The organism is Variovorax sp. LjRoot175, assembly GCF_964253805.1.
GTDB lineage: Bacteria > Pseudomonadota > Gammaproteobacteria > Burkholderiales > Burkholderiaceae_C > Variovorax.
Map to the genome: position 1 here is coordinate 56,513 of NZ_CAXURY020000003.1, position 57,671 is coordinate 114,183.

Annotated in this window: 39 protein-coding genes and 4 pseudogenes (2 of these 43 running past the window's edge); 15 read left to right on the forward strand and 28 right to left on the reverse strand. The window is 61.8% G+C overall.

The genetic code is table 11. The features are described from left to right. Together ACSQ89_RS38130 and ACSQ89_RS38135 are read right to left on the reverse strand one after the other, a co-directional pair. Positions 1 to 136: the 5' end (the start) of a hypothetical protein gene (locus ACSQ89_RS38130; protein WP_436297343.1), read on the reverse strand. The gene continues 995 nt to the left of window position 1, outside the view; 136 of the gene's 1,131 nt are visible here — the first part of the coding sequence; the start codon lies at positions 134 to 136; the stop codon falls past the left edge of the window. Then, positions 129 to 1,124: a hypothetical protein gene (locus ACSQ89_RS38135; RefSeq protein WP_436297344.1), complete on the reverse strand. Its 996-nt coding sequence runs from the start codon at positions 1,122 to 1,124 to the stop codon at positions 129 to 131. The genes ACSQ89_RS38130 and ACSQ89_RS38135 overlap by 8 nt, the downstream gene beginning before the upstream one ends. Positions 1,125 to 1,417: 293 nt before the next feature. On the opposite strand from ACSQ89_RS38135, the pseudogene ACSQ89_RS38140 reads away from it, so the two are divergent. After that, positions 1,418 to 1,723 (forward strand): annotated as a pseudogene (locus tag ACSQ89_RS38140) (Tn3 family transposase); the annotation flags it as partial. On the opposite strand, the pseudogene ACSQ89_RS38145 reads toward ACSQ89_RS38140, so the two are convergent. From ACSQ89_RS38145 to ACSQ89_RS38155, 3 genes and pseudogenes are all read right to left on the reverse strand, one after another. Continuing rightward, positions 1,722 to 2,159, reverse strand: a pseudogene (locus tag ACSQ89_RS38145) (transposase); the annotation flags it as partial. The pseudogenes ACSQ89_RS38140 and ACSQ89_RS38145 sit on opposite strands and share 2 nt — an antisense overlap. Positions 2,160 to 2,270: 111 nt before the next feature. Continuing rightward, a complete protein-coding gene (locus ACSQ89_RS38150) occupies positions 2,271 to 2,609 on the reverse strand; it encodes a hypothetical protein (RefSeq protein ID WP_436297345.1) in 339 nt (112 codons plus the stop codon). A 182-nt stretch (positions 2,610 to 2,791) separates the two neighbouring features. Continuing rightward, positions 2,792 to 4,255: a M6 family metalloprotease domain-containing protein gene (locus ACSQ89_RS38155; protein WP_436297346.1), complete on the reverse strand. Its 1,464-nt coding sequence runs from the start codon at positions 4,253 to 4,255 to the stop codon at positions 2,792 to 2,794. 337 nt (positions 4,256 to 4,592) lie between these two features. Between ACSQ89_RS38155 and ACSQ89_RS38160 the strand changes: the two genes are divergently transcribed. The 3 genes from ACSQ89_RS38160 (at position 4,593) to ACSQ89_RS38170 (ending at position 10,083) form a co-directional block, all read left to right on the forward strand. Beyond that, complete coding sequence (locus ACSQ89_RS38160) at positions 4,593 to 5,567, forward strand: hypothetical protein (RefSeq protein WP_436297347.1); 975 nt, start codon at positions 4,593 to 4,595, stop codon at positions 5,565 to 5,567. Positions 5,568 to 5,860: 293 nt separating this feature from the next. Continuing rightward, complete coding sequence (locus ACSQ89_RS38165; protein WP_436297348.1) at positions 5,861 to 8,215, forward strand: AAA family ATPase; 2,355 nt, start codon at positions 5,861 to 5,863, stop codon at positions 8,213 to 8,215. Next, on the forward strand, positions 8,212 to 10,083 hold the full coding sequence (locus ACSQ89_RS38170) for a UvrD-helicase domain-containing protein (protein WP_436297349.1): 1,872 nt from the start codon (positions 8,212 to 8,214) through the stop codon (positions 10,081 to 10,083). Before ACSQ89_RS38165 ends, ACSQ89_RS38170 begins: the two co-directional genes overlap by 4 nt. A gap of 184 nt (positions 10,084 to 10,267) precedes the next feature. Here ACSQ89_RS38170 and ACSQ89_RS38175 read toward each other — a convergent pair whose 3' ends face one another. From ACSQ89_RS38175 to ACSQ89_RS38195, 5 genes are all read right to left on the reverse strand, one after another. Further along, complete coding sequence (locus ACSQ89_RS38175) at positions 10,268 to 11,056, reverse strand: SIR2 family NAD-dependent protein deacylase (protein ID WP_436297350.1); 789 nt, start codon at positions 11,054 to 11,056, stop codon at positions 10,268 to 10,270. Next, positions 11,056 to 11,607, reverse strand: coding sequence for a non-canonical purine NTP pyrophosphatase (locus tag ACSQ89_RS38180; RefSeq protein ID WP_436297351.1), 552 nt, complete (start codon positions 11,605 to 11,607; stop codon positions 11,056 to 11,058). The genes ACSQ89_RS38175 and ACSQ89_RS38180 overlap by 1 nt, the downstream gene beginning before the upstream one ends. 104 nt (positions 11,608 to 11,711) lie before the next feature. Then, positions 11,712 to 12,173 carry a toll/interleukin-1 receptor domain-containing protein gene (locus ACSQ89_RS38185; RefSeq protein WP_436297352.1) on the reverse strand — a complete coding sequence of 154 codons (462 nt, stop codon included), beginning with the start codon at positions 12,171 to 12,173 and terminating at the stop codon, positions 11,712 to 11,714. 555 nt (positions 12,174 to 12,728) lie between these two features. Continuing rightward, the gene (locus tag ACSQ89_RS38190; protein ID WP_436297354.1) at positions 12,729 to 13,847 is read right to left on the reverse strand and encodes a type I restriction endonuclease; all 1,119 of its coding nucleotides are present in this window, start codon (positions 13,845 to 13,847) and stop codon (positions 12,729 to 12,731) included. A gap of 134 nt (positions 13,848 to 13,981) precedes the next feature. Then, the gene (locus ACSQ89_RS38195) at positions 13,982 to 15,643 is read right to left on the reverse strand and encodes a TIGR04141 family sporadically distributed protein (RefSeq protein ID WP_436297355.1); all 1,662 of its coding nucleotides are present in this window, start codon (positions 15,641 to 15,643) and stop codon (positions 13,982 to 13,984) included. 324 nt (positions 15,644 to 15,967) lie between these two features. Here ACSQ89_RS38195 and ACSQ89_RS38200 point away from each other — a divergent pair, with 324 nt between their 5' ends. The 3 genes and pseudogenes from ACSQ89_RS38200 (at position 15,968) to ACSQ89_RS38210 (ending at position 21,666) form a co-directional block, all read left to right on the forward strand. Continuing rightward, positions 15,968 to 17,782, forward strand: a complete 1,815-nt coding sequence (locus ACSQ89_RS38200) for a 3'-5' exonuclease (RefSeq protein WP_436297356.1) — start codon at positions 15,968 to 15,970, stop codon at positions 17,780 to 17,782. Further along, positions 17,779 to 18,471: a PIN domain-containing protein gene (locus ACSQ89_RS38205; RefSeq protein ID WP_436297357.1), complete on the forward strand. Its 693-nt coding sequence runs from the start codon at positions 17,779 to 17,781 to the stop codon at positions 18,469 to 18,471. Before ACSQ89_RS38200 ends, ACSQ89_RS38205 begins: the two co-directional genes overlap by 4 nt. A 298-nt stretch (positions 18,472 to 18,769) precedes the next feature. Continuing rightward, a pseudogene (locus ACSQ89_RS38210) lies at positions 18,770 to 21,666 on the forward strand (Tn3 family transposase). A gap of 280 nt (positions 21,667 to 21,946) precedes the next feature. On the opposite strand, the gene ACSQ89_RS38215 reads toward ACSQ89_RS38210, so the two are convergent. The 4 genes from ACSQ89_RS38215 to ACSQ89_RS38230 all read right to left on the reverse strand — a co-directional run bounded on the left by ACSQ89_RS38215 (position 21,947) and on the right by ACSQ89_RS38230 (position 24,650). Next, positions 21,947 to 23,491 (reverse strand): hypothetical protein, encoded by a 1,545-nt coding sequence (locus tag ACSQ89_RS38215; RefSeq protein WP_436297358.1) that lies wholly within the window; start codon positions 23,489 to 23,491, stop codon positions 21,947 to 21,949. Beyond that, a complete protein-coding gene (locus tag ACSQ89_RS38220; protein ID WP_436297359.1) occupies positions 23,446 to 23,592 on the reverse strand; it encodes a hypothetical protein in 147 nt (48 codons plus the stop codon). The genes ACSQ89_RS38215 and ACSQ89_RS38220 overlap by 46 nt, the downstream gene beginning before the upstream one ends. A 49-nt stretch (positions 23,593 to 23,641) precedes the next feature. Further along, complete coding sequence (locus ACSQ89_RS38225; protein ID WP_436297360.1) at positions 23,642 to 24,190, reverse strand: hypothetical protein; 549 nt, start codon at positions 24,188 to 24,190, stop codon at positions 23,642 to 23,644. Between the two features lie 154 nt (positions 24,191 to 24,344). Then, positions 24,345 to 24,650, reverse strand: coding sequence for a hypothetical protein (locus ACSQ89_RS38230; protein WP_436297361.1), 306 nt, complete (start codon positions 24,648 to 24,650; stop codon positions 24,345 to 24,347). Positions 24,651 to 24,665: 15 nt separating this feature from the next. Here ACSQ89_RS38230 and ACSQ89_RS38235 point away from each other — a divergent pair, with 15 nt between their 5' ends. Next, on the forward strand, positions 24,666 to 25,085 hold the full coding sequence (locus ACSQ89_RS38235) for a hypothetical protein (protein WP_436297362.1): 420 nt from the start codon (positions 24,666 to 24,668) through the stop codon (positions 25,083 to 25,085). Further along, positions 25,057 to 25,974, forward strand: coding sequence for a hypothetical protein (locus tag ACSQ89_RS38240; RefSeq protein WP_436297363.1), 918 nt, complete (start codon positions 25,057 to 25,059; stop codon positions 25,972 to 25,974). The genes ACSQ89_RS38235 and ACSQ89_RS38240 overlap by 29 nt, the downstream gene beginning before the upstream one ends. Here the strand turns inward: ACSQ89_RS38240 and ACSQ89_RS38245 are convergent. Both ACSQ89_RS38245 and ACSQ89_RS38250 read right to left on the reverse strand, forming a co-directional pair. Further along, complete coding sequence (locus ACSQ89_RS38245; RefSeq protein WP_436297364.1) at positions 25,941 to 26,714, reverse strand: hypothetical protein; 774 nt, start codon at positions 26,712 to 26,714, stop codon at positions 25,941 to 25,943. The genes ACSQ89_RS38240 and ACSQ89_RS38245 overlap by 34 nt on opposite strands. 577 nt (positions 26,715 to 27,291) lie before the next feature. Next, positions 27,292 to 27,774, reverse strand: a complete 483-nt coding sequence (locus tag ACSQ89_RS38250) for a hypothetical protein (protein WP_436297365.1) — start codon at positions 27,772 to 27,774, stop codon at positions 27,292 to 27,294. Positions 27,775 to 28,114: 340 nt separating this feature from the next. Here ACSQ89_RS38250 and ACSQ89_RS38255 point away from each other — a divergent pair, with 340 nt between their 5' ends. Next, a complete protein-coding gene (locus tag ACSQ89_RS38255) occupies positions 28,115 to 28,831 on the forward strand; it encodes a DNA-binding protein (RefSeq protein WP_436297842.1) in 717 nt (238 codons plus the stop codon). Between the two features lie 259 nt (positions 28,832 to 29,090). Here the strand turns inward: ACSQ89_RS38255 and ACSQ89_RS38260 are convergent, their stop codons facing one another. The 4 genes from ACSQ89_RS38260 to ACSQ89_RS38275 all read right to left on the reverse strand — a co-directional run bounded on the left by ACSQ89_RS38260 (position 29,091) and on the right by ACSQ89_RS38275 (position 32,378). After that, positions 29,091 to 29,999: a hypothetical protein gene (locus ACSQ89_RS38260; protein WP_436297366.1), complete on the reverse strand. Its 909-nt coding sequence runs from the start codon at positions 29,997 to 29,999 to the stop codon at positions 29,091 to 29,093. Continuing rightward, a complete protein-coding gene (locus ACSQ89_RS38265; protein WP_436297367.1) occupies positions 29,996 to 30,565 on the reverse strand; it encodes a hypothetical protein in 570 nt (189 codons plus the stop codon). The genes ACSQ89_RS38260 and ACSQ89_RS38265 overlap by 4 nt, the downstream gene beginning before the upstream one ends. Positions 30,566 to 30,779: 214 nt before the next feature. Then, positions 30,780 to 31,496 carry a plasmid pRiA4b ORF-3 family protein gene (locus tag ACSQ89_RS38270; protein ID WP_436297368.1) on the reverse strand — a complete coding sequence of 239 codons (717 nt, stop codon included), beginning with the start codon at positions 31,494 to 31,496 and terminating at the stop codon, positions 30,780 to 30,782. Between the two features lie 315 nt (positions 31,497 to 31,811). Then, on the reverse strand, positions 31,812 to 32,378 hold the full coding sequence (locus ACSQ89_RS38275) for a hypothetical protein (RefSeq protein ID WP_436297369.1): 567 nt from the start codon (positions 32,376 to 32,378) through the stop codon (positions 31,812 to 31,814). Positions 32,379 to 33,357: 979 nt separating this feature from the next. Here ACSQ89_RS38275 and ACSQ89_RS38280 point away from each other — a divergent pair. Then, positions 33,358 to 34,445 (forward strand): annotated as a pseudogene (locus tag ACSQ89_RS38280) (IS5 family transposase). 138 nt (positions 34,446 to 34,583) lie between these two features. On the opposite strand, the gene ACSQ89_RS38285 reads toward ACSQ89_RS38280, so the two are convergent. From ACSQ89_RS38285 to ACSQ89_RS38305, 5 genes are all read right to left on the reverse strand, one after another. Then, complete coding sequence (locus ACSQ89_RS38285) at positions 34,584 to 35,375, reverse strand: class I SAM-dependent methyltransferase (RefSeq protein WP_436297370.1); 792 nt, start codon at positions 35,373 to 35,375, stop codon at positions 34,584 to 34,586. Positions 35,376 to 35,959: 584 nt separating this feature from the next. Continuing rightward, positions 35,960 to 37,465, reverse strand: coding sequence for a Dyp-type peroxidase (locus ACSQ89_RS38290; protein WP_436297371.1), 1,506 nt, complete (start codon positions 37,463 to 37,465; stop codon positions 35,960 to 35,962). Then, the gene (locus ACSQ89_RS38295; protein ID WP_436297372.1) at positions 37,462 to 39,384 is read right to left on the reverse strand and encodes a hypothetical protein; all 1,923 of its coding nucleotides are present in this window, start codon (positions 39,382 to 39,384) and stop codon (positions 37,462 to 37,464) included. The genes ACSQ89_RS38290 and ACSQ89_RS38295 overlap by 4 nt, the downstream gene beginning before the upstream one ends. 8 nt (positions 39,385 to 39,392) lie before the next feature. After that, positions 39,393 to 40,631 carry a hypothetical protein gene (locus tag ACSQ89_RS38300; protein WP_436297373.1) on the reverse strand — a complete coding sequence of 413 codons (1,239 nt, stop codon included), beginning with the start codon at positions 40,629 to 40,631 and terminating at the stop codon, positions 39,393 to 39,395. After that, a complete protein-coding gene (locus ACSQ89_RS38305) occupies positions 40,624 to 43,728 on the reverse strand; it encodes an ATP-binding protein (RefSeq protein ID WP_436297374.1) in 3,105 nt (1,034 codons plus the stop codon). Before ACSQ89_RS38305 ends, ACSQ89_RS38300 begins: the two co-directional genes overlap by 8 nt. A gap of 198 nt (positions 43,729 to 43,926) precedes the next feature. Between ACSQ89_RS38305 and ACSQ89_RS38310 the strand changes: the two genes are divergently transcribed. The 3 genes from ACSQ89_RS38310 (at position 43,927) to ACSQ89_RS38320 (ending at position 51,944) form a co-directional block, all read left to right on the forward strand. Continuing rightward, positions 43,927 to 45,615, forward strand: a complete 1,689-nt coding sequence (locus tag ACSQ89_RS38310; RefSeq protein WP_436297375.1) for a patatin-like phospholipase family protein — start codon at positions 43,927 to 43,929, stop codon at positions 45,613 to 45,615. 340 nt (positions 45,616 to 45,955) lie between these two features. After that, positions 45,956 to 48,253 (forward strand): 5'-nucleotidase C-terminal domain-containing protein, encoded by a 2,298-nt coding sequence (locus tag ACSQ89_RS38315; protein ID WP_436297376.1) that lies wholly within the window; start codon positions 45,956 to 45,958, stop codon positions 48,251 to 48,253. Between the two features lie 352 nt (positions 48,254 to 48,605). Next, entirely contained in the window at positions 48,606 to 51,944 is a 3,339-nt protein-coding gene (locus tag ACSQ89_RS38320; protein WP_436297377.1) for a P-loop NTPase fold protein, read from the forward strand. Between the two features lie 911 nt (positions 51,945 to 52,855). Here ACSQ89_RS38320 and ACSQ89_RS38325 read toward each other — a convergent pair. Together ACSQ89_RS38325 and ACSQ89_RS38330 are read right to left on the reverse strand one after the other, a co-directional pair. Further along, positions 52,856 to 53,449 carry a VOC family protein gene (locus ACSQ89_RS38325; RefSeq protein ID WP_436297378.1) on the reverse strand — a complete coding sequence of 198 codons (594 nt, stop codon included), beginning with the start codon at positions 53,447 to 53,449 and terminating at the stop codon, positions 52,856 to 52,858. A 481-nt stretch (positions 53,450 to 53,930) separates the two neighbouring features. Beyond that, a complete protein-coding gene (locus ACSQ89_RS38330) occupies positions 53,931 to 55,877 on the reverse strand; it encodes an alpha amylase C-terminal domain-containing protein (RefSeq protein WP_436297379.1) in 1,947 nt (648 codons plus the stop codon). Between the two features lie 1,070 nt (positions 55,878 to 56,947). Between ACSQ89_RS38330 and ACSQ89_RS38335 the strand changes: the two genes are divergently transcribed. Continuing rightward, positions 56,948 to 57,394 (forward strand): SET domain-containing protein, encoded by a 447-nt coding sequence (locus ACSQ89_RS38335; RefSeq protein ID WP_436297843.1) that lies wholly within the window; start codon positions 56,948 to 56,950, stop codon positions 57,392 to 57,394. A 120-nt stretch (positions 57,395 to 57,514) separates the two neighbouring features. On the opposite strand, the gene ACSQ89_RS38340 is transcribed toward ACSQ89_RS38335, so the two are convergent. Continuing rightward, positions 57,515 to 57,671, reverse strand: the end of a protein-coding gene (locus tag ACSQ89_RS38340) for a gamma-glutamyltransferase family protein (RefSeq protein WP_436297844.1). It continues 1,400 nt past the right edge of the window; only the last 157 of its 1,557 coding nucleotides appear in the window; the start codon falls outside the window, past its right edge — the gene reads right to left on this strand; it ends in the stop codon at positions 57,515 to 57,517.

Consider the following 57,671-nt stretch of genomic DNA (forward strand, 5'->3'; position numbering starts at 1 on the left):
CTTGCGGTGAACAAAAAATTCCCCGATCGCGCAGTAGATCATGGAGAACGCCCTCAGTGATCCTCTGTTTCGCGGAAAACAACAGATCGTGCACTTCTTTGTTAGTGGCAAAGTAGAGTTGGTCGGAGTTATTCATAGTCCATGCCCAAGTCGATTTCTGAGAAATCACTCACCGCCTGCGTCATCTTTGTGTACTTGATTGCAGCCAGCTTTATGGCAAGGTCTGAGGTTGCCGCCCCTCCCAGGCTCTCGATATAGCGCTGAGTGGCCTTCTGAAACGTGGCTGCTGCTGCAGGTGCTGTTTGAAATGATTTGATTTCAATCATCGTTCCGTGTTCCAATACCTGATAGTGCCGAAGATAATCGAGCAGGTACATGAACTCCTCTTCCGTTTCTCCGGAACGCCGATAGAATACGAGAAAGCCACGTTGCGCATTTGCCCCCGCTTCATATTCCAGCACGATCCAAGGGGAGGTCAACATCTCTAAGGTCGCAGCGCGCGCTTTCTCCGGCTGAAGGTTGGCGCGTCCATCTAGTTGCGGGTAAAAATATTTGCAATTCGCAGCAGCGGGGAGTGCCTGTGGACCTGCAGCTCCGCGCATCTGGCGGATTTCAAAGCGGACATTGTCAAGCCATGCAATATCTCTTGGACCTAGAACAAAAGCGCGGGAACCCTTGGGAAGCGGCAGTTTTTCGTCTTTAATATTGGTGAGATGGTTCGCGAAGTCTTTGTCGTATCCACCGTCATGGTTATAGACAAATAGTAGGCCGCAGACGTCGGGAGTGACGTTCCCATGCATGTAAAGATTTCGCCAAGCCTCGCTCTTTTCTGCGCAGGCAACTTGCTTGCAAAGGCTTGTTAGAGCACCCTGAATCGCGGCCGTGCTTATTGAGCCCTTGGCGTAGCTCTTCAGATCACAATGCACAAACGTTCGCTTCGACGAATAGGGTTCGTCGTACCAAAACACAACGTCTGCGGGATGTGTAGCAACGCCGTGATGTTCTTGGTCCTCACAAGGCCAATTCGCGTCTTCGGGTCCCACCTTCGTCCAAAAGAACTCTGCGAACAGCTCATCTGAGAGCTTGCTCGCCATCTTGGCGATCTTGCTTGTCTCTCCTGCCATCGTGCCTCCTCGTTTGATGCCACCGACCCCCTGCGAAATGTGTTGTAACAGATCGCATAGGACAATGACTATTGCCGGCGTTGCGTCGTACGTAATCGGATGCCGCGGGGCTCCATGGAGCGGACAGCTGGCAGACATGACCGAGCGGCCACCATGTAGCTGCGGCCAGAGCCGAAGGAGTTCGCATTTGCTGCGCGTACTTCGATCAGCGGATCGGTAGCCGGCTCCACGATACCGACACATCGATGCCGGCGAGCATCCTCATCGCACTCCCCACCCGGTCGAATGCGCCAGGTGCCGCCCTCGAAGGCGTCGAGCAACACAATCGGAGTGAGGATCGTATTCGCGTCTCCCTTCTGGCCGTCGACACCCATGGCATGACCAGCGTGGCCCTGGCCATCGCAAAGCTCCTGGGGTTTGACCTGTGTCCGAGACTGAAGGACCTGAGAGAGCGCAAGCTGCTCGTTCCCAGGGGATGGTCGGTACCGGACGGCTTGGAGAGGGCCACCGTGCGCCGGGTGTCTCTCAAGGCCATCGAGCGCGGCTGGGATGATCTCGTGCGACTTGCGGCGTCCATTCGCGCTGGCAATTGGGCTGCGTGAAGCGTTCTTCGTAGAGTATCGCGAACTGGTTCATGGCCTCGCGCCACTCCCTGGCCGCGCGACCCCAGTCAGCCGTGATGTTGCGCAGCGCCAGCCAGGTGAGCTTGGTTGCAGCGTCGTCACTCGGGAAGTGCCCGCGCGTCTTGATGATCTTGCGTAGCCGGCTGTGCACGCTCTCGATGGCGTTTGTGGTGTAGACCACGCGGCGCACGGCCGGCGGGAAGGCGAAGAACGGAATCACGCGATCCCAGGCGCGGCGCCAAGCCGCAGTGACAGTGGGGAACTTCTGTCCCCAGGGGCCGCGTTCGAACTCATTCAACGCCTCCAGCGCAGCCTCGGCGCTGGGCGCCGTGTACACCGGGCGCAGGGCTGCGGCAAGCAGCTTGCGGTCCTTCCAGCTCGCGTAGTCCAGGCTGTTGCGGATCAAGTGCACCTTCTGCCGACGTCGGCAGAAGGTGCTCAAGATTCCGGACAGGCTCCGACCCGGCGATGGCGGCGATGAGCCTCGGCGCTCCCCCAGCGTTGAGCCTGGCTGTGTCCGGGGCTACCTCGGCAAATCTTCTTGGCTGGTTCGCACAATCGTCTCAGATCGATCGGCCGAATGGTTGGTTTCCACGGTAACGCCGGGCAGCTTGAACTTGAACTGCGCTGCGCCAATCGCTCCCAAGGCAAAAACTAGCAACGCCCCGCCAAGTGCATACGACAGTGTTTCTCGCCCAGGCGGAGCGAACATCATGATCAGCGCCGCTAGTGCGAAAAGAACACATGCAGCGACGATCAATAGACGTTTCGTCTTTTCTCTGTCGCGCAGCAGAGTGGCAAGCGCCTCCACGGCGATTTGCCCGCTCGCCGCACCTCGAAAGTCCCGATCTTCAACATTCATCTCTCTCTCCTATAGGCCGAAGACGAACAACGATCGACTCGAAAGCGCCTAGTCTGCTCCTCGCCTTATGGCAATCTCATCCTGGAAGACCAAACCAAAGGTGAATAGCAGCACATAGGGCAGGAACTTGGCTGAAATGTCGAGCCATGGTCTGATCCTTTTCCCCGGCGGCGGAGTCTCTCCTAGCTCATCGCAACACTGACTTTCATCGAGTCCGCGCCCGGCGTTCCGGTCACGCTGATGGTCACGCCACTCCACTTGCCTTTTTCTGTCCCGTCAGGAAGATTGAGGGGCGGCTTGGTGCTCTTGCCGACTTGGCGATTGGTCCCATTGGGGTAGAGATCGCCGGTGTCACCCCGGTTGCCCTGGCCGAAGACGGCAGCCAGTTCGCGCTTGTTATCCGCCTGGATCAGTTCGATGGCGAGCATGTTCTCCTCGTTCACGTTGGTAATGCTTTCGTCCACGGCGTAGATGGCGATGCCCTCGTCCGGGAGGAACGCGTCCTGGCCACGCTTCCTGCGGTACTCGACGACGATGTACTGCTCCTCCGTCATGCGTTGCGGATTGCGCACGTACAGTATGGTCCCGCCCTCGGCCGCAGGCTTCACCAAGATGTTCTTCTTTGACTCGGTGACCAGTTGCGGCACGATCCAGCCGTGGAACATCCTCAACATCCCGTTGGGAAAAACCGGCGTCAGGCCATTCTGTCCCCACGATCCGGCCGCCATGAGGCAATAGCTGCCCAGGCCGTTGCTCACCATCTGCCTGACACGGCCGGTATCGTAGTAGTCGGCCCATCTGGCAGCGAGGTGGCCCCATTCGTGCGCACAGACGCCCATGTTGCAGTCTTCGGGAACTGTCAGGTAGGTCTGAACCTGCAGTCCGGGCGCCACCTGCACGCCGCCTGGCACCACCCATTTGTGGCTCCAGATGTCCGTCTTGGCCAAGGTCTGCTCGGCACCGCCGCCGGCATGGACCACGAACAGCGCGGTGACGACATGCTCGCCGAAGATGTCGTACGGTCCGAAGTCGACGCCCGCCGCAAGTGCCGCCTGCACGGCATCGCGCACCATGCCGGGTGCATTGCGCGGAAAGTTGTTGCCCATTCCCGAGTTGTTGTCCGCATAGAAGGTGGAAGGCTGCGGAAGGCGATGCCAGCCGAAGACCTGGCCCTGCACGTCGATGCCGTGCTCGGTAGCCTCGTTGAATCCACTGGCGCGCTGGTAGTACTCCCGCATGCTGCCGGTCGGGAAGATGCCACCCGTGGAGAACAGCATCTGCTCGAAGAACGCCGCGGAGCGGTTGCCTCGGTTGGGCAAATCAGGAAAGTCGACCAGCAGCACCAGAGTTCGCACGACGCCCTTGAGCTGCACGGTGGGACGATCGATCCGTTGCAAATCCAGCTTGTCGGCGGCGCTGCCGCCGCTCGTACTTCCATCGTCGAGGCCCAGCTCGTTTTCCCCTCTGCGCCCCGAGCGCCATACGGCGTAATACTGCTCGAAGGTCATCGCCTCGGGCAGCCGGCGGGCCGCGTTCAATTCGATGAATCGAGCGAACAACTGGGCCATCGCGTCCGGGGAAAGCGGGACATGGCACAGGCCGGCGCAGCGGTGGCGATATCCGAATGGAACGACGCTGTATTCCATGGAGAGCCCTCCTCGAGCAACAGTTTCTGCCGAATGGCTCGCATGCTAGGAGGAACCGAAGCACCTGCCCTCCCTCAAGGAGAGTAGGAGAAGCGGGTGGAAGCGATTTGCGGCGGGAGCTCGCTTTGCGTCGACGAGCTGGGGCGAAAGGCAGGTTCTGGCGCTTTGCCTTCGGCGGCCGCCCGGGGGGCCTGACGAGCTTAGGCTGCTTGATCTCGTTCTTCTACTGGACTTCCGTAGTACATCCGAAACCATCTTTGTCGAATACCATCCCGTCGATTGCCAGCGGCCGTGACTCATTGAGAGGCCGACAACCGGGGACCTCGACTAGAAAAGAATGAAAGTCATCATCGCGAACTTTGGCCGAGGCAACTACCTTTGGCCCCAGTGCCTGGAACGCAGCACCGTTGCAACGATTGAAGATGTGCCCCTGCGTCCGTTCTTCCTCAGTGGCGACCGGAAGGGCTACATCGATCTATGCATGGCGACGATGAAGACCGTTCGCGGCCATGCGCCGACTCGGGCAGTCGCTTCCCGCTGGTTCAACATCGGGCTCGAAATCGCCGAGACCAATGGAGACATGTGGGTCCACCGGGAGAAGGACGAGATCTGGTGGACCATCACGAAGCCCAACGCGGCTGAGGCGGAGTTGCAGCCGGCGCATCTGCCGTCCTATGCCGGGCAGATGGTCTACGCCATTCACAAGCCCGCACAAGAATGGTCGAACCGCGACCGAAATGGGAGGCGTCTGGACTGGGCGGCCATCCACCCCAAGGCCAAGGATTTTCTTTTCACTGAAAGCACGTTAGTCCGGTTTTCCGCCGACAACGCAGAATATGTCCACACGCTGATCAACGGCGGCGATCTGGCGCCCTGGCATGAGCGAAAGGTGTGGAGGGACAAGCTTGGAAATGCAAAAAGAGCGCCCGTCGTCATCTTCAATCCGATCCAGATGGCTGCCTTGCGCATGGTGACCACGGCAATTGCGACGGTCGCAGCGTCCAACGGGCAGATCGTCGAGCGCACGCAGAAGAATAAGAACCATATGTTCGACAGCGAGGAGGAGTTCAGGCGCTTTGTCGAGGGACTGATCCTCGATCAAGAGGGCTTCTGCGCTCTGAGTGGGCTGCCGCTTCAATATGACTCGACGTTCGAAGATGCAGAGATGCTCGCCTCGCTGGACCGGATCGACAGCGAAGGACACTACGAGCCATGCAACTTGCAGGTGGTATGCCGTTTCATCAATCGCTGGAAGAACAACGACAAGGATGAAACCTTCACGCGGTTGCTCGCCGTAGTGCGTGAAGGTTAATGCCGCCTTTGTCAAGCGGATTCCGGCTGGCAGAAGCCGAGTGCGGTGACTTGGGCTGAAGCGTGCGCCGGTGCCAGATATGACTCAGCTAAGAATGGACGAAGGAAGAGGTTTGTCGGGCCACCGGATGGGTCTGAGCGAGGCGGCATTCGGGCCTTGGGGATGAACAATTCACGGAATCAACTACCTTTGTTGCAGCGATCGCGGCTGCATCGTCTAGGTTGCTGATAAAAGCGCCTGGCTAGATTGGCGGCACGCAGCCGCGCAAGAGAACAATCCGGAGGGAACTAGTCGTGCATATCCAATACGTCGAGGTCGGTAACTTCCGAAAGCTTCAGGCTGCCCGCATCGATTTCTCAGAGAAGACGACGGTCTTCGTAGGAGCGAACAACAGCGGAAAGACTTCCGCCATGGTCGCGCTTCGGCGTTTCCTGGTGGACCGGGCCAACTTTTCAATCAACGATCTGACCCTGACGCACTGGGCCAAGCTCGATGCCGCGGCGGTGACTTGGGGGATGCCAGCGGACGAAACAGAGAAGGAAGCCTTCGACTGGGGCGCTGTGCTGCCTCACGTCGATGTCTGGCTGAATGTCCCGATGAATCAACTGCACTATGTCCAGAAGATCCTGCCGACTTTGGATTGGGATGGCTCGCATATCGGCGTCCGCCTGCGCTACGAGCCCAAGGATATGGAAGCGCTCAAGCGGGAATATCTGGCCGCCAGAGCGGCCGCTGCGACTGTGATGAATGCGGCGCAGCCAGGAGGAGAGGCGCCGGCGGAGGAGGCTGTGGCGGCAACAGATACGGATGCCTTCGTGCTATGGCCGAGATCCATGATGGACTTCCTGTCACGGCGCTTGCGTTCGACCTTCGAGGTTCGCGCCTACCTGCTCGACCCCGCCAAGCTCACCGACCCGAAAGGCGGCGAGGCGTTTCCGCAAACGATTCCCGATGGGAGCGACCCGATCGATGGCGATCCCTTCAAGGGCCTGATCCGCATCGACGAGATCAGTGCTCAGCGTGGCTTTGGATTTGCGCCCACCTCTGCGCGCGGAGATGACGATGAAGACGACAGTGCCGTGCACGGCGGGAAGAAGCTCTCCAGCCAGCTTCGTTCGTACTACGCACAGCATCTCGATCCCTTTGACCAGCCGGAGCCGAAGGACCTCGATGCGCTTCAGGCGCTTCATGATGCGCAAACCGCTTTTGGGAAACGCCTGGCTACGTCTTTCTCCGTAGCGCTGAAAGAGTTGGAAAACATCGGCTATCCGGGCGTGACTGACCCGAAGCTAACGATCACTACAAACATCAAGCCCGTTGACGGGCTAAACCATGGGTCCGCGGTCCAGTACGAGGTTCCGACCCATCTTGCGGTCGGTGGGTACGTGCACCGTCTTCCGGAAGATTCCAACGGTCTCGGTTACCAGAACCTGGTCTCGATGGTCTTTGCCTTGATGAGCTTCCGGGACAAATGGATGAGGGTGGGGAAGGCGTCCAGGTCAACAGACACCGAGCAGACCCTCATTCCGCCATTGCATCTCGTTCTGATCGAGGAACCCGAGGCGCATCTCCACGCTCAGGTTCAACAGGTTTTCATCGCCCAGGCCTACCAGGTTCTCCGAAAGCACGACAACCTCAAGGAATCGGACGAGCTTCGGACGCAACTCGTGGTCAGCACTCATTCGAGCCATCTCGCGCACGAGGCGGATTTCACATCATTGCGATACTTCCGGCGGATGCCGGTGAAAGACGTCGCCGGGTCTGTACCGATATCGTCGGTCGTGAACCTGTCCCAGGTCTTCGGTTCTGAAGATCAGACAGAGCGCTTCGTCAAGCGCTATCTCAAGGTGACCCATTGCGACCTATTTTTCGCAGATGGAGCCATTCTGGTCGAGGGTCCGGCCGAGCGCATCGTGGTCCCGCATCTTGTGCGTAAGCGGGATGAGTACGAATACTTGAGGCGTTGCTATATCACTTGGCTCGAAATCGGCGGCAGCCATGCGCATCGCTTGAAGTCGCTGTTAACCCATTTGGGTCTGAACACACTTATCATCACGGACATTGATGCAAAGGATGCCAATAACAAGGCGGTCCCACCGTTGCGTGGCGCAGGGCTCCGGGCCCGCAACGAAACACTGAAGACGTGGATTCCGAAGGAGGAATCGCTGGACGCCTTGCTCGAAAAGACGCCAGCAGACCTCGTGTCATCGGATTCGAGCGGATATGGGGTGCGTGTCGCCTACCAGCAGCCTATCCAGGCGACATTTAAGACGGAAGTTCCGGCGGAAGCGCTGGCCAACACCTTCGAGGATGCGTTGGTCTACGAAAACATCGAACTGTTCAGGGCGATGAAGGGAACCGGATTGGTCGGCCGGTTTCGTGATGCGCTCGAGAAGTCGGCCGACCTCCAGGAACTCGCCGACAAGGTGGCGCATGCGTTGGGGCAGGGAGGCAAGGCGGAATTCGCCATGGATCTCCTCGACAGCGACGAGATCGACAAGCTGAAGGTCCCCTCCTATATCGATGGGGGTCTGCTTTGGCTCGCGCAACAACTTCAGCGCAAGGAAGACGACATTGCTGGAAAGATCACGCTGATGCCCGTGGCTGAGGCGGCCAACGATTCCGCCGCCGGAGAGGCGGCCGCATGAGCGCCTCATCTGCAGCCGCGCTCGCGGATGGCATCGACGATCACGTCGATGCCGAGATCGCCGCCTGCCTCAACTTCGCCGCCCCCAAAAGCTTCTTTCTCTTTGCGGGTGCTGGATCGGGGAAGACACGGTCATTAGTGACCGCACTTCAACACGTCCAGAACAGCCTCGGCGAACGAATGAAGGTCAAGGGTCAGCGCGTCGGCGTGATCACCTTCACGAATGCCGCGAGCGACGAAATCAAACGACGCTTCCTGTTTGACCCCTTAATCGACGTCCGCACAATCCACAGCTTCGCCTGGTCGCTCATCGAAGGCTTGGACCACGATATTCGGGAGTGGCTGCGCGTCGATCTTGCAGCCGACATTGCGCGACTTCATGCGGAGGAGGCCAAAGGACGCAAAGGGACAAAGGCATCCGCCGAGCGGCTCAGCAAGATCGAATCAAAGACGAAGCGGCTCCAGAACCTATCCAACATGAAGCGCTTCGTCTACAGCCCTGTCGGCGACAACCGCGGGCGCGACGCCTTGAACCATTCGGAAATATTGCAGCTAACAGCGCACTTCCTGCAGTCCAAACCGGCAATGCAGAGCATCCTTGTCGGTCGCTATCCGATCCTGCTCATCGACGAAAGCCAGGACACCAACAAGAACTTGATCGACGCGCTCTTTGCAGTTGAGTCTGCACTCAAAGGAAAATTCATTCTCGGGCTGCTGGGCGACATGATGCAGCGCATCTACAGCGACGGGAAGGAAGGGCTTGGCCAGGACTTGCCTGAGGGCTGGGCGACGCCGGGGAAGAAGCTTAACTACCGCTGCCCTAAGCGCATTGTCAAGCTGATCAACAAGGTCCGCAGCATGACCGACGGGCAGCACCAGGAGCCGCGATCTAGTGCGGCGGAAGGACTAGTGCGGCTCTTCATCTTGCCGAGCGACCACGGTAACAAGCCCGCCGCGGAGAAGAGCATCGCCGAGCACATGGCGAAGATCACGGTCGACGTAAAGTGGAACGAGCCAGCAGCTATCAAGACCTTGACGCTGGAGCATCGAATGGCGGCGGCTCGCATGGGCTTTCTTGACATGTTTGCTCCGCTCTACGAAATCGACAGCTGGCGCACAAGCTTTCTGGAAGGAACTCTGCCCGCGGCACGCTTCTTCTCAGACCAGGTCCTGCCACTCGTCAAAGCCAAACGCAGCGGTGATCGTTTCGCACTGGCACGGATCGCAAAAATCTATTCACCGCTTCTTTCGCAAGCTACGCTTCGCGACGCTGCCGGCGAGCACAAGTTGCAGCTTGTGAATGCCGCGATCGAGGAACTCTTGGCCCTATGGAAGGACGATGCAGATCCGACGCTGCTCCAGGTTCTCCGTTGCGTGGCGAAGAGCCAGCTTCTTGAGATTCCTGATGTCCTTCAGGCGAACGCATCGGACGCAGTTCAGAATGCCCTAGTCAATGAATCGAGCAAGGATGAGTCTGCAGATCGTCGGACGGAACATGCCCTCGCCATCGAAAAATTCTTGGCTGCCCCGTTCTCCCAGGTCGAACCATTCAGCGAGTATCTGGCAGGCCGCGCGCGCTTCGATACACACCAGGGCGTCAAGGGTCTCGAATTTGATCGCGTCATGGTCATCATGGATGACTCCGAGGCGAGAGGGTTCATGTTCAAGTATGAAGACTTATTCGGTGGCAAGGCTCCGGGCAGCAAAACGGTGGATGGAACTAAGCGCCTGTTCTATGTGACTTGCAGCCGCGCGAAGGAAAGCCTCGCGCTCATTGCCTACACGATGGAACCCGAACGAGTCCAGAGCTTCGTGATCAAGGAGGGCTGGTTCACTGAGGATGAAATCGTCGCAGGCGTGCCTGCATGAAGCTCTCACCTAATGCTGAACTGCTTGCTACTGATCCCATCTGCACTGGCTGAGCTGACCCATGGCAGTGATAAGCCGACGGGCGGCCATGCCGTGAACTAACATTTGGCGTAACCGGCAGACCATAGGCGTATAGCCGACCTCGAGAACTTCCGTGCTTATCGGCCGTTTGTCCAAAATTTGTTCATCGGAACTGCTCCAAAAGTTGCACCAACCCCTTGCCCGGATCATCCCCCGCTGAGGAGATCATCTGTATGTTCCACTGAGCCAGCGCTGCTTCTTGAACAGGATTGGGGCGGGGCGAGAAGATGAAGGACATCGGTTGCGGAGCACCTCGAGAGGACTTCTTCCAGAGATTGGCCAACCGAAAGAAAAGGTACCGAATATTGATGTCGGTAAGGCTGTATCCGATGAAGAGGACTGATCGACCAAGCACATCGGAACGCAGCTTGATGTCAAGTGGCGACTCGAACTCAAGTCGCTCGAAGTAACTTGTTTCGTCAAGCACGATGGACGTGTCGTCGTCGAAGTCGCCGTGAAACTTCACAATCTGAGTCTTGTCGGAGGTGGCTGCAGTCAGATCACCGACACTGGCAATCTTTGTGTACGGTCGCTTGTGATGTTCGAATGCACGCTCTATCCATCGGTCGTAGTTTGTCGTGTAGATCAGGTCAAAGTTCGACGTGGCGATCAGTTCATGGATCCGAGACTTTGAAATGTCAGTCGTTGGTGAATGCCATTCGCGGTCCATCCAGCTCCGCAATGGCCCAATCTGTCCCTTCGTGATCCGATAGAACTCAGCCAGCGTCAAATCGCTCCCGAAAGTGCGGTATATGTCCGGGTCAAAGCCAAGCTCTTGGGCCATGTGATCCACGAGCTGCCTCCAGGAAGGCAGCCCTAATCCCATCGATACCCCCGCTCCGACAAACAGAATGAGACGCCGCGCGCGATACGCCTGAAACAGTTGATCCATTACTTCACTCGTTTGATGTGGGCTGCGAACTGGTCCAGTGCGCGTCGACGCATCGAAAGATTGTTCTTCATGTCACCCATCTGGGCGAACGTTTGCGAGAAGTCATCAGGGACGAACACGCAGTCCCACTGGAAATCCCGAGGCCCCGCGGGGATGTCCGGAACCGTTCCTGAGACCTCTCCCTCGAAGTAGTGGATGGTCTGAGAATCGCAGTATCCGATAACAGTCTTCGCGGTAACCAAACGGCTCCCGCTGCTCTTGACTAAGGTGACGAATGCGTCGGCCAGTAGTCGATCCCAGAAGATCTGAGTGAGCCCTCCGGGCAAGCCGTTTAAGCCAGGAAGATGAAGTCCGGTGTGTTCCACAAACACTGGGCGCCCGATTCGCTCAAACGCCTTGAGAACCTTGTCTCTCACTAGCTTGTAAACGTCCTCAGTCTGAATTTCATCGATCTTGATGGGCGCAGGCACAACCTGAACGCCAACAGGGCCAAGAATCAGTTCGACTTCGCGAATCTTGTGTGTGTTGCTGGACAGAAATCGGATTTCCATGGTGCGACGAATTCGCTTGAACGGCTAACGTTTGAGATAACCGACGCACCACACGCGGGAGACGCCCATCGTGATGACGTCCGAGTTAACTGAGCTGCTAAGTCTTACGATCGGCCCAGGAAGAATATGAGCCCGGCGAGCACGGCCCCAGCAATGAGCTGCCCTTTGAGCTTGTCAGCTTTGATCTTCGCGGCGAGCTCTGCGACCTGGAGGCTCACGTTCTCTATTGTTGCCCCACTCAGTACCAACCCCTGGAAATCAGACACCCAGCGGGGAAGTTCAGCCGGCGTGACGTTCCACATGATCGGTACGAGCTTCTTGTTCCCAAAGACCGCGCCACCCATCTCCATTTGCACGTTTGCCGAGGCAAGAGCATCCTTACTAGCCAGGAGGCACACCCACTCCGAAGCACGCAGTTCCTCGACGATCCTAGGCGTCCATCGGTCACCAGGATTCAGGCTAATGGAAGCGAGAAACACGGAGAGGCCGTGGGCCTCGAGGTGCTTCCGGACGAACTGCGCCAGTTCCTCGTCCTTGGCGCTGTAGCTGATAAAGATGTTCGCCATGAATGTTCGATTTACCGTTTGTAGATGAGCGGTTGGTGTCGATGGTTCACTCTCAATTGACGAATTACGTGGCAGGTCACAGCATATGCAAATCATCAATCTCGATCTTCCGTTTGCCAGGGAATGCTCGGTGACTGTGAGCTCCAGCGATAAGTCCGAAAAACCTCTCTATCTCGGTGAAAAGAGGTGCCGCCACCGACCAGGTTTGGGAATCATCCAGCGCAAAGGAGACGAAGTCTACACGTGCAGGAGCTCCTGAGCCACCGCGACGCGAGCACCACGATGATATACACGAACGTGCATTGTTTGCCGCGGGTGCCACAGTGGGCCGCTGTACGCGATCGCCACTGAGTGAAGGCTGCTTTGGGGTTGCAAAGCGGTACCTGTTTGGCTCGTTGGCAAGGACCGCTTTCGCTGCGAACCGACGAGGATGACAGGCAGCATGCGACGCTACCGTTACCGGCCCATCGCTTCGAAAGACCCGGATCGGAGAAGGTGGTGCCGCGCATGCTTGAGCACGAAGTGGGCGCTTCGAACCTTACGCGTGGCCTCGCCCTACGTTGCCAATAGCTCGTCAGTCTTGTCTGCAGTCACGTTCAGGTAGCTGGTCACACATGCCGTAAGGCGCTCAGTAAAATCGAACAATTGGTCGACGGTTGAGATCGCGATGCGCTCCTCGTCCTTGTTTTCGTTGAACAGTCCGACGACAAGCTTCGATTCATTGTTGAAACGCAGGCGGCAGATCGGTTTGCGATTGTTATCGTCGAAGAGGATGGCGCAATAGCTTGCCGCGTCGCGAATGAAGATCCGTCCGGGCTTAGCGACGGGCCTTAGGATGGCGCGAATGATCTGATAGGCCTCGAGCTCAATGGTCGACGGGGTGAACCCTTCTTGGGTGCTTGGTCCCGCCTCTGCGGAAGGCGTGTCGGCAACGGCGGGGACGGGTGAAAGCGGCGGCTCTGGAGTCATGGCGCCCTTCAGGCGCTCATTGATCTTGTCGCCGATGAGCTGCTGGAACGCGCGCTTGGTCACCGCGGTGAACTGATCCTTTACGGCATTCTTAAAGTGCTTGCCCGCAAGAAACTCAGCTGATACCAAGCGGACGAAGTCTTCAGGCGGGTTGGTCATCCACTCGTTGAGCGTATTCTGAATCGCTCGGGTGTACTTGAGGTGGTTTGCCGTGGTGAGAATGGTGTCAATATCGAAGGCGGCCTTCGCGAACTTCTTGAGCTCGTCAATCTCTTGCTCGCGGAAGTCGAGGATGTTGAACTCGAAGAACGGCTTCTCGTCCATCTTGTTGGGCTTCTCCAGGTCCGTGAAGAACTTGTACGTGATGCCATTGGTTAGCACGCCGAACCGCGCTTCGGTCACGTGGAAGTACCTGAAGAGCTGACCCGCGTGGTTTATGTTGAGATCACCGCCGCTCTTCTTGCACTCGAAAAGCATGATGGGCTTGCCGTCCTTGAGGATGGCGTAATCGACCTTCTCGCCCTTCTTCGTCCCGACGTCGGCGATGAGCTCGGGCGTCACCTCGAGCGGGTCGAAAACGTTGTAGCCGAGAAGCTGGATGAACGGCATCACCATGGCGTTCTTAGTAGCTTCCTCGGTCTGCAGGAGGTCCTTAGCGACCGCGACTCTTGACGCGAGCGATCTGACTTGATCGATGAAATCCATGCTGTCCCCTCAGTTCGTTGTTACTCGCGCGGCTCGCGACGGAGCATTCTGGTCGTGCGCGAAGCCTTCGACAACCGATAACTGACCGGAAGTCCAGGGCTTGGCAAAGTAAATGGCAAGTTGTGCGGATTTGTTCACTCCATGAGACCGGTCGTGGTGGATCGACGCGAGGCGCCTTTCTTCCCCTTCTTGGGGGGAACCTTCGTAGTTTTTGCGTAGATGTCGTTCACGGCGATTTTCAAGAGTTCCACTTTGAACCCGAATCCTCTAAGCACTTTGCGGGTGTTGACGAGATTAACCTTCGAGAAGAAGGGTAGATGAAGTTCGGCGCCTGGCGCATCGCTGATGATCGCGTAGGTAATGGTGAACGATTCATGTTCTGGCTTCGGATCGACCTCAAGTAGTTCCCGGTGTGTAAGCGAAAGCTGAGCGCGGACCTTCTTCCGAAATTCAGAGTCGATCTGAATGAGTTGGCCCGACACGAATCCTTGCGCGAACAGATGGCTCAAGACGCTGGACTTGCCATACATCTTGACGTGAATCAGTTCGCGCTTGATTGAAAAAAGATCGCAGATTTCGACTTGTCCATGGCCACCGCCATGCATGACCTTCTTCTTGTCATCAAGCAGGTCATAGATGGCTGGTTCGAGCGCGGCTGTTTTTGCGTTGTACTCACCCTCTCCGCCGCCCCGATACTCAGGCAGTTTCAGGTCTGACACAGGGATGGCTGCATAGTCGTGGTTTGTCCGTTCGACGAAGTCCTTTGCAACGCTGAACCATTTTCCGTCGTTGAGCACATGCGTGATGCCATCAAGTTCAATCTCCGCATATAGGCACTTGAACACGGACCATGATTTGAAAACCTTCTTGTGGTCCGCGTCTGCGCAGTGAACTTTCCGCTCGCGAAGGATCTCGAGGGTGACGGGGCCATCGACCGTGGCGCGGAACCCATGCATGTTGATGTCCGGATGAAGGACCCCCTTGCCGTACGGCGAGTACATGAACCCCTTGACCGTCGTCCATTCGATGATTTCTGGAATCGATAGCCAGATGCCGTCGAACTGCCCTGCGACTAACTTCGCTTCGAGCGCACCCTCCAGTACGCTAATGATCGCCGCGCTCTTTGTCGTCGAAATGTTGTTGACCCACTGATAGTCCTCGGCGTTCAGTTCGGCCTCAAAGAGTTGCCGATACCGATCCAGAAGAAATGGCAGATCCGAAAGCTCCAGCCTGACTGAGACTGACAAAGCATCACTGCCCGCCATGCGATTGCCGAGAGCTTGATTTGAAGGCGCACCCACGATGGCCTTCAGCATGTCCTGCTCAACGCTCAGGCCGAACTGATCTGGTGTTGTCTCCTGGCCGGATTGGATGCGCATGTGGCTCTCGATGGCGTTCAGTGACTGCACATCGACACAACGAAACGTCTTTGGATCAACAGCGTTGAGAGCGCACAGAAGCCCGAAGCGCTCTTCGATAACATCATCCCTCAGGAGAAAGCGACCGCCTTGCCCGAAGGCGAGCACAAAGGCTCTCCCATTGATCTGGATGAAGAAGGCCGCAGCGACGCCCGGAACGGCGAGGTCCTTTGGGGCGAGATATTCCTTGAACAGGCCCGACCATTTCGGGGGCTGTGGTGGCGTCTTCTTGATGAATAGCTGTCCGGCCCCGTGGCCTGCGATAGCGATCTCGACGGGTGCGTCACAGGCTTCGATCTTCAGTGCCTGCTGGTTGGTCGCATATGTCTCCTTGATGAGAAAAATGCTGAGATGATTGACCTTCTTTTCTTCCTTCACTGCCGGGTCTCCTCCAGGAGCAGTGCTTATCGCGCGGCTTCCCCCTCAGGTCAACCTTGACCTCCACAAAGTTGATGAGGACGGCAACTACCGCTGCGAAGCGGAACCAATGGGGGCATTGGCCGCGGAAGAACTGACGGCTCTCAGGACCTTATCTGGCGCAAAAATTGCGCTGGCAACGAGTGCGATCAATGGTCATGGACTGCTCGCGCGTTGACCCCCGGGCTTCGGCTGAGGGTCTAACGAGGGTTGACTGTATCGACATGTTACGGTACGTTGTGGTTCTCCCCGTGCCCCGTCAACCACCAGGCGACCGGATCTTCGATGGCTGTCTTGATTCCCGCATTGAGCACCTGCATCGCCCGCATGACGTCCGGCGAACGCCGCTTGGCGGAACGGCTGCAGCAGAAGCTCGACGACGACTACCTGCTGTGGTTCGACGTCCCCATCGGCCCCAAGCAATGCCACCCCGACTTCGTCGTACTGCACCCCCGCCGCGGCTTGCTGATCTTGGAAACCAAGGATTGGCGCCTGGACACCATCCAGAAAGCCAGCCGCGGTGACTGGCTGATCGCGCCTGACGGCGTTCCCAAGAGCGTCCCCAATCCGATCGAGCAAGCCCGTCATCAAACGCTGCAGGTAGTCGATGCCCTCAAGCGCGATGCACAGCTGGTCCAGCATGAGGGCAAATGGCAAGGCATGCTCACCTTCCCGTGGAGCTACGGCGTCGTCTTCACGCGCATCACGCGCAAGCAATTCGACGCAGCTGGTCTCGGGAACACGATTGAGTCCCATCGTGTTGTCTGTTCCGACGAAATGCTGGAGGACGCCGAGCCAGAGGCGTTCCAGTGCCGGCTCTGGGACATGTTTCCGCAGCTGATGCGCGGCACGCTGTCGTTGCCCCAGATCGACCGGGTACGCTGGAACCTGTTTCCCGAGGTGCGCGTACCCGAGCAGGGTGCCCTCTTCGACGATGCGGACGACAAGGCGACCATCCCAGATTTTCTGCGCGTGATGGACTTGCAACAGGAACAGCTGGCGCGCAGTCTGGGCGACGGCCACCGGGTGATCCACGGCGTCGCAGGATCCGGCAAGACCATGATCTTGGGCTATCGCGCCGAGTACCTGGCTCATGCAACAACCGACATCCACAAGCCAGTGCTCATCCTCTGCTACAACGAGCCGCTGGCGGTCAAGCTGCAGGCGACGATGCAGGCCAAAGGATTGGCAGACCGCGTCCAGGTCCGCCACTTCCACAAATGGTGCCGGGACCAGCTGGTGGCGTTCGGTCAGCCGCTACCGCCCAACGACCTCCCCGTGGGCGCCAAGATGGACCAGATGGTGCGCAACGTCATCGACGGCGTTGACCGCGGGTTGATTCCGTCAGGGCAATACCTAGCGGTACTGGTCGACGAGGGCCACGACTTTGCGCCCGAGTGGCTCAAGCTGGTCACCCAAATGGTCGACCCCACGACCAACAGCCTGCTGCTGCTGTACGACGACGCCCAGAGCATTTACGACAAGCGGCGCGGCAAGCCCTTCAGCTTCAGGAGCGTTGGTGTGCAGGCGCAGGGCCGCACGACGATCCTCAAGATCAACTACCGCAACACCCGGCAGATCCTGCAAGCGGCGAGTGCCATGGCGACTGAGCTTCTGCGGCCCCAGGAAAAGGACGACGACGGCGTCCCTCGCCTGCATCCCGTGAGCTGCGGTCGGGATGGGCCGGAGCCGATCGTCATTGATCTGCCAAGCGCCCGGGCGCAGGCCGATCGGATCGCGGAACTCATGGCCAGCGCCCACAACGAAGGGCACGCCTGGGGCGACATGGCAGTGCTGTGCCGAAGCTGGGCGCTGATGGACGAATGCTCCAAGGCCTTGAACCGTCGTCGCTTGCCACACAAGGTGCGCAAGGGCGCGCACGATTTCGACCCCGCTGCGGACACCATCAAAGTGATGACGCTCCACGCAAGCAAGGGGCTGGAATTTCCGGTCGTCGCGGTGATGGGTGCGCGTCAAGCGGTCGCGGGGGAAGAGGTGCTCGCCAAAGATGACGAGGCGATGGAAGAGATGCGATTGTTCTACGTCGGCGCGACGCGTGCTACGTCCCGCCTCATGGTTGCCAACGCCATCCGGCAGTGACCAAGACGTACTTGCTGATCGATCTGCAGAACCGGCAACCTGCGCCGGAATACGTCGCGTCTTGGATGGGGGCTGACGGCGAGGCCTGGATCTTTTTCGGTGAACACGAGATTGGTCTGCTCGCGCAGTACATGGAACTGGGTGACCGAGTTTCCCTTGTCGACATCTCCAAGCCTGGAAAGAACTCGCTCGATTTCCACCTTGTCCTCTATCTCGGCTACCTGGTCGGCCGGCACGAGCCAGGCGCACGCTTTGTGATCGTCGCGGCCGATGGAGACTACGACCCTGCGATCGTGCATGCCCGATCGAAGGGGCGACAGGTCGAGCGGGTCGAAGTCTTGGCGCCAGCGCCTGTCGAAGTCAAACTCTTGCCGCCCCAACAGGCAACTTTCTCGTTGTCCCCTACAGCATCAAGGCCTGTGGCTGGCGACACAGCCGTCATCATGCCCTCCATGCCAAGGATCAAAAAGTCGAAGTCCGTGGATCAGATTTCTTCCGAAATACTCAAGGATCTGGTTGAAGCAGGGAAACCAAAAACTTTGGACGCACTCAAGAAGAGAATTCAGTGGCGTTTTGGCCCCGAGCCCGTACCTAAAAAGGTCGCTGACGTGATGTCCCAACTGGTGACGTCAGGCGCGATCCAGATCGCTGACGGATCGCTTCGGTACATAAATCCCATCATCTCGTAAATGAGTCGGCTTCAGACTGACTGCAGACGCTCGGCCATTGCCTGTTGGACGTCCGCAGTCTTCGTCAGCGGACATTCCGCCGGGCCCAGGGCGAAGGATTGCGAATCGTTATTTCCTCTTCGACCTCGAGTGGAAGCTTAGGACGCCGTCCAGGGGTCCACTCGTTTTCCGTGCACTGAGTGACGGTTCGCAAGGCCAGCAACGGCGCGGGCGTGAGGTTGTAAGCCATTGATTTTCTTGAGGTTGCTGTTCACTTTCCAGAGGCGTATCGTCCCTGCCCCACCGACGGAGGCGCGCGATGCAAGGCTGGCAGACGACATACTTGGGCATGCGCGAACTGCCGCGCGACATCAATGGCTTCGAGCTGCAGGCCTTCTTCACCTTCAGCCACGCCGAACGTGAATTGATCGGTGCACGCCGGGGCGAATCGCTCAAGCTCGGCCTGGCGTTGCACATCGGATTCTTGCGAATGAGCGGCCGTGTGCTCGACGCCTTCCGGATCGTGCCGCCAGCGCTGTGGCGCCATCTGGGCAGTGAGTTGGGCATCGATGCCCCTGAGGTCGCCTCCCTGCGCGCCTTATACGGCCGCGGCCGCACTTTGTTCGACCACCAGCAAGTGGCCTGTGAGGCTCTGGGATTTCGTTGGATGACCGAGCACCAGCGCCGCGCCCTGGTGCGGTTGATGAGTGACGAGGTCGCCCGGTGCGCCGATCGCGAGCAACTGATTGTGTTTGCGCGACGCTGGCTGTATGAGCATCGACTGCTGATCGTCCACGACCGGGCAATCCGCGCCTTGATTGCCGCCGCCCTCGCCCGTTTCGAGGCCGAGACATCGGCTTCGATACGAAGCGAGGTACCAGCTGAGACGGTGGAGCAGTGGTGCAGCCCCACGCCACCGGCTTGACCCATCAAAGCTGGCTGTGGGCGGCACCGGCTCGGCACTCGACGCGCCAGATCAGCGAGGTGCTCGAACGGATCACTTGGCTTTACGGCCTTGACGTTCATAAATTTCTCGGCACCCTGCCCGACCTCATCGTGCGGCGCTACGCACGCCGCTTGGCCTCCAGACCTCCGTCGGCCGGCGCCAAGATCAGGGAACCAGCGCGCACCGTAGAGGTCGCCTGCTTCCTGCGCTACTGCCTGCTGACCGCCACCGACCAACTGATCCTGATGGTTCAGCGCCGCGTGGCCGACCTGTGGCGTCAGGCCGCCGCTAGTGTCGGTGACACCGTCAACTGGGCTGACCTTTATCGATCGCTGCTCAGCGAACTGACGAGCATGAGCGCCGAGGGTGGCATTCCGGACTCGGAATTGAGGGCTGGGTTGGCGGCTTTGGTCTCGAGCCACCGACAGCGTCGCCCGCCCGGGCGGGCATCGCTCGTGCGGGAGCGCCTGATCGAGGCCATCCGCCCAGTGCGATCCCTGCTGGTGGCAATCGCCAAGTTGCCATGGCAGGCGACCGGCGACCACCCGGTCATCGAATCACTTGCCACGCTGCGCGATCTGTACGCTCGAAACGCCAGGAGCCTGCCAGACAGCGTTTCGCCCCAGCTCGGATCGGTCTGGCGCGATGCGCTCTCGGGCTATGACCGTGAGCGCGCCTTCCGGGCGCTGGAGGTGGCCACGCTTTTTGCCCTGCGTCGATCTGTGCGCAACGGCTCGGTGTGGATCGAGCACAGCCTGACTTTTCGTGGCCGGGAGCGCCTGTTCCTTCCCGCCGAGCGCTGGCAGGCCGAAGCCAAGCGGCACTACGCCCGGCTGTCGCTGCCGGCCGACCCGGAGGGCTTCCTTGTTCCGCTCCTGATGCGCGTGCATGCTGGCGTCCAAGCGGTGGCCGTCGCCGCCCGTTCCGGCGTGCTGCGCATCGACGATGAATTGCACCTCTCGGCGCTCCTGGCAGACGATGAAGATCCTGAGGTCGACAAGCTGCGCGCCAGATTCGACCAGCGCATCGGCGAGGTGCAATTGCCCGAGGTGATCCTGGCCGTTGACGCGCAGGTTCGTTTCAGCTGGATCATGCTGGGGCGCGAGCCGCGTTCGGCCGACGAGCTGCTGATGGCCTACGCCGGCATCCTTGCCCACGGGACCAGCCTCACGGCCGCCGATTGCGCACGCATGATGCCGCAGCTGTCGGCCGGGAGCATCCGCCAAAGCATGCGCTGGGCCGGCGACGAACGCCGTCTTGGGCAAGCCTGCCAAGCGGTGCTGGAGTTCATGCAAGGCCATCCCATTGCAACGACGTGGGGCCGCTCTGACCTTGCCTCTTCGGACATGATGAGCATGGAGACCACCAAGCGTGTGTGGCAGGCCCGCCTGGATCCGCGGCGCAACACGCCCTCGATCGGCATTTACTCCCATGTGGGAGATCGATGGGGCATCTTTCACGCGCAACCCTTTGTGCTGAACGAACGGCAGGCCGGCGTGGCGATCGAAGGGGTCGTGCGGCAAGAGCGAATCGTGACTTCTCAGCTCGCCGTAGATTCCCACGGCTACACCGACTTCGCGATGGGTCTGTCTCGCCTGTTGGGCTTCGATCTATGCCCGCGGCTGAAGGATCTGAAGCAGCGACAGCTCTATGTTCCCCGTGGCATGCCGATACCGGCCGATGTCGCATCGGTGTGCGTAGCCAGCGTCGATGCTTCGCTCATTGCGTCGCACTGGGACGCGCTCGTTCGCCTCACAGCGTCCGTGATGTCCGGGCACGCCAGTGCGGTGGCAGTGTTGGCGCGCTTCGGATCGGCCTCCAGGTCTGACCCGATCTATGAGGCCGGCGTGCAGCTTGGCAGGCTGTTGCGGACGGCCTTCCTGGCGGACTACTTTGTCAACGCGGCGTTCCGTCGCGAACTGCATCGGGTGCTCAACCGTGGCGAGGCGGTCAACGCCTTGAAGCGCGCCATCTACACCGGGCGGGTCAGTCCAGCGCAGGCCAGGCGTGTCGACGAGATGCAGGCCGTGGCCGACGCCTTGAGCTTGCTCGCCAACATCGTGATGGCATGGAACACCGCGCAGATGCAGGCGGTGCTCGATCGGTGGGCCAATCGGCGCCAAGTCGTCCCAGCCGAACTGATCGGGCGGATTGCGCCCACGCGACTGGAAGGCATCAACCTTCGCGGAGTGTTTCGGTTTCCCGTCGAGCGCTATGCCGATCAGCTCCTACCGTCACAAACTGCAGCAAAAAAGAGCGCGAGAGCCTGAAATCGACCCCAGATCGGGCCGTCCCGCGAGGCGATTGAGGGGTAACAGAAACTCAAAGTGGGACAAGGACTTAGGAGAGACGACGCGTGGGAAGCCGCATCCCTGGCGGCGCCCTTACCGTCACTCAGTGCACTGAAAACGAGTCGACCCCCATGCCGGGCGCCCCCTGGCGCCTCTCAAGCCGTCCCCTGGTGCCGTGGAAGCCCCCCGGAGGGGTGCCGCCCAGGCCTCCCGGCGCGTGGCGCGGTGCCTGCGCACCGCGCGCCGCGCCGGTCGTCCGCTACCGGCTCGACTCGCTGCCGCCGGACTTCAGGCGGTAGTACTCCTGCTGGCCGCCAGCGGACTGGACCTCACGCGCCACCCCCGCCGCCTCCGCCGCGGCAAGGTTGACCGACGAGAAGGCATCGGGCATCGACTGCAGCTGCTCGACGATCTCCTGCCCCTCGCTCGTGCCCGACAGCGCAAGGCCGAAGGTTGCCGACACGGCCAGTTCGGCTGCAACCGTGTCCACCGTCGCGGCGGCAAGGCCGGTCTCCTTCGCGTCCATGGCTTGCGTCGAGGCACGCGGCGCCGCCACTGCCTTGGCCGACTCCATGTTTGTTGCCATGCGGACAAGGAAGTCGAACGCGGCGGTGCTTCCAGACGTGTGGATCAGGTCGCCGAGGTGGATCAGCGCGGCGTTCTTCGCGTTGAACGCGGCCTGGCTCTGCAGCGGGCCTTCGACAAAACCGATCAGAGGGCCGACAGCGGCCTCGCTGCCGATGAAGCACAGGGTCGTCACGATCTCCGGCAGGAACTCCTCGTGCTTCTCCGGCTCGTTGGTCAGCCATTCGATCAGCCGTTGTGCATCCGCTTCCGCGTACTGCGATGCGGCGTCGTACGGGACACCCTCGAACCAGTGCTGCGAGACGAACTCGCGAATGTCCGCGGGTGGTTTCATCGATTCTCCATGGCAGCCGCATGCCGCTTTCATCAGAGCGCCGGTGACGGCCTGAGGGCCTGCAAGCAAGAGCCCCGACTCGGTCGCATCGACGACGTTGTGGTCAGCGCCGATGCTCGGGAACATCAAGGCCCGCGCGTCGTTGCTCCGGTGCCCGTTGCCTGCGTTGTGGCCGTATTCGTGGGCCCAGAGGATGCCTTCCTGATTGGCCGTGAAGCGCACCACCGCGAGGTTCACCGTGGGGTTGCCGACCGGCGCGCAGCCGATGATCGAGCCGCCCGGGCCGCCGCACCACCGGATCGCCTGCACCACCTTGACGCCGGTGCCGGCACCCATCAGCGCGTTCCACTCGGCCTGCGTCTGGATTGTCCCGGCAATCGTCGCCGGCAGCGTGCGGACCGCCCCATTGCGCACGAAGCTGACCTGTGTCGCCACGTCCGTCGGCGTATTCGCCGCCTGCAAGGCCGTGCCCATGTCGGCCAGGATGCGGTCGGCCTCGGCGTCGGTCAGTGCGACCGCAGAGTGGCGGTGGACCATGACGTTGACCGTCCGGAGGTCGCTGCCCGGCGGGTTGACCACCAGGTAGTCGGCGTAGAGCAGGATATCCGCTCCCCACTCGATGTTGACCCAGATGTCCACGCCGCCGGCGCGCGGGGCCACGTTGTGCAGCGTGTAGCGCGCCGCACCGATGAACTTCCCCGCGTCGGGGCCGCCTGCCTGCCCTTCCCCGATCGACACGAAGACAACCGATCGTGGCGTGACACCGGCAAGGTTGAGCCGCAGCGTCCACTGGCCGCGCCGCGCGCCCCAGTTGTGCCGGTAGGTGAAGCCGGAACCGCTCAGCTCGGGTTCCGGGGACGCCGCGCCAGGCGAGACGCGCGCCACGTCGCGGCCGCGTTCGCCTGCGCGACGGATTCGGTGGGTGCAGCGGTGGCGATCTCGGCAATGGCCAGATCTTCCGTGCCCGCACGTTCATTCGATTTCATGAATTGTCTCCTTTGCGCGCCGGGGCGCGCATGGTCGTTGAAGCAGCTTTCACGGGTTGACGATGAGGTAGTCGATGTAGAGCGGGATGTCCGCGCCCCACTCGACGTTCACCCAGACATCGACGCCACCGGCCCGCGGCGCCACGTTGTGAAGGGTGAACCGGGCGGCGCCGATGAATTTGCCTGCATCGGGTCCGCCCGCGGCGCCTTCGCCGATCGATACCATCACACGCGACCGGGCGTTGGCGCCGCCGATGTTCAGACGCAGCGTCCACTGGCCACGCCGCGCACCCCAGTTGTGCCGGTACGTGAAGCCGTTACCGCTGAGCGCCGGCTCGCTCGACGCTGCGCCCGCCAGCGGACGCACGGCCGAAGGGTCGGCGGTTTGCGACGCCACGGCGAACGGCAATGGAGACGCCGACGACACGAACGGTGTCTCCTCCACCGGTGCAGCGCCGCCGGTGCCTGAGCGGAGCGGTGCGGACGCGAACAGCGGCCTGGCCGCACCTTGGTCGGCGTCGTCAACGAAGTCGGAAGCGGCCGGTCCGGCCGATGCCACGGCCGCGGCGGGCCGTGCTTGAAGCTTTTGAGTCGCCACGGATGCTCTCCTGAAAACAGCTGACGCTGACGCAGCGGTCGGCGTGCCGCGCGTGTTCGATGCCGCTATACCTACATGGGGTAGGCCTTCGCCGGGGCTTCTGCCAAATTGCTGTGCCGGCCCCACCCAAAGCGTCTGGCCGGCCGGCTACAGATCAACTCGACGGGGCAATGTTCGGGCAAGCTGCGACGCTGCACATCATCAATCGGGTGGAGGTGCTCTCTTCGGCAGCAGACGGTGGTCTGCGGACTCGCTCTTCTGCGCCTTCGGCGCCCCCGCCCGCGTGGCTCCAGTCGAACTGCTCCAGCGTCTTGAGCGCCGGCATCGTGGCCAGCCGCATCAACGTGGTGGTTCTGCGCTTATCGCGCGCGACGATCTCGCTGCCGTGAAGGAGAGCGGGCCAAAGCGGGGGCAAACATCTGTCGCGCTCCGCGAGCAGCAGAATCAGGTTCTGCCGCAAACACGGAGGCCCGCCATGAATTTGATCATCGAGGCTCGCCTTGTCGACGATCTGGGAGAGACCGCCCGCGCACAGCTGGCCACGATCGACCGGGAGCTTACGACGAGCCCGCTGGGCCTGTCGCTGGCCGAAGGCAAGGCGCTGCTGGCCGCTGCGCAGCAGTATTTTGTCGACGGTCAATGCCAAGGCATCGCCGCGGCGCACTCGTTCTGTGAGCACTGCGAATCCAGACTGAGCATCAAGGGCTGGCATCAGCGGCAGATCCGCACGGCGTTCGGCCGTGTCACCGTCCGCAGCCCCCGGGGTTCGTTGCTGCAGCTGCGCGAATCGGGGAGCAAGGGGTCAGAGAATCCAGGCCGTCGCGGAGACGGCACGGCGCGAGGCCGAGCAGGTTCAGCAGCAAGAGATGAATGGCGCGCGCGCCGAACTGCGTGAAAGCGAAGAAGCGCTGCGCCGAGGCCAGGCCGAGCTCGCACAGCGCGAAGCTGCGTTCGAGCAGGCGCGCGCCAGCCTGGACGCGGCCTTCGCCTCGTCGCAGCAGGCACGCGAGGCACTGGAGGGGCAGTTGGCGGAACATGTGACCGAGGGGCATCGGCTGCGCGCTCTTACGGAGCAGGAGATCGCGCGGCTCAACGCCCTCCTCCAGGAGGCCCACGCGGGCAAGGAGGTGCTGCGGCGGGAACATACAGCGGCCTTGGCCGCCCGCGATCGAGATCTGCGCGAGGCCGAGGAGCGGCATGCCGTGCAGGAACGACGTCTGGTCGCCGAAGTCGACCGGGCGCGTCAATCGTCTAAACAAGTGGAGGCCGGGCTGGCCAGGGAGCAGCAACGGCGCATCCAGAGTGAAGAGGCCGCTGCCCAGACACTTGAGGCCGGGCGCCGGATGCTTCGGGACACGCAGGACGCCGCCCAGCAGCTCGAACGCGAACTTCGCGATCAACTCGTCGTTCAATCGGGCTCGTTGGCGCAGGCCCAGACGCAGGGCTCGGCGCTGCAGCGGCGACTGGACGACCTTCATCAGCTGCTCAGTGAAGAAAAGAAATCGCATAAGGGGCACGCGCGCTGCTCGCCACCGCCCTCGCAGACATGCGCTAGAGCGCCGGCGCACGTCGGCCGGCGCCAAGGAAGTTGTAGTCAGCCGCAGCCTGGAGCTGCGACTTTACAGCGCGCTCCTCCGGAAAAAAAGGGTTGCCTCGATTGCGCTGAAACGGTGACAAAGCTCATCGCCTTTGGTGAAGCGGCAATCTATTTCGCCTTCAAGGCGGCCACGGGTTTCCTACCAGACTCTGCCTACGCTTCTCGGAGAAGGTCTTCGATCAAATGATGGATTTCAGAATCTGGCATCGGTGCCAGCGCTGAGGCGAGACGAGCATACGCACGCTGCAGATCCTGTTGAGAGCCAGCGTCACGCTTAGAAGCAAATGCTTTTTGCGCTTTAAGGAATTCGACTGCAGGTTTGGTAGCGTCCGGTTTCCCGATCTTGTTCAGAACTGACTCGACTCTAATGGTAGGTTCGGGAAACGCTGCGCTGTCGCTTCCGCCAACAACGTCCACTGGCGCGATTTCGATAGTCTGTGGAGGCACGATGGTCCGCGTGACCGCGATACTCTCGATCAACTCTTCGGCTAGGTTAAGCTTGTGACGAAGTGCAGCCTCACTGATCTTTCCCTCTCGATAAAGCCTTTCGGCTTTCTCAACTATCTCAAGTCGGTGCAAGTCGGATTCAACGAAGGCCTTCTGAGCTTCGGCGTAGTTCTTTAGCGCCTCCGTACCGGCAACTGGTATCCCGAGGACTGTGGTAAGGAACGCGGCCACAAGCGCGATTTGTTTCGTTTGCCCCTTTAGGCTGAGCCAGTTCGGGGTCCCAATCTCCAGAGCCGCGATCCAAACGTTTTTATCCGGTGCGGGCGCGTAGGCGTCGGGGAAGATTTGGCCCGGCGGCATCGAGTCTGCTAGTTCGAGCCACAGGGCAGAGAAATAGATCTTGTCGACTCCGGCGAGCAAAGCCTGCAGCTCGAAAACGCTGATCTGATCCGCAAGCTGAACATCAAGTGTGCTTTCCATGATCGCATCCCTATCCGCGGCCGACACGCTCGTTCATGGTACCGATTGGGGCGGCTACAGACGCAACGGGCGGCCGCTGCGGCTGCATCCCACTCGATTGGGGCTTGGCAGATAAGTCACCAGGATTAGGGGAATCGGAATGAGGCCGCCTTCCTCAAGCTCGAGATCTTTCAGCTTTGGGTCGTCGGCCTTGATCCGCCCACGAAAAGTCTTTGGCATCTTCGTAGCCTCCGCTTCCGACCCGCATCGCCCTCTACCGGGCCAACGCGACATGGCCAGTGATGTGGCCGCATAGGCGTCAGAAGGCTGACAGGGTAATCCTTCGTGATGCGCTCCGCAACACAATCTCATGGCTGCGAGAATTATTGCGATGCGGCGTTTGCCAGAATGGTGCGGGCAGGCTGGCCAACTGAACCACCACAGTGCTCGTGGAGGCCCGTTGCGTTGAGTCGGGCCGAATTGGCCATGTGTGTACGCGAATGCATCGCGGCGGAATTGTCTTGGTGAGCGTCGAGGGGCGCGCTTTGCAATACATCTGCCTTCCCCGCCGCCGAAAAGGGTCTTGATTTCAGTCACTCTATTTGGGCATGACCGTGAACTGCCCGGTCCTCACCGGCCCCGCGCCGTAGGCGACGCGGGCACCCGCGCGATCGTGAATGGCGAAACCGACCACATCCGGCGCTTGCCGGTCGCTGTTCTGGCTACTGTTGTCAGCGATCATCAACCAGTAGCGAAGCCCCTGCGGCACGCGCTCGAGCTTGCTGCGTTGGAGACTACAGCGGCCGGTTAGGTAGACCGTCGGATTTGCCTTGCCATACGAGTTGATCAGCTCGATGGACGTCGCCCCGAACGTGCCTTTCAAGCCATCATTGAGATCCACCGTGATCGCTATTGCGCCAACCGGATAAACGTCTGCCCCCGCCGGATCGAAGTGGGCCGCCAGCTTAACCGTGAACACGCCCAACGAAGCCGCGTCCTGGCGGCTGGCAATGAAGATTTCGCCCTTGCCTTCAACCTTGCTGGGGTCGGAAACGTGCAATGCGGGAATGCTGGTGCTCATGCTGCTACTCCTTGGCGGCGGTCGTCGCGAGCCGTCGAAACCAAGCTTGAATGTGCAGCGCCAGGGTGATTGTTTCATCCTCTCGGCTGAGGAGGGCGACCCATTCTCCCAGGCTTCACCTGCAGGCGATGAACTGATCGGCTACCACATCGATTGGACAAGCGATGCGGTGAACTTGGACCCCAGGAACGCAGCGCTTCGACGCGGGTCTCGAAAGGCATACCCCACCGCTTAATAAAGAAGCAGGGTAGGTTGAACACCCGGGTCAAATTTGAATCGGCAACCCTCACAGGTGGGTCAATTTTCGGCCGGCGCCAACACACGGCCCACCATCGAGCGCGTGCGGCTGAAAATCGGGCGCGGTTCACCTAATACAGTCAGCCCGATGCTCGAGCGCTGGTTCGCGACGCTTAGAGAACGGCTGGTCGGACCACGGTCACTCGGCCGGCCGGCAACGACGCGGACGGGATGCCGGTGGGGCGTGCGCAATGCGGCCAAGCTACTCTGGGAGACGGCGAGGCGCGAGGCCGATCAAGTTCAGCGCGGCGAGCTGGAAACGGTGCGCGCGGAGCTCCAGGCTCGCGAGGACGCGCTGGCCGAGGCGCAGGCAGCGGTGGCGCAGCGCGAGGACGCCTTCGCGCAGGCGCGCGTGAGCCTCGGTTCGGCGTTGGCCTCCTCGCAGCAGGCTCGCGAGGCGCTCGAGCGGCAACTCAAGGAGCGCGCCATCGAGGCGCACCGGGTGCGTATCGGCCTGGACGACGAAATCAAGCGGCTGACTGCCCTGCTCTCCCAGGCGGGCGAAACCCAGGAACGGATGCGTCGCGAGCACGCCGAGGCGATGGCCGCGCGATCAGGACCTGCGCCAGGCCCAAGAGCGGCACGCTGTACAGGAGAGGCGATGCTGGCGGAAGTTGATCGAGCCAGGCAAACAAGGGATAAGAATCTGGTGCAAAAAACGAGCTTACCGGAGATACGGCCGAGTACTTCGTTCGCGCAATCCAGCGGCTTCAATGGCATCGTTGTGCTCGCGAGAACGGAGAGCACAACAGACGATTGACCCAACGTACCAATGTCTGTCGAGACCCGCGGATTCAACCGGTCGATGCAACACACTAATAGCTGCTTAGGCAGAAGGAATGTTCCAGATGAAGTATCGAACGCGGCCAGCCAGACACAAGACGAGAGCCGGTACACAGACTACTAGTGGGAATTGGAGGCGGCCTGATGGCAAACCTTCCGCACTTTTGGACGCTTTCCCGCCCGCCGTGCCCCGCGGGTCACTCGCATCCGCTGCAAGATTTTGCGCCGGGATGTAGCTAGCCGAGCGAAACGCTCAACGCCTCGAGGATCCGATCGATGGGGGTGGCAAGCCCCCGGCCCCCTTCGTCCGCGGCAATGAGGACGCCGACGGGCCGCTGTCCGTCCACCACGACACTGCCCGAATCGCCCGAGCGTGCGAAGACACCGTCCTCGGAGGACTCGATGCACAGCTGCCTGCTCACGCGCCGGTCGCCATCGGGGTAATTGACGGTCCCTTCGAACTCGAGGGCAATCACGACGCCTCTCGTTCGACCGGAACATGCGCCGATCAGGTCGACGGCGAATGGCAGATCCTTCGGGCGGGGCACGGAGATCGAATTGGACAGCGGGCCGATCTTCATTGCGGCGGCCTTCGAAGGGCAGTCGGGATCGAACTCGATGAATGCGGCATCCAGCTCGTTTGTCGACCTGTCCGCAATCACCTGGCCGATTCGGTTACCAACCTTGTGCGGCTGGCGGACGATATCGCCGGTCGAGCACACGTGCGCGCAGGTCAACGCACCCCTGGTTCCGTCCGGCGCCGTGACGACGGGGCCGAGCGTGCCGAACTTGTCCTCTCCAAAGTGCCCGATGGAGCAACCCGCGACCAGAGGCCTCACCGACAGTCGGTGCGTTCCGGTCGAACCTGGACATGCCAGCCGCACCCGGAATGAGGATTCGACTACGTCAACCGGGACCCCCTCGATCGCATCGGGCAGGCACTGGCGCGGGTTCAGCTTGTCAGGACCGGCCTTTTCCGAGACGTGTACCCGGATCGCCGGCCCCGCAAGCAGTGCACCTGCCCGCCGCTTGATGCCAAGATCGAGCCCGACGACGCCGCTGCGACGCAGGAGCCGTGCGCGATGGCGCTTGAGGACATCGAGGGCGAAATCCCACGAGGGCCGCTTGGAGGCCCTAGCTTTCATGGCCGTATGACCGTTACGACGTTCGGATCCGACAGCGACCGCAGCTCGATACGAACGATGTCCTCAGCCACTCGAATCAAGTCCCCTTTGGGCGTAGCGCCGGCGGAAGCAGCCTTGAAAGTCGTCTCCCCGACCTTCTTCAATGCATCCGCCAGCGCGGCGACGCTTTGGTCGTCAATCTTGGCACCGACCTTCTTCGGGTACTGAGCATTAGGATCGAACTCGACCGCGTACTCGGTCGTTCCGGACAGCGGACGCTTAAGGTCCAGGGCATAGACTTCGCCGACACTCAAGACCTCCGTCGAGACTTCGTTCACGACAATGTCCGTTCCCATTTGCAGCACTTCGGACGTGGTGTCGTTCCCGCGTTGCGCGGTTCGATCCACCAGCAGTCGATAGGTCACCTTCTTGAAGACCACCTTCAGATACTTCGGGCGCTGGACCACGATCGGCATTCCCTCGAACTTCGACGACGCCGCCGTCTCTCCGACATAGGTCGAGCTCAGCGACGAACAGCCGGCAAGTACGGTGAGGACCGTGGAGGCGAGCAAGGATCGAAGAATCATTTGGACACCCGGGTAAAGGATTGGGAGGGCGCCAATACTGCGCTTCGCCGCTCAAAGTGGCATGCCCCAATTTGATGAGATTTCCTGGCCTCGCCCCTTTATCGGGCGGGCGCGCGATATGCCCTGATTTGCTCCACTGACAAATCGGACATTTCGATCTGGCGTTTCAATTCCGCGAACTGATCCTCCGTCATCGTTCGATCACTGGTCGACTTCAGTTGCACCGTATTTTCGATTTGACTGAGCCGCAGGGTGCTGACGGGGCGATGGAGGGCTGGCTGGAGACCATCCATTTCTTTGGGTGATCTCGGTTTTCATGCACTTTGTGGCGCCCCGGTTCCGCAGCCCGCCTGCGATTGACGGCGCGCTGATCGAAGCGGTCGGGGTGGTAGTAGCGCAGGATGTCCCATTCCTCGTCTTCCACCTCGTCGAGAAGGTCCTCGAGCTCGTGCCGGGCCTCGCCCCTGCCGATCATGGCGTACCCCGATCGATTGGCCATGAACGCCAGCGGACCGCCACAATCCTCCGGAGGCGCTGCGCGCCGGCCTGCGATGCACACCGGATACACCCGCTTGGGGTCGATGAGTAAGGTGGTCTCGATGCGCAGATCGTGGATCCACCCGTCGCCGAAGTCGTACTCGTAGGCGAACCGCTCAAGACGCCGCAGCTTCAATTGGACGATCAAAGTCTCGTGCGCGTCCGTGCCGAAGAATGCGCCGCCATCCTGGTGGACTCCGTACTCCCGCCCCCGGATCTCGAAGCGGTGCAGGTGCATGTCCTGCCAACCGAACGCGATCTGTAAGATCTGGTGAAGGCGGGCGATGCTCGTATCGCTTCGCACCAGCAGGCGGCGCCAGATCAGCGGGCTGATGCTGCGCAGTACAACGCGCAGCTGCAGTACCTCTGGGCCAGAAGACACCCCGGTTTCCATTTCCGAAGCTTACTTTGCTTCACTGCACACCCCCAAGAAATGGATGGTCTCGCGTACGAATCAGGGCCAGGCGCCCTACCCCAAGCGGGCTTTACCAGGTACGAAGCGCTCAAGGCAGTTCACCACATAAGACCTCGAGTTGGCTTTGATGCGTGTCTGCAGAACTTCAAAGGTGGCGCCACAACGAGCCGCAACCTTGCAGCTTCCGTTCGCGCCCGCTTGGAGCAGTGCGCGATACCCACGAAACAGATCTTCAACCCCACCCACACTCGCCAGGGGGCTGGAGCGGCTGCTGCATCGGTTGACGGCCTCGCACTACCAACTTCTGAAAAACCCGTCACGTGACTTTTTCGCAAAGTCCGCGCGCGCGTCAATAGCTCTTCGGTCCCGTTGGAGACGTTGCAGTTGGGTAGCCTCGGTTTGGAGTTGAGCATTCTCCGCTCTCAATTGCTTGTTCTCAGACTGCAGATCCGACATCGTAGTGGCAGGACGTCGAGGTGCGGCTGTGTCCGGTAGTCCGGCTCCTGGATGATTCGAGGCGTCCTGAGCGTGAGCAGAAGGAACAAGTAGATCAAACAGCATGTTATCGGCCTTGTGATGAGCAACGGCTGGAAGTTGCTGGATCTTCGCGGCAATGTTGGAGGTACCCACTCCAACCGAAAAAATGATCAGGGAATTGAGAATCCAGAACGCAGCCCGGTGGGACAGAACGAGTTCTTTCGCACTGAAGACGATCGCCCCAGCAAAGAAACTCAGCGCTATGGTTGTCCATCGGAACTCGACCTCCGGGAACTGGAAGCATATGGAGTTTGCGACAAACATCACCATGGCCCCGGCGGCGCCAGGAGTGGCCATTGATTTCGGATTGAGGAACTCATTCATGGCTATCCCCTCGCGATAAGTGATCTTGCCCAGCGCCGGGAACTGATCGTGGCATTCTTCTCTGGCGCCAAGCTGCTGGCAGGTGGAATCGAGCCTTGAGCAACCCTGTTTCTCGGCACGTGCGCAGCTCGCCGATCGTGTTGATGCCGTGATAGCTGAAGTTGCTCGCACCCCCGGGGGCTGCGAACGTGCCCGCGCTCAGGCCTGACAGGCCAGGTCTGATTCCGTGCCACCGCCTCGCCGATCAACTGGCCGAAGACCTTGATGGCCAAGTCAGGGCCGTGGCGGGTCGCTGTCGCCTGGACTTCGAGCAGGATCGCCTGCGTCTCTGTGTCGACCATGGTGTCCTGCCTTCCCAGGGTGCTGCGTTGCCCGTGGACCCAGTGTGGTGAAAGATGTCACCGCCAGCAACCCCCAAACTGAGTACGTTGTTCCAGGCCGGTTGGCAGGGCAGACGCCTCCCGCCCGTAGGACGCCCACGGGGTTCGTCCAGCCCTTCGCGGTGCTGAGCGGCATCGCTCTGCCCGGAGATGTCAACGGCGGATCAGACGTGCATGCGCGCCGGCCTGAGCGCGGCCCGGCCGCGATGTCGTCGCACTCAGATGGCGCCACAGCGCGATCGCAATCGCTCTCGCCGTGGGCAGGATGCCTACGCGAGGGATGCGATTGCGCGTTCAAGCGCATCGAGGAGGACGTCACCGAAAAGTTTGATTGCTGTCGGGCGTGTTGACGGTGGGAGCAAGGGTGTGTGCCCATGGCCAGACCCAGACCCCAGTTACGCGCCGACGGCGCCGCCCATCCTCCACAAGGACATCATCAGCCCTCGTCAAGTGTCAGGGGCCTGGCCCACATCCTGCTTGCATCACACTAAATTCGGCAGTCGGGTGGGACCCTAACAGGCTGCTGAAATACCTCACTCGAAAGTCCCCCGTCAGTGAGCCTGGTGCGTTGTCTTTGCAGACCCACGAAACCTGCTCCGATGCGCGGCCCTGACACATTCACCGAAGGCTTGTTCACCATGAGACGGCTGGACGACTTCGTTCCCGCCGACCATCCGCTGCGCCGCATCCGGGTGATGGTCAATGAGGCGCTGGCCAAGATGGACGAGTTGTTCTCTCGGATGTACGAGGCCGACATCAAGGGCGGCCGCCCGAGCATCGCGCCGGAGAAGCTGCTGCGCGCGATGTTGCTGCAGATCCTGTTCAGCATCCGCTCGGAGCGTCAGCTCATGGAGCAGACGCAATACAACATGCTGTTTCGCTGGTTCATCGGCCTGGCGATGGACGACGCGGTGTGGGTGCCCACGGTGTTCAGCAGAACCTGATCGAGCACGACGCGGTGGTCGCCTTCTTCAACGAAGTGCTGGAGACGGCCGAGAACAGGGATTGGTTGTCGGGTGAGCACTTCAGCGTCGATGGCACGCTGATCCAGGCCTGGGCCGGACACAAGAGCTTCGTTCGCAAGGACGGTGACGACGACGGCGACAGCGGCGGGGACTTCAAGGGGCAGCGACGCAGCAACGACACGCACGAATCGAAGACGGATCCCGATTCGAGGCTGTACCGCAAGGGCAAGACTGCCAGCGAACTGCGCTACATGGGGCACACGCTCACCGACAACCGTCACGGCCTGGTCGTCAACGCCATGGTCACGCAGGCCGACGGCTTTGCCGAACGTGAAGCGGCCAAGGCCATGATCAGGGACGCACGGCAAGCCACCGCGAGCCCGGATACCGAGGTCACGCTTGGTGCCGACAAGGGCTATGACGCGGCCGAGTTCATCGATGCGCTGCATCGCATGAAGGTCACGCCGCATGTGGCGCAGAACAAAGCGGGGCGTCGCTCGGCGGTGGCCGACGAGATCGCTCGGAGCGAGGGCTATGCGATCTCGCAGCGCAAGCGAAAGCTCATCGAGCAAGGCTTCGGTTGGGCCAAGTTCGTCGGCCCCATCCGGCAGGTGATGGTGCGCGGCATCCAGAAGGTCGACCAGTTGTTCGTGCTGACGATGGCCGCCTACAACTTGGTGCGCATGCGGACCTTGGCAGAAGTCCGTCCGTTGGCATCGTAGGGGGGTCAGCGAGAGCCCCAAAACGAGCCTCGAAGCGGGGAAAACAGCGATGAAAGCGAACCCGGAACGTCGAAATCACACAATCGCCGTCTTCAGTGCGCAGGATGACTTCGGCGCGCTTGGTACTTCAGCAGCCTGCTAAGTCGCGAGCCTCGTTGCGCGCATGTGGAGCGACAGTGGCGCTACTCTCGTATCGTCCAAGACTGCTTCGATATAAGAAGAATCCGCTCCCGCGGTCGGCTCACCAAGTTGAGCGACGACCAAGCCGGCCCCGGTAACGACGTCAAACCATTGGCTCAGCGTCCGGTGGAAGATCGGCGTGTTGAAAGATTCCACCTTCTTGCGTTCGCGGTTCGTCAGCGTTGAAAACCACCAGCTGTCCACCCTGCCATCCGTTGCCTCGAAGTATCCGCCAATCTGGATGGCTCGCGCCTTGCCGTTGCGGTCTCGAAGTACCTTGCGATGCGGCGGTACGAAGCATGGATGGAGGATGGAGAACTGTAAGAAGCCGCCAGGGCGAAGAACCCTGCAGGCCTCACGCACAGCGCGGGCCGGATCCGGCATGTCCATCAACGACATGAACGCGGTCACGAAGTCGAATGACCCGGCATCAAAGGGCAGCGCCATTGCGTCGGCGACCCGGTAGTCGATGTTAAGCGACGCCGCCCGCTCGGCATCCTGAGCGTGTCGAATGAATGTGGGAGCTATATCAACCGCGAACATTCGCGCGCCGAGTCTCGCCAAATTCCGGGTGTTCGAGCCCTCACCGCATCCGACATCCAAGCCATGCAACCCAGAGACTGGCGGCAGCATGCCAAAGAAGGCGGGACTGTTCAATGCGTCGCGGAAGACGTCCAAGCCGCGGCGCGCTTGCTGCGTCCAGGCATCGGCATTGGCCTCCCAGTGTTTGGCAACTTCGCTTGCATCCATGGCTCGACACCTCTCTTTCTTTGTCGGTTCTACTCACGATCCGACCAAGTGGCCGCTGTGAAGCGTGTCCTCAGACGGCAACGCGCAACGCACAGATGCAGACGATCGGCGATCGAGGACCATGAAACTGGAGCGTTCATTGAACATGCATGCGTCCAATCTTCCGGTTCGATGGGATCGGATACAAGCGGCGCGCGGCGCTTTGGTCATTCAGATTGGGGAGGTCCGGCGCCATTGGTGTTGTTCGCGAGATGGCTCTGGTGGATCGAACGCCAGAGCCGTTCGACGACTACTATGTCGCGCGGCCAGCCTTTGCGTCGATCTAGAGACAGAACCATATCCATGAAGCGGCCCGTTGAATGCCTGTTGGCGAATCGGCGCCCTCGGGCGGTGTTGCAGATCTTTGGCCTCGCTGATCCACGCACTGCGTGGTGGGTCGGTCCGTCGTGGGCGAATGGGCCACAGCTATGGTACTGAGAGCGTCTTCACACGCATCTCCCCACCCGGAACAGGCGACGTTGGTGTGCAGCAGCCGCGACCTCGACTCCAGATGGATTGCCTCCCGATTCGATCCGGTGCGAATCCTACTGCGACGTATGCATCGACAGCTCGCCATCCGCCAGCCGCTTCAGTGCGGAAAGGCTTGGGACGAAGAAGTAGCCACCGCCCCACACAGTTGTGAAGCGTGGCAAGGGACTGATGCGCTGGCCCACCGGGCAGCCTTGCAGCGTGAACGCGCGATTCGCGTCCGTGCCCAGCAGCGGGTCTTGTTCGTCGCTGAGGTCGCCAAAGCGGGAGCCGGCGATCCAGCTCCTCTGGACAAACTCGAACTGGCGCTCGAAGTCGGCGTTCAGGGCCATGAACATTAGCCCTCGTCCGCAAGGGACATTTCCCTCTCGACCACGCGGATGGCCGCCGCACGACTCGATGGATGCGCTTTGCGGGCAATCGATTGCGTACACGCGGCCACGGCGAAGCAAACGATGCAGCTTCGATCTGGCGATGCCCACCTCGACGCTTTGCGCCAAGGCATCGCGGGGATTCGCGCGCCGCGCATGGGCACCGCGTGGACACTCGAAGCCGTTGGCGTCGGTTTCGAGGTAGCGGAACGCATCAATCTCCGAGGGCGGCTGAGCGGCACTCAGCAGGGAATAGCCGTCGTCGCCCGCAGGCGGGGTGCGTGGCTTCTTGCGTCCGACAAAGAGCTCGTCGAGCTTGAGCGAAGGATGATGGCTAACGAACTGCGAAAACACCGATACGTGTTGCTCGATCTGGCGCACAGCAATGTACGTGCCGTTACGCCCGAAGCCGGAGGTCGCGGATGTGGTCTGCCAGCCCTGGACATTCGGGCAGTAAGCGCGCTCCTTGTATTCATTGTGCTGGCCCAGAACGAACTCGCCCGGCTGGACGATGCGATCCTCGAAGATCTTTCCTCCTGCTTCTTTGGCAAGCGTTTCGGCCTTCGACGGCGGGATGCCGTCCAGCACGGGTTGGCCGATGCCATCGCGAAAGCCGAAGGGCTCGTATGCACGTGGATCAGTTTTCGGTTGTGCGGGCGCTTCAATGTAGCTAGGGCAAGTCGACACGGGGTGGAGCAGCACCTTCAACTCTGGAGGAAGCTTCGCCGGGTCGAGGTGCGGAGAGGGTGAGATGCGTTCACTCCAATAGTGGACAACGAAGATGTGAACAGCGAGCGCGCCTTGTTCATTCACGTCGCCCCATTGCCATGCAGGGTTCGGCGGGTCGCCGAGCAGTTGTCGACGAAGCGCACCGGCCATGCCATCGCGAAAGGCGCTCGGGAATGGATAGGCCTTGTCCTCCTTAAGGCCAAGTTGGATCAGGCCGGCGTGACTGAAACCCAGGGTCACGGTTTCCGTCACGCGAGAAGCGGGATCGGACGGCTTGCAGCGAACCCGTCCAAGGCTGTGAACCAGATTGAGACCGAGCAATCGTTGCAGCCACGTGAGCGCGGTCTGAGCATGTGTGATGTGAATGAGCAGATAGCGTGCTCGTCGCAGCTCCGGAAATCCGGTACCGACAAGAGCCGGGATGTCATCGAATTCCTGCCTAAACGTTTCAAAGTCATTCATGATTCGAGGGCCCTCGCGATTTGGTCGTCTTTGACAGCGCTGCGCATGCCACGCAGCGCTTCGCGCAAGCGCGTAGCGCGTTCGATGTCTTCATTCGAAAGGGTGTAGGCCTCGAAGCGATGCAGATGCGGCAGCATGCTTTCGCGCGCATAGGCCTTGAATGCCTGTTCGGCCTTGCAGCCCTTGAAGATATGCAGGTGTGTGGGCGGAAAGCTGCGGCGGGCCTCGACCGCGGGTTGGTCATACCGTGCCGCCTTGCGCTTGCGCAACTCGCTGCGTCGCCAGATCAAGTTGGCGCCTTCGGCCGCGCCCCGGATGAACTCGTCGAGATAGCCCCCGAATGCGCCGTCGAAATTGCTGCAAAAGAGCAGTCGCCGCCCGTTGGCAATGATGTGCCAATGGCCGAACTTGATGCCCTGGGCGCTTCCGAGAATGCCTTCCGTGAAGAAGTATTCGCCCAGAACGTTGATGAACGACAACCAGAAGCGCAGCCAGAAGCGGTGCCAGGCATAGGGGCTCCGGATCTCGGTCAGGCTGATCATGTGGCTGGTTCGCCTCGCCAGCGACGCCTCGCAGGCCTGCACACTGGGATGCACCTGGTGGGCCGGAACATCGGCCAGCGGGCCAGGACGATCCCAGCGTTGTGCGACCCGCAACAGCTTCGGCATGGTCTTGGTTAAGAACCAGATGGCGAGGGCGGCGACCACCGCCACCGACACTAGGGCGCAGAGCGCCCACACGAGCCTTGTCTGCGCATCCAGAATGTGCAAGGCCGACCACGCGAGAGATCTGCAATCCCTCGACGCCATGAAGCCGAACATCAGCTGCGTGAACCCATACGTCAAAGCGGCTGCAAGCACCATCAGCGACAGGATGGTCGCCAAGGGAAAGAAAGGCGGTGCGCGCAGCGCAAGCAGCACCGGAATCAAGCCGATGAACGCCGCCGCGGATGCGAATGCCAGCAAGCTCATGACACCCAACAGGCCGAGTTCCACCGAGCAGACCTGTATCGAAAGGTCGCCAAGCGCAATAGCTCCGATCCCGCCCAGCACTGTCAAAGCGGCAGTGAGCACGGAGAAGAGGAGCACGACGGCAGCCAGTCCCAAGATTCCGACACCAGTGGACAGTGCCAAGGCGAGCGGCACCAGCAGTGCGAGAAGCAGTGCCAGCGCAGCCAGAAGCACGGCGGCCGAGGGATCTCGCGGGACCGGCAGATTCATCGCGGTCAGGCCATGTGCCAATGCGACAACGATGAAGCCAAGCGCCGTGAAGACGCCGAGCAACGCGACAAAGGGAAGCACCAGGCGGATCGAAAGCGCCGCCCAGCACAGCAAGCCGAAGTTCGGCCCTTTGCGCCAGGGCGAACGGGGCGCCGGATCGGCTACCCAACCGAAGCCGTGGTGGGTAGCCCAATCAAACAGGCGATCGGCCAGCATGCGAGTATCGGCCGGGCGGTTGGCCGCCGGCAATCCATGAAGCACGTCGCGTGCTTGCGTGAAGAAGCGGTTCTCAGCAAGCACCTGCGCCACAGTTCGATCGCGCGTACCGACGAAACCACAGTTCGCCAGGTTTGAATGCTCGATTAGGAAGGCGCGCAGCCATTCGCGCTTCGTCGCCGGATCAGTAATCCGCAGACCTGGCCAATTGACTTGGTAGAGCTTCCAAAGCACCCCGAAGCCGGCCTGCAGCATCAACCCCACCAGATCGGCCGGCGCCAGGTCCTCGTCGCTTATCACTTCGAACAGCAGCGAAGGCTCTTCCAGAGCGGACGCGTCGGGCGCGGCCGGCAGCAGCGCGAGGGTCGAGAAGTGGATGCGGCCGATCTGGCGGCACATGTCGTCGATGCGACGCTTCACCCCGTGGCTCACGTTCGCCGGAGCGCGCGGCGTGATGAAGCAGATCATCTGTTGGCGTGACATCGGTCCGCTCAACTGTTGCGGAACTTGAGGCGCATCGAGCAGATGCTCGGTCCGTCATACCCTATGCGCCGCCACCACGGGTCGGCCCACGCAAGCCCCGGGAGTCGGAGCAAGCCGAGAAATGCGCTGGTCAAGATCTCGACGACCTGGTCGCGTGCGATGCATCGCCGTGCGCCGTACCCGAAGATCAGACTGCGGTCCTCCTGGTCAACAAACAACCGGCCCGGTTCGTAGTCGGCCGGCGGCGCGTCAGGCATCGCCGCCGGATCGAACATGGCGCCAATCGAAAGCATGGTAAGTACCGAACCCGCGGCGATGCAGCCCTTGCCGCCCTCGCCGTAGATCGCATTGCGCCGCACGTCGCGATGCGGAGTGGGAAACGGAGGCCGAAAGCGCAGCAGTTCCAGGACGTGGTCTTTCAGCACAAGACGCAGTGAAAGATCCTGCCAGGGATCGGGATGCGCTTGAACTTGGTTTACCAGGTCGCGCAGCTTCGGCTCGGAGCGTCTCGAAAGAAATTCCTGCATGATCAGCGCGCCGCTCTGCACGGTCGCGGGGTGGCCAACCCACAGCAGGCCCACCACGTTGCGCGCGATGTCCTCGCGACTGGGCGCACCCGTGCCGCCCCAGGCCTGGTGCAACTGACCGATGTTCGAGCGTACCCACGCATTCAAGGCGGCGGCGCTTTCCCTGGCACGACGCTGAGCCGCCTCGGTGGTGACCGAGCCCACGACGAGGTGCGCGCCAATGTGGCGCAGGTGCATGAACATCGGATCGCCCGGGGTCAGCGACGGTAGCCTGGCGCCGAACGATCCGCCGATGGCCTGCCATGCGACGGGCACCATGAAGTCTTCGATCAGGTCGAACTGGGACGCGGGGCCGGCGCGCAGCGCGTCGATGCGCCTGCGACTTTCGCTGGTGGCGAACTTCTCGAAAGTGGGGCCCGGCGGCAGCCTGGAATGCAGCAGGCCGCGCTCGGCTGCGTGACGCGGGCCGGATTCCATCCCTATGACGAATTCGCCCGCCACCAGGTTGGGCCGATGTGCGGTGCTTGAGAACGTCAGTGGCCGCTCGAAAACTTTCACTACATCGGAGCGCGACGCCACCACCTTGATGAGGCGGCCGATCCACGGCTGCCGTTGAACGGTCCGCGAGATCAGGCGCAGCAGACGTGGCTGATGGATCATGGTGCTGACGCCGCGGTATTTGAGCCAGGTCAGTGCACGGCAAAAAAGCGGGTCACGCATGATCTTCTTCCGGGATGCCGCGGCGGCCCACGACCGCGCGCGTGTCGGCGCCGGGTTCGCGCCCCGCTTCGAGCAGGAGCCCGTCCATCCCGCACTCCTGTGCCAACGCCGTCGACTCGGCCAGATGATCGCCCGCATCCCGGCTTCGTCCTGCCATTGCCTCAAGCCTTGCCAGGAGCAGCAATGCACGTGCCTCGTGGGCGCGCTGTTCGAACGACGCCGCCGCATCGCAGGCTTCGCGCGCGGCCGAGATCGCTTCATCGATCCGGCCGGCTTCGCGCAGGGCGATCGCAAGAAAGTAGGGGAAGTAGTACTCGTTGTAGCGGCCTCCGGCCATCGAAGTCTTCTGCGCGATGGCGGGCTCAAGCAGCGCCAGCGCCTGCGACGCCTGGCCGCTGAGCGCCAAGGCACCACCAAGATGGGCAAGGATGGGCGGGTGCATGTTGGCCAGCTCATGAACGCGGCACAGCTCGAGCGCCGCACGCAGCAGGACGGCCGCCTCGGCCGGGCGTTGCTGCGCCATCAGCAGCTCACCCATGACGAAATCCAGCAGCACCCGCGAGAACGGATGGTCTTGCGCTTGCAGCTCCTTGTAGCCGGCGGCGCAGGCGTCCTGCGCGGCGGCCAGGTCGCCGCGCGACATCAGGATGTCGGCAAGAAACGCGCGGAGATTGATCGACGCGAGCACGGCCCAGCCCGGCATGAGCCGTCGCGCGTCGAGCTCGGGCGCGAATTCGCGCTCGACCTGGGCGGCGTCGGAGCCCGCGTCTGCATAGCGGCCGAGGCCATGGTGGAGCATCATGCGCGACTGGATCGCCGCCATCTGAAGGCTGCGGCTGCCGGCTGCAGCGGCCGCGTTGCCGGCATGTGTGGCCACCGACAGACCTTGTCGATAGCTTCCTCGCGCCCAGAGCGTGACGGCGAGCTGCAGCGAAACAGCTGCCTGGCGCCGCGCGTCCCCCAGCATCTGCGTGATGCCCTCTGCCCGCTCGAGGTTGGACACGATCGCGTCGAACAGACCCAGCGCCATCTGTGCGCCCAGGGCCTCCACGCGCAGCGCCAGTTCGCACGGCAGCATGGCCGACTCGGGCTCGACGCGCCGCGCCGCGTTCAACCCGAGGTCGAAGACACGCAGAGCGTCCTTGTTTTCCGAGCGCGCGATCGAGCGAGACATGGCGCTGAGCGCATGTTCCGCGGCCGCAAGCCATTGTTCGCCGTGAAACGCGTGGTGTGCGAGCATGCCCGCATTGGGCAGCGCCTGGTCGCCAGCACGCGCGCTCAAGGCTTCGAAGGCGGCGCGATGCAGCTGCCGGCGCCGCGAGCGTGTCAATGCCGCTAGGACGGTGTCTTGAACGAGCCCGTGGCGGAACGCGTAGCCCCCGGTGACGGATGACGCGGCGGCGACGATCAACCCACCGGACAGGGCTTGCCGCAATTGGCTATCGGCCTCCGCTTCACTGATCTGCCGCATGGCCGCCACCACGGTGGCATCCAATGGCTCGCCGACGATGGCCGCGGCTTCCAAGCTTGCTTTCGCGCCCGCAGGCAAGCGATCGACCCGCGCGCCGATGATGGCCATGATGGATGCGGGCACTCGCAAGGGCGTTTCAGTCGGCGCACTGCGATAGGCGCCCGGGGGGCCGCATAGGCTTCCGCGATCGACCAGGGTCATGACCAATTGCTCGAGAAATAGGGGGTTGCCGTCCGCGCGCTCCACGAGCGCGATTCGAACTTCCGTCAGCGACGCGTCACCGCCAAGCAACTCGCGCGCTAGCTGCGTGACCTCGGTCGGCGTCAGGGGGCCGACGCGATGCTCGACGAACCAGGGCGCGTCGCTCCAGCGATGCACGAAATCTTGCCGGTAGCTCAGCAGCAGCAGCAGCGGCTGTGAATGAAGGCGCCTCGCTAGTGCCTCAAGCAAGCGAATGCTGCTGCGGTCGGCGAGAAACACGTCCTCCACGACAAGCACCAAGGGACCATGGCGTGTGCGCTCCCGCACGAGCCAGACGAACGTGCTCGCAATGCGCTCGCGTCGCTGCAAGGGCGTCAGTGCGCGCCAGCCATCGCCGGGGTCCGCGGTGCCCAGCAGGTCAGTCAACGCAGCCGCACGCAGGTCGACACGGTCATCGCCGGCGGATTCGCGCGGCGCCAGTTCGGCGCCCGAGCCATCGTCAGGCGCTGCCAGCAAGGCCCGAACAACGTCTGCCACGAGGTTGTAGGGCGCCTGGCTGACGTAGGCGTGCGCAGTGACCGATACGGTGGTGAAGCCCATGTGCTGGAGGCGCGGGCACAGCTCGGCGATCAAGCGGGACTTTCCGATTCCCGCGTCGCCCCGGATGCCGACGGCTCGGAGCCTTCCCGTGCGCACGCCTTCGGCAATTGCCATCAGCTCGCCGATCGCTTCGTCGCGACCGATGAGTGGGCCGAGGTAGCGCCGGCGCGCCAGCGGTGCGGCGGCGGAGCCTTGCAGTCCGACGGTAATTTCATGGACCTCGACGAGGACCTTGAAGCCGCGGATCAAGCGCTTGCCCAGCGCCCTTGTCTCGATCTGATCGCCGACGAGCTGCATCGTGCCGCCGCTGACATAGGCAGCGCCGGGCGGAGCGAGTTGTTCAAGCCGGGATGCCAGATGAACCGGGGCTCCATCGACACGATAGCTGGTCGACAAATCCCCGCTTCCCGGGCCAGCGATGACCTCGCCCGAATCGATGCCAATGCTGACTGCCATGGGCGTTTGCGGCGACGTTCTTGCCTTCATCCCTTCAAGCATTGCAATCGCGGCCAGGCAGGCGCGCAGGGCGTGATCTTCCTGGGCAATCGGTGCGCCGAAGAGCGCGAGCAATTCATCGCCGCGCCATTGCACATGCGTGCCGCCGTAGGCGGTGACGGCTTCCGACATCAACCGAAACGCAAGGTCGAGATAAGCTTGGCCGCCCTCCGCGTCGGTCTGAACGACCTGAGCGGTGGAGTCGCAGAGATCGGCGAGCAGAACAGTCACCTGCTTGAGTTCGCGTTGGGCATCCAGAAGGGCGCCGCAACTCCAGCAGAAGCGGTGACGGGTCTGGCGCGGCGTGCCACAGTTTGGACAGACGCTCATTGCTCCTCACTTCGTGCTGAAGTGCTCCTCGACTTCCTTCTCGGAAGCTCCCTGGCTCCTGGCGCGGGAGACCTTCGCGAATGTACGCCGAGACGAGCACGTGCGTATCCACAACTTTGGGGGTACGTGCAGCCGGCGAAGGGAGATACTCCGGAAGGTGTAGCACGCCCAGTGCGTTTGCGGAGAATTTCCGTGCCGATGACAAAAGACGCAGTCGATGTACCGACGTTCGAACTCGGCCTTTCGCTCGCCGGCGGGGTGTCGTGCGGCGCGTTCACCGCCGGCGCGATCGATTTCATTGTCGAGGCGCTGGACGCGTGGGAAGAAGCAAAGAATCGTGGCGACGTAGACGCGCCGCATCACCGGGTCACACTGCGCATCGTTGGAGGTGCATCGTCCGGCGCGCTCACCGCCGCCGTGCTGGGCGCTGCACTCCCATACGCGATCAGACCCGTACGCGAGAACAGCACGCTGGAGGAGGGGGAAGCAAATCCGCTGTTCGACAGCTGGGTCAACATGACCGGCCTCGAGGAACTACTCGGCACCCAGGACGCCAAGGTCGGCCGTGTGCGATCCGTATTCGACCCCACACATCTCGACATGGTTGCACGCAAAGCCATTGAATACGGGACAAGCGAACACGCGAAAAGGCCGAAGCCGCACGATCGCAATTGGCTGGCCGACCCTTTGCGCATGGCGTTCACGGTCACCAATCTGCGTGGCGTCACTTTCTCGCTGTCGCGTCCGTTTGGTGCGATCAAAGAGCTGTTGACCACCGTCCATGGCGACGTGATGCGCTTTGCGATCACCGGGATTGGAGACAGGCCGGCGGCAAGCCCTCGTCCCGACGAAGAGCTGGTTTCCATCTCTCGCCATGCGCCAGACGAATGGGATACATGGGGGAAGAAATTCGCCACGGCCGCGTTGGCTTCTGCGGGGTTTCCGCTGTTCCTGCCGGCGCGGCGTCTCGCACCGCCCGCGGGCCAATACAGCGACACGCCGGTCGTATTGCACGGGGGTGCTTGCGGACCCGATCAGGTGGAGCTTGTTCTACCTGTGGGCCCTGCCCAGGCTGGGCACTATGAATTCGATGCAGTGGACGGCGGGTTGATCGACAACGACGCGATCGAAGTGGTTCGCATGGAGCTGCTCGATCGCAATCCGCTGGCGTGCAACCCCCGCGACGGGCGGCTGAGCCGGCGTGCCGTGCTGTTGATCGATCCGCTGCTTGGCTCGTTCAAACCGCCAGCCGACGATCTGAAGCCAATCACTTTGGCCAGCACATTCTCGGGCCTGGTGCGCACGCTTCTGGAACAGGCGCGGCTGCGGCCCGAGGACATTGCCTTGGCGACGCGGGAGGACGTCTACAGCCGCTTCATCATTGCGCCTCACCGCAAGGACCAAGCAGGCGAGAAGGCCCGCAACGACCTCGCAGGAGCCAGCCTCGGTGGCCTGGGCGGCTACCTTTCGCGTGACTTCCGGCGGCACGACTATTTTCTGGGGCGGCGCAATGCCCAGCAGGCCCTGGCCTGGCACTTTGTTCTTGACGAGAACAATTCGCTATTTGACGAACCTGCATGGAATGCCGAGCAACGCAAGCGCTATCGCGTTGCGGGCCGTTCCGAGCTGCCGATCATTCCCTTGGTCGGAAAGCTGCATCCATGTCATGGCGAGGAAGAGCCACTGCCGGACTGGCCGCTGAGCAAGGCGGACCCCGCTTCGTTCGCACACGCAATCGAAGCTCGACTGCACGTGCTCTACTGCAATCTGTTGCGTCCATGGTGGATTCGGCTGCTGTTCTATCCGCTGTGGATTTTCTTGCGGCGGCCCGTTCGAAAGAAACTCGTCGCTGCGATGGTTGACGGCCTGCGCAAGCACGACCTGTAGTGCATGGCGCATCGATGCGCGGATCGCATTGGGAGAGGCAGGCCTGATCAAGCCCGGATACCGCTGGCAGGGTGACGTGCTCGACCGGGATCTGCCCTACGTTCAGCGATTTCCGGAGGGCAGTATTGTCGCCGTGCCGCTGTCCGGCCGTGCGCTCAGGCAGCCCGTCCGCAAAGATGAGGCAGCGCTTCTGCGCAGCGATGGACGTGTCGAGCCCATACAAGTCAGCACCTGAATCCGGCTTCGTGAAGCGAAAAAGTCGTGCGCGCCCACATGTGAACCCCTTCGCGTGGCGGCTTGACCACAGTGCATTCGGCAGCGTCAAATATCGCGGGTCATCATGGCATCCGCGTCAACATCCAAGCTGCGCAGCCTAGTGCGCCACCTCGACGAGGTCGCCGCCAGCGGCGACCTGGCAGCGGTTCTTGTGCACCTGAACGATACTTACCTCATCGAAGCCAGGCCCCCGGAGGTGCCGGGCATGGCGCGTATCGCGCGACTACTCAAGTTCTTGAGGCATTTTTGCCGGCAGCGAACTGGCGAGGACGTCGTGCTGGCGCTGCATGCTGGCGACATGCTGTCGCCGTCGTACCTTAGCAATACCGTTGGCCTTAAAGGCCGCCAGATGGTTGAGGCACTTAACGCATGTGGTCTGGATCTTGCGACGCTGGGCAATCACGAGTTCGATTTCGCAGAGCCGGCTTTGCTGGAGAGGCTTGCGGAAGCGAAGTTCGGCTTTGTGATGACGAACCTCGTCGCACCGCAGCGCTATCGGATACCCCAAGTCGTGCGATGGCCTCCTCACTCCCCGTTCATTGCGATCCTCGGCATCGGCGGTGAAGACGTGCGAAAGAAGGCTGCCAAGTGCGGCTTTGAGTCGCGCGAGACGGAGGCGGCGCTGAAGCAGGCAATTGCGGAGATCGCAGCGGACACGCGCATTGGCGCCCTCGTCGTGCTCACGCACATGGAGCGAAACGAGGATCATGCACTGGTCGATATGGTGCGGCGCCACTGGCCGCGCAGCCTCTGCGCCTACGTGCTCGGTGGCCACGACCACGACATGAACTGGATTGAGCCGCGTGGCAGCACCGTCTTCCTGAAGAACCTCGCCAACGGACGTTCGATTTCGGTTGTGCCGATCAGAAAGTCCGCTTTGGTAACAGTAGGCGCCGTGGGCTTTGTGCAATACAAGTCGGCCGATCACGAAAGAGAGCGGGCACTTGAGGCAGCCAGCGAGAGGTTCCTGGATATCGAGAAATTGCTTGAGGCACGCAAAGCCGGCACCGATATCCAGCGGATGATTGACGACGCTAGGCAACGCGAGCTCGAGGTCGACTTGGAGCGCGCTGCGCAATGGCCATCGGTGGACGCGATCCGCCGCAGCGCGATCCGCTCTTGGATGCGTGCTGCACCGGCAGCGGCGCGCCGAGACCACAAGCGTGCATTCTTGCGCCACGTGGTTGCGGCAATCTCGAGCCACGTCGAACTGAAGCTGAAACGCATGGCGTATGACGGCCTCGCGAACGAGGCGCTGATCTTGGACGCCCACAACGAGGCGGTCGACGATTGGCGCCGCGTCTGGGTGATGGGTGCGGCGGACGGAATACAGTCGTTGAGGCAGGATTCGGCGACGAAGAAGGTCATCTCGAAATGGCTGGAGCGGGCCGCGGCCGATGGTCGCATCGCTTCACGCGAGCGGATCATCTTCGACTCCAGCCGAAACCCGAATCGGGCGCCGATGGATGCTCGCGAGACCTCGTTGCGCTCGTCCTCGACGAACTTCGGAAACTTCGTCTGCGACGCCGTTCTTGACGCGACCGGTGCCGATCTTGCGCTGGTCCACGCGGGGTCATTTCGCGCTGACGATCTGTTCGGTGCTCATTTGACAGTGGGCAACCTCATCGACACCTTCTTGTACGACTGCCCTGGCGCGCTTGTTGAACTTCAGCTGCAGCGGCGCGACGTTGACAAGCTTTGCGCGCACGCTACCAGGAAGGTGGGCTCGGGCGCATTTCTCCAGACAAGCGATTTGAGCGCTCTCACCGACGGCGCCGAGTCGACATGCCGCGTCGTGATGAGCCGTTATCTGTTCGATCGGGAGTCTGGCGATGGCTACCTCGAATTGCTTGCAGGGCTGCATGGATTCGATCTCGCCAGCGCGCAAGCAACGCTCAACAGCCCAGCGTTGATCAACACAACGCTGATCGATTTGGTTATCCAGGGCGCACCCAACGTCGGGTATTCGCAAGCGCAACGCATCCAGATCCAGGTCGCCGAGATTGGCGGCTTCGAGCGCCAGTCGGCGCCGCTCGTGGAGGCACTGCGCCGATACTGGTCTCAAGCACAACGGGAATGTGTCGCAATCGCCGATGCCCTTGTGCACCTCGAAGGCGAAACGGGCTTCACGAAGGAGCTGGATATGCTCCGTCTGGACGTTTGGCTGACGATTCATGACCTGATGAAGCAGCAGGGCACCCTACGGCTGGACCCGCAGCTACTCGACCACCTGGCGCGGTCCAGGGAACGCTTTGCCGAAGGCGTTGACTACAACCGTTTGGCAGAGAGGGCCTGGGGCTTTGTGTATGACTGGTTGGTGCGTGACTTCTATCACGCGAGCGAAAAGTCGAAGGAGAAGTGACTCGGCAGGAGCGTCCGGTATTGCGATCCGACTTGTGGGACGGAACTGCTCAGAACGGTCTTAGGCGACAGTGGGTTTTCATGCGCTGCGCGAGCCGCTTGCAGCTCCTGCGGCACCCTCGCGGCCTTCAACTGCGCGGTCCGGGCTTCGCCCGGCGGTGCGCAAGCGGTCCTTGCCGGCGGCGCGAAGCTCTCACCAGAATTGATGAGGCATGGCCACTATCTGCCTTGGTTGCCGAGACCGATTGGCATTAGAGTGACATCCACACTCGAGAGCGAGGACGCCAAGCGCGGCCGTCCTGCGCATGGCTGGCGTGCGGCTAAGCGGGGGCCGCGCATCGAAGGAGAGATCCATGAACGCCACGTCTTCGGCGAGCCAAAGCGACTGGCTCATCGACTTCCCTCCCCCGAGATCGCTATTCTTCGACCAGGAGGCCCTGCGCGTCTACGAACGCGCCTACTACATCGGGCTGTCCACCGAGCCGGTGTCCGAGTCGCCGATCACGTTCTCGACAGTGGCTCTCGCCCTCCTCACGGGGCTGGATGACACGTCGCAGTGGTTCGCCCGACGCGCCAAGGTGAATGGGCCGTTCGCGGGGGCGGTCTCTTCGGCGAAGGGAACCACGATCATTGACCTGCCTCCTCTCACGCAACCGGCAGGCCGCCCGGCCCAGATTCGCCTGTCGAGTGACAAGCAGCTGCTCACCGCCTCGGCACGCGCGCTGGTGGAGACGGCGGAGGAATGGGCGACTCGGGTCGAAGGGACCGACATTGGCGTGCGACACCTGGTTGCTTCCTATGTGATCAATCCCCCTGCCGCCCACCGCAAGCAGATGAACGACTGGGGATTCAAGGAGCGCGCCTGGCGTGATGAGTTCTTCGATTGGATCACCACGCGATACACGGCGGAGTCGTGGAGCAGCGCAAGGCAGAAGGTGGTGCCTACCAAGGCACTGGCATCCTTCGAAGGGCACAAGATCAAGGGAGCAGCGCTTGCCTTCCCGGGAGATGCACAGACGATGCAGGTGCTCAAGCGTGCTGCCGAGTATCACGCCCGGCGGTCAGACACCTGGTTGCGCCTGCAGACCGTTTTCTTCGCGCTCGTGGACGAAGGTCGTGCCGACACCGACCTGGGGGCGGAAATCCTGCCGATCCTGTCCGCTGTGTCGCCGATCGAGAGTGCGTACGCAACGGCATTTGAGGCCTACTTGCCAGCTACGGCGACGTCGAAGGGCGTCATCCCCTTCGATGCCCTGGACATCAGCCCTCGTGTTCTCAACGGCCTGGAGACGGCGCGCGAGCTCACGCTTGCAACCCGCAACACTGGCGAAGACGTCGGCGTCCTCCATCTTGCGGGCGCACTTGTTTCCCGTCGTGTCGACGGCGACGACCAGCTGGCCGCAACGGGATTTGAGCCTCAGGCGTTGCGCCTCGCACTCATCGCGTGTGCCGCGACACAAGGCGAAAGCGGCGAGGTTTGGCGCGAAGCGCTCGGCGAAGAAGAGGCAGTGCCGATGGGCCGGCCTGTCGACCTCAACAGCGATGAGCCTGAAGCCGTCGTGCGCGCGGACCAGAAGTGGGCGAGTGACCCGTTGGGGATCCGCCCGGATGTGACATCTTTTGCGGCCCTCCTGGCCTCCAAGTCCCTCGAGCCGCCGTTGGCCATCGGGCTGTTCGGCCCGTGGGGCTCCGGAAAGACGACCTTTCTCAAGCGACTTCACCTGGCCATCGACGAACGAGCAAGCCAGGCCAAGGCGGCGCACGCGGCGTCGCAGCACGCGCCTTTCGTCAACAACGTGGTGCACGTCGAGTTCAACGCATGGCACTTCGCCGAAGACGCGCTGATCTCCAGTCTGGTGGACACCATCGTTCGGGAGATCAAGTCGTTCATCAAGAATGACTACCCACAGATAGGCGAAGCACTGGTCCGTCTCAGGTCGGAGACGGTGGAAACATCGCGCCGTCGGGTGGAGTCCGCGAGGCTGAACGAGGCCAGAGCGCGGAAGGCGGTTGCAGATGCGGCCACGGCCCTTTCCGAAAGCGAGGCCAACGCCCGCAAGGGCGCCGCCAACCTCCAAGTCGCCGTTCAGGTCGCGTGGGACGCGACGCTCAAGACCGTCGGGCAGTCCCCGGTGGTGAAGCAGAGCGGTGTGCTGGACAGCCTCGGCACTACCGTTTCGAACCTGGAGGATCTGCAGCGCCGCGTGCAGGCCATTCGGTCCCGTCCAAGGTCCATGTTGAGTCAGCTGGGCTGGAGGCGAACGCTGTTGTTTGCCGCTTTGGTGCTCGCACTCCCGGTCCTAGTTGCCTGGCTGGTACAGAACGTGCTCGAAATCGGAGGGCTGGGGCAGGCCCTCACCTCAGCCGGCGCGATACTGTCGGTCGTTGGAGTGTGGCTGCGAGCTGCGTCCGGGGCGGCAGCGAAGGTCGAGCAGGCCATTGCTGAAGTCACCCAGGCCTACGAGAAGCAGATTCAAAGCGATCCCAAGGTCGCGAACGCGCAGAAGCAAGTGCACAGTGCCGCCTCGGAAGCGGCCAGCGCGGCCGAGGAACTCGCGACTAGCGAGCGCGAGCTGCGCAGCGCCGAAGCTGACGCAGCCGCTGCCTCGCTGCCATCGCAGATGCTGACGCTCGTTTCCGGCCGCGCCGATGACATGACCTATGCAAAGGAGCTCACGACCGTCTCGATCGCGCGCGGCGATCTTCAGAAACTCAGTCAGATCCTTCGCGAGCAGGTGGAAGCGGCCACGGCTGCGGGATCCTCGGGCGCGAGGGCGGTGGATCGCGTGATTCTTTACATCGACGATCTGGATCGCTGCCGGCCCGAAGACGTCGTGCGCGTTCTTCAGGTCGTGCACATGCTGTTGGCTTTTGAACTCTTTGTTGTCGTTGTCGCCGTGGACGCTCGGTGGGTGGAGGAGTCTCTCAAGCAAAACTATCGATGGCTGGGCAGCGGCAAAGGTGCCGGCAGCAGCACCGAAGGCGTGGGCGCAGGCGGCGCGGCAGAGAGCAACGCCCGCGTCACGCCGCAGGACTATCTCGAGAAGATCTTTCAGATTTCGTTCTGGCTGGAGCCGATGACGGCGGGGCGGGCGGCGGAATACCTGAAATCGCTGGTGCGAACCGGTCCCCGGGATCCTGAAGACGGGATCCGCCTTCCCTCCGGTGCGGACGGCGCTTCATCGGCCCCGACGACGGACGGCGCGGGCAAGGTTGAAATCCGGCCTATCGAACTCGACTACATGCGCGCCTTGGCGACCTATGTCGGTCCCTCGCCTCGCCGGGTCAAGCGTTTCGTGAATGCATATCGGCTCCTCAAGGCGCGCATGTCCGATGCCGAGCTCAGCGGCTTCGTCACTGACCGCAGCACCGACGAAGGGGGACTTCGCTCCGGCCCGTATCAGCTGGTTGTCGGGCTGCTCGTCATCGGTACGGGCGCGCCATCCTCCGCCTCTCAGATCCTGAAGGAACTGGCCGAGCGCGATCCGCGCGACCGGATGGACGAGGTGATCGATTCGTTTCGAGAGCGTCAGCACCCCGATTGGAAGATGGCCGCTCAGGTGCTTGAGACGCTGGTGCGAACGCAAAAGGCGCGCGACGTGTCAGAGCTTCGCGGATGGGCACGAAGGGTTTCCAGGTTTCTGCTTCAGGGGCCGACGGTGGCGCTGCAGCACAGGAGCGTCGATTCTTAGATGCGCCGGCAGCTTGTTTGGCTGCGGCGGCTCGGGCTTGTCAGATGCCGAGCTCCGAGGGTGAGGACGGCCGGATCGAACGCAGCGCACACTGCCTTTGCGACAACACGGCAGATGACCGGTTCGTTGGACCTCAGCGTGCCGGCCCAGGCCTCAGCCTCTCGCATCGCGCTTGCGGCGGCACCGCACCGCACCGCAATTGGAGACACGTACCGTCACTCGTCGTGCGCGAATTCGCACGCGCAGTGGTCGGAGCGTCCTCAGTACAGGGCGACCGAAAAGGAAGAAGCCGTTGCAGGTCGATGCTTGCAACGGCTCTTCGCTGTTCTTGCGGAATGGACGGCTAGAACCCGCGACCCCCGGCGTGACAGGCCGGGGTCAAAGGATTCGTATTTGACATAACAAGCGCTTGTCAGACAACCTTTGTGTAGCGGCTGAGTAGTAATGTCCCGTTCTGGCTAAGTAGAGATGTCGCAAAGTCTGCGCCCCCGGTCTGGGGTTTGAGGTGCAGACATGGCGAACGACGCGGCGACCATCACGATGACCATGCGCGATACCGATCGACTCAAGACGGGTCCAGGCCGTGATGGATCGCATGGTACGCGTCGGTCAAGCCGGGCAGCGGCTGGGCCTGAGCCGACGACAGCTTGAGCGACTCGTTCAACGGTACACGGGCGATGGCGGGGCCGGTCTCCCAATGGCTGCTTCCCGCCGATGGTGACGTCCGCTGTGAGTCGGCTCTGGGCCCAAAGGAGTCCTTCGCTCTTTTCCAAAGCGGACGTCGACGTTGCCCCGGATGCCCTCCATCACATCGGTGGAACTGGGTTACCTAACGATGGTGTCTACGGCCAGAGAGACACGCGCAGCTTAACAAGAGCCGCGTGGTAGGTGGTGGACGGTCCGCTGCGGCCCTAGCTATCAAGGTCGAGATGCTTTTTTAGGACCGTCGAAGCATGCTGTTCTAGGGTCCCTGCTTCGACAAGTCGGTTCCGCAATTGTTCGCGCCACTCCGTTCGCCTCATGTGCCCTGGCGTCGCATTCACCGTGTCCTCGGTCAGCTTGTAGATTTCGTCGTCGGACAGTGCCATGTCGAGCGGAACGGAGATTGGCGGTACATACCAGGGAGTGGGTGCAAACAGTTCGATTCGATTGCCTTCGGGGTCAAGGAAATAGATCGACCAGGAGCCGCCATGGTTGGTCGGATTGAGGCCGGCGACACCCAGCGCCTCGACTTCCGAATGAAGACGGCGAAGTTCCGCGATCGAGATGACGCGGAAGGAAATCTGATTGACCGTGGAAGGCCTGTCCGGCATACGACCTGGAACGAGGACGATCTGATGATGCTCGTCAGGATTACGCGAGAGGAAGACAACATCGGCGCCTCGGATGTTGGCGCGGTCAGTCACCGAGAAGCCAAGGACGTCCTCGTAGAACTCGACCATCGCAGCCATGTCTGAGACATAGAGGCCCATGTGCGAGAAAGCCATCCGCGGTGCTGGGTCCATTTTGATCTCCGGTGGCGGCAACAGCCCCGGAGCCTGCCGCAAGGACATCCGGACGCATCGATGTTAGTCCCGTTGGCGGCCGACCGATTCAGGGGTGCCCCACGGCCTGCGCGCATGCGCGCGACGCGAATTCGGTCCAGTTCACCTACCAGCAAATTGAACGGCGACGTCCAAAGTCCGGTCTTGGCCGACTGTAGCCGGTCGCGGGCCATGGGCTGCGGTTTAGAAGGGTTGTCCGACACCTGCCCGGCGACGCGGCCGCTTGCGACGCTCACAACGGATCAAAGAGGGTGCGTTGAGTCGCCCGGTGACTAGACCGGTTGCAGAACCTCGATTGAGCACGGAGGCAAGACCGCATTGCATCAGACCTGGAGGATGAAGGGCCGAAGCCGCCGCTCAAGTCCGGCCGACATCGGCGGTCCGCCAGAACTTGCCGCGGTGTACAAGGTTGGCCATTCCGAGCCTCCGCAGCAGTGGCTTCTCACGCGAAGGTCCGACAAAAGACCAGGATGGAGTTGGGCGGCAGCGTGAGCTCAGCCGAGTGGTCGAATTCGTGCATCGGTACCGGGCTCGCCTCGACGGCTCCGGCATTCCCGACAACCTGTGGATTGACCCAGTTATCGTAGGCGTCGCTGTTGAAGGCTTCCAGCCAGCGCCCACCGGACGGGAAGCCCACGCGGTAGTTATACCGGGGCTGGTCGGCCAGGCTGACGACCACGACGACATCCTCTCCCACCCCAGGTACCCAACGGTGAAAGGCAAGGAAACGGTTGCCGTCGTGGGCATCAATCACGCGAAAGCCGTTGGCGCGCAGCGCCGGCAGGCGCCAGCGTAGCCGGATCAGCTCGCGGGTGCAGCGCAGAAAGTCCCGCATCGCCGGGTCTGGCGCCTCGAGCCCGGGCCAGAACAGGCGCAGCTCGGGGCGGTTCTCCAGATCATCGGACCACTGCTTGTCCTCGAGGAATTCCTGGCCCATGAACATCATCGGGATGCCGGGTGAGGTCAGCGTCAGCCCCATCGCGACGCGGCTGCGCGAGCGCGCAAACCACGAGCGGGGATTGGACGGATCCGCCAGCCTCGGGATGCGCGGCTCACGCCCTTTGGACGCATCCGGATCGCGCAGCACCACGTCGTGGTTCTCGGGACCCTGGACAAAGCGCCAAGCCTCGTCGAACCCTGCGGGCCAGAGGCTGTCGGCGAGCCGCTGCATCGGCAGCGGGTCGGTGCCGGGGGAGCTTGCCGCCCGCAACACATCGCGCACGGCGATGCGCAGCGTGTTGCTCAGCGTCGTGTCGAAGCCTGCCCCGCCGTCGCTGACGGGACGGACGACCCAGGGGTTCAGGTCCCAGTATTCGGCAAGCTGCAGCGCGCCGGCACGAAAGTAGCGCACGGTCGAGGTCAGGTCCTGGCAGAAGCGCCAGCCGTGCGGCTGGCCGTCGCGGTCGATCACGCTGACCTGGTCGTAGCGCAGGCCATCGATGCGGTACTCCTGCATCAGGAAGCAGGCATTGCGGATCAGGAAATCGCGCACTTCGGGCTTTGCGAAATCGAACACGCGCCCGCCGGCGTGCTCGCGCAGCCCGAAGTAGAGGGAATTCTCGAACCGCACGGGTAGTAGCTGCCCGTGCTGCCGGTCGAAGAAGTACAAGCTCTGATCGCCGAAGTCGCCGCCGGCATGGTTGTAGACCACGTCGAAGATCACTGCGATCCCTTGCACGTGCGCCAGATCCACCAGCGCCTTCAGCTGGTTCATCTCGCCCTTCAGGTCCGCTTCTGCATACGGCGACAAGCCCTTCGACGCGAGCATTGCATCGATCGATGCGACATAGGCAGGCAGTTCGGCGTCCGGCACCGCAAAGTTCGATTCCGGCGAGAAGTAGTCCAACCCGTTGTAGCCGAGGCTGAAGGTGGAGGGGAACTCCTGGATCGGCAGGAGCTGCAGGGCGGTGACGCCGAGGTCGGCAAGATACGGTAGCCGAGCCGCGACGTCGAGAAAGGTGCCGACCCCATGCGGCCAGCGCGGCGTCGAGTACGCGCCGACGTGCACCTGGTAGATGACGAAGTTCTCGAAATGGGGCGTGACGAAGCCAGTGTCGTGCCAGGAGAAATCCGGCCGCCGCAGAATGCATTCGCCGGAGCCCCATTCGAGCTCGCGCGCATAGGGGTCGCGCTTCCAGCCGCCGCCGGCGTCACCGACCACCCAGAACTTGTAAGCCTGGCGATCGCGCGCGCCCCGTACGAAGCCCCACCAATAGCCGCCGGTGTGCTGCAGGCGAGTACCGGGCGCGGGGTTCCACCCTGTGAAGTCGCTCAGCACGTGCACTTCGTGTGCGTTCGGCGCCCATACGCGGAATGTTGCCCCCTCCGCCACCAGGGTGGCGCCCATGGGCGTGTCCGGCCCGAGGTGTTCCTGCGTGACGGTGCCCATGTCAGTCGTGGCCGCCGAACACAAATAGCCGCACCCGGCTGTTGATCAGGCCGTCCTTCTGCACGACGGTGGCTCCCATGGCACCTCCTTACGTTTATCTGTACGCGGACGTCCGTCGAACCACACGGAAACGGCCCATACTGCGGAACGCCGGTGGGCGTGTCAACCTCCCTCTGGAGCATCATCGGAGAAACCAGTGGCGACGTTCGGCCGGCGTGTGGCAGAGCTAGCAATGGGACCTCAAGGACGCACGACTACTTGCTTCGCGGGGGTCAGAGGACGAGGGTCAGGACGGCGAAAAGCACCACTCCGACCACGCAGACGAGTCCGTCGAGCAGCATGGCGCTGCGGACAGCAAGACGAGGTATCCGGCCGGCAAACTCTCGCAGTTGGCCTGCTACCGAATGGCCGCGTGGAAGCATCGATGCGACAACAAGGCGGCCAGCGATGACCTGTGGACAGCCTGGGCTGCCAGCGAGAAGCCCGCCGCAAGACCATAGCGCCCTACGACGACCTCTTTGCCATCAAGCATTGGAGGCCGAGGAGATGGCCAAGCCCCCACGAGCTCGTCTGGGGCATTGGCATTCGGTGTGGAAGCCGAATCACTCCGAGCGTGCGCGACGTCGGTAGTGGACTTCCAGCACGCGCTCTTCACCCGGGCGCTGGAAGTCGGGATGGATGACCGGGTCGTTGGCCCTGGAAGGGCGGCCGCGCCGTGGGGCCGCAGCTTCCTTCAATGCGTTCGCCGCCTGCGAGATGCAAAGCGCGCCCGAGTTCAAATTGGTCGCACGAGAGACGCTGACCGAGAGCGCTGACCGGCCGGTGCGCCTGTTTGACGCCGGGAGCTACGCGCACCTCCTTAAGCCCATTGATGGGATGTGCACGACAAGGGACGCTACAAGCCGAAGCCGAGGCAGGTTGCGCTACTTTGGCGCTGCCGTGGGTTTGCTCTGCTGCCGGACGCCAAGGCCAGGGGATTGCCCTTCGTCAGGCTCGTCATTGCCGCCAACGCTCCTTCCCGATCGCTTGATAATCGGACGGCGTTACTGCCACTTCCACCTCCAACCCCGATGCCGTGCCCTACTCCCCTCTTCCACGTTCGAACCAGCGATATCCATGGCGTGGGGCTCTTTGCAATGCTGCCGCTGCCGGCGAACACCAGGCTGGGCACGTATGAGGGGCGGCGCATGTCACCGGCCGAAGTGGAGGCGACGGACTGGGAAAGCCATCTCACGTACCTGTTCGGGCTGTCCGATGGCACCGTCATCGATGGTGCCCAGGGCGGCAATGAATTGCGTCACCTCAACCATAGCTGCAGCCCGAACTGCGAAGCAGTGGAGACATGGGCGCCCGACGGCACGCTGCGCTTGGACATCGTCACCTTGTGCGACGTTCTCGCCGGCGAAGAACTGTGCATCGACTACGCTTTGGCCATCGACACGACCCATGCACCGGAGGCCTATCCGTGCGCCTGCTCATCTGTCGAATGCCGGGGAACGATGGCGGCATCGGCCTGACTGGTGTCGCCGTTCCGTGCGGAAGGAAACCCTGTTCGGGTGCGGGAAAGTTCATGCCGGGCTCTGCGGCGCGGTGAGCTGACGATGGTGCTGCGACGCAGAGTGCTCGCCTCTGCGCTGTCAGACGCCCAGGGCCTTGCCGTCGCTGCGCGGATCGTGCGCGCCCGAGAAGGCACCGGTGACCGGATCGATCACGATCGCGCCGGAGTGGCCAGCGAGAGGGCTTTGCGCAGGAAGCGGGCTCACTTCGTGCCCGCGTCGTGCCAGTTCCTGGAAT

Bases quoted from the DNA above. Each gene is read 5' to 3' on its own strand.
- ACSQ89_RS38310 (WP_436297375.1), top strand. From the start codon at position 43,927: ATGACAAAAGACGCAGTCGATGTACCGACGTTCGAACTCGGCCTTTCG.
- ACSQ89_RS38290 (WP_436297371.1), bottom strand. From the start codon at position 37,465: ATGAATGACTTTGAAACGTTTAGGCAGGAATTCGATGACATCCCGGCT.
- ACSQ89_RS38285 (WP_436297370.1), bottom strand. From the start codon at position 35,375: ATGGATGCAAGCGAAGTTGCCAAACACTGGGAGGCCAATGCCGATGCC.
- ACSQ89_RS38335 (WP_436297843.1), top strand. From the start codon at position 56,948: ATGCCGTGCCCTACTCCCCTCTTCCACGTTCGAACCAGCGATATCCAT.
- ACSQ89_RS38185 (WP_436297352.1), bottom strand. From the start codon at position 12,173: ATGGCGAACATCTTTATCAGCTACAGCGCCAAGGACGAGGAACTGGCG.
- ACSQ89_RS38135 (WP_436297344.1), bottom strand. From the start codon at position 1,124: ATGGCAGGAGAGACAAGCAAGATCGCCAAGATGGCGAGCAAGCTCTCA.
- ACSQ89_RS38265 (WP_436297367.1), bottom strand. From the start codon at position 30,565: ATGATTCTTCGATCCTTGCTCGCCTCCACGGTCCTCACCGTACTTGCC.
- ACSQ89_RS38200 (WP_436297356.1), top strand. From the start codon at position 15,968: ATGGCTGTCTTGATTCCCGCATTGAGCACCTGCATCGCCCGCATGACG.
- ACSQ89_RS38300 (WP_436297373.1), bottom strand. From the start codon at position 40,631: ATGCGTGACCCGCTTTTTTGCCGTGCACTGACCTGGCTCAAATACCGC.
- ACSQ89_RS38305 (WP_436297374.1), bottom strand. From the start codon at position 43,728: ATGAGCGTCTGTCCAAACTGTGGCACGCCGCGCCAGACCCGTCACCGC.
- ACSQ89_RS38150 (WP_436297345.1), bottom strand. From the start codon at position 2,609: ATGAATGTTGAAGATCGGGACTTTCGAGGTGCGGCGAGCGGGCAAATC.
- ACSQ89_RS38190 (WP_436297354.1), bottom strand. From the start codon at position 13,847: ATGGATTTCATCGATCAAGTCAGATCGCTCGCGTCAAGAGTCGCGGTC.
- ACSQ89_RS38220 (WP_436297359.1), bottom strand. From the start codon at position 23,592: ATGAAATCGAATGAACGTGCGGGCACGGAAGATCTGGCCATTGCCGAG.
- ACSQ89_RS38240 (WP_436297363.1), top strand. From the start codon at position 25,057: ATGAATGGCGCGCGCGCCGAACTGCGTGAAAGCGAAGAAGCGCTGCGC.
- ACSQ89_RS38270 (WP_436297368.1), bottom strand. From the start codon at position 31,496: ATGGAAACCGGGGTGTCTTCTGGCCCAGAGGTACTGCAGCTGCGCGTT.
- ACSQ89_RS38250 (WP_436297365.1), bottom strand. From the start codon at position 27,774: ATGAGCACCAGCATTCCCGCATTGCACGTTTCCGACCCCAGCAAGGTT.
- ACSQ89_RS38295 (WP_436297372.1), bottom strand. From the start codon at position 39,384: ATGTCACGCCAACAGATGATCTGCTTCATCACGCCGCGCGCTCCGGCG.
- ACSQ89_RS38160 (WP_436297347.1), top strand. From the start codon at position 4,593: ATGAAAGTCATCATCGCGAACTTTGGCCGAGGCAACTACCTTTGGCCC.
- ACSQ89_RS38325 (WP_436297378.1), bottom strand. From the start codon at position 53,449: ATGGACCCAGCACCGCGGATGGCTTTCTCGCACATGGGCCTCTATGTC.
- ACSQ89_RS38260 (WP_436297366.1), bottom strand. From the start codon at position 29,999: ATGAAAGCTAGGGCCTCCAAGCGGCCCTCGTGGGATTTCGCCCTCGAT.
- ACSQ89_RS38315 (WP_436297376.1), top strand. From the start codon at position 45,956: ATGGCATCCGCGTCAACATCCAAGCTGCGCAGCCTAGTGCGCCACCTC.
- ACSQ89_RS38235 (WP_436297362.1), top strand. From the start codon at position 24,666: ATGAATTTGATCATCGAGGCTCGCCTTGTCGACGATCTGGGAGAGACC.
- ACSQ89_RS38175 (WP_436297350.1), bottom strand. From the start codon at position 11,056: ATGGATCAACTGTTTCAGGCGTATCGCGCGCGGCGTCTCATTCTGTTT.
- ACSQ89_RS38330 (WP_436297379.1), bottom strand. From the start codon at position 55,877: ATGGGCACCGTCACGCAGGAACACCTCGGGCCGGACACGCCCATGGGC.
- ACSQ89_RS38245 (WP_436297364.1), bottom strand. From the start codon at position 26,714: ATGGAAAGCACACTTGATGTTCAGCTTGCGGATCAGATCAGCGTTTTC.
- ACSQ89_RS38155 (WP_436297346.1), bottom strand. From the start codon at position 4,255: ATGGAATACAGCGTCGTTCCATTCGGATATCGCCACCGCTGCGCCGGC.
- ACSQ89_RS38180 (WP_436297351.1), bottom strand. From the start codon at position 11,607: ATGGAAATCCGATTTCTGTCCAGCAACACACACAAGATTCGCGAAGTC.
- ACSQ89_RS38170 (WP_436297349.1), top strand. From the start codon at position 8,212: ATGAGCGCCTCATCTGCAGCCGCGCTCGCGGATGGCATCGACGATCAC.
- ACSQ89_RS38275 (WP_436297369.1), bottom strand. From the start codon at position 32,378: ATGAATGAGTTCCTCAATCCGAAATCAATGGCCACTCCTGGCGCCGCC.
- ACSQ89_RS38320 (WP_436297377.1), top strand. From the start codon at position 48,606: ATGAACGCCACGTCTTCGGCGAGCCAAAGCGACTGGCTCATCGACTTC.